At 30.5% G+C, this 49632-nt stretch carries 44 protein-coding genes; 3 read left to right on the top strand and 41 right to left on the bottom strand.

Going from position 1 to position 49632, the window contains the following annotated elements; translation table 4 throughout:
- The 19 genes from P695_RS0103400 to rpmE all read right to left on the bottom strand — a co-directional run.
- On the bottom strand, nt 1-269 hold a 269-nt coding region (locus P695_RS0103400), incomplete at its 3' end, for an IS256 family transposase (protein WP_028126574.1).
- Nucleotides 270-327: 58 nt separating this feature from the next.
- A complete protein-coding gene (locus P695_RS0103395; RefSeq protein WP_028126860.1) occupies nt 328-1734 on the bottom strand; it encodes a hypothetical protein in 1407 nt (468 codons plus the stop codon).
- A 159-nt stretch (nt 1735-1893) separates the two neighbouring features.
- Nucleotides 1894-3081: an elongation factor Tu gene (gene tuf / locus P695_RS0103390; protein WP_028126859.1), complete on the bottom strand. Its 1188-nt coding sequence runs from the start codon at nt 3079-3081 to the stop codon at nt 1894-1896.
- Nucleotides 3082-3219: 138 nt separating this feature from the next.
- Nucleotides 3220-5295: an elongation factor G gene (gene fusA, locus P695_RS0103385; protein ID WP_028126858.1), complete on the bottom strand. Its 2076-nt coding sequence runs from the start codon at nt 5293-5295 to the stop codon at nt 3220-3222.
- Between the two features lie 14 nt (nt 5296-5309).
- Nucleotides 5310-5777, bottom strand: a complete 468-nt coding sequence (rpsG, locus tag P695_RS0103380) for a 30S ribosomal protein S7 (RefSeq protein ID WP_028126857.1) — start codon at nt 5775-5777, stop codon at nt 5310-5312.
- Between the two features lie 42 nt (nt 5778-5819).
- The gene (gene rpsL, locus P695_RS0103375; RefSeq protein WP_028126856.1) at nt 5820-6230 is read right to left on the bottom strand and encodes a 30S ribosomal protein S12; all 411 of its coding nucleotides are present in this window, start codon (nt 6228-6230) and stop codon (nt 5820-5822) included.
- Between the two features lie 181 nt (nt 6231-6411).
- A complete protein-coding gene (locus P695_RS0103370) occupies nt 6412-7386 on the bottom strand; it encodes a hypothetical protein (RefSeq protein WP_028126855.1) in 975 nt (324 codons plus the stop codon).
- Between the two features lie 28 nt (nt 7387-7414).
- Nucleotides 7415-8956: a cardiolipin synthase gene (gene cls / locus P695_RS0103365; RefSeq protein ID WP_028126854.1), complete on the bottom strand. Its 1542-nt coding sequence runs from the start codon at nt 8954-8956 to the stop codon at nt 7415-7417.
- Complete coding sequence (locus tag P695_RS0103360) at nt 8956-9648, bottom strand: hypothetical protein (RefSeq protein ID WP_035026405.1); 693 nt, start codon at nt 9646-9648, stop codon at nt 8956-8958. The genes cls and P695_RS0103360 overlap by 1 nt, the downstream gene beginning before the upstream one ends.
- A 48-nt stretch (nt 9649-9696) precedes the next feature.
- Nucleotides 9697-10599 carry a hypothetical protein gene (locus tag P695_RS0103355; RefSeq protein ID WP_028126852.1) on the bottom strand — a complete coding sequence of 301 codons (903 nt, stop codon included), beginning with the start codon at nt 10597-10599 and terminating at the stop codon, nt 9697-9699.
- 84 nt (nt 10600-10683) lie between these two features.
- Complete coding sequence (locus P695_RS0103350; protein ID WP_028126851.1) at nt 10684-11376, bottom strand: hypothetical protein; 693 nt, start codon at nt 11374-11376, stop codon at nt 10684-10686.
- Nucleotides 11376-11876, bottom strand: coding sequence for a Sua5/YciO/YrdC/YwlC family protein (locus tag P695_RS0103345; RefSeq protein WP_028126850.1), 501 nt, complete (start codon nt 11874-11876; stop codon nt 11376-11378). Before P695_RS0103345 ends, P695_RS0103350 begins: the two co-directional genes overlap by 1 nt.
- Entirely contained in the window at nt 11866-13302 is a 1437-nt protein-coding gene (locus P695_RS0103340; RefSeq protein ID WP_028126849.1) for a hypothetical protein, read from the bottom strand. The genes P695_RS0103345 and P695_RS0103340 overlap by 11 nt, the downstream gene beginning before the upstream one ends.
- An 8-nt stretch (nt 13303-13310) precedes the next feature.
- Complete coding sequence (gene prmC, locus P695_RS0103335; protein ID WP_051437375.1) at nt 13311-14141, bottom strand: peptide chain release factor N(5)-glutamine methyltransferase; 831 nt, start codon at nt 14139-14141, stop codon at nt 13311-13313.
- Entirely contained in the window at nt 14141-15235 is a 1095-nt protein-coding gene (gene prfA, locus P695_RS0103330) for a peptide chain release factor 1 (protein ID WP_028126847.1), read from the bottom strand. The genes prmC and prfA overlap by 1 nt, the downstream gene beginning before the upstream one ends.
- 13 nt (nt 15236-15248) lie before the next feature.
- Nucleotides 15249-15860, bottom strand: a complete 612-nt coding sequence (locus P695_RS0103325) for a thymidine kinase (RefSeq protein WP_051437374.1) — start codon at nt 15858-15860, stop codon at nt 15249-15251.
- Between the two features lie 2 nt (nt 15861-15862).
- Nucleotides 15863-16807 carry a DHH family phosphoesterase gene (locus P695_RS0103320; protein WP_028126845.1) on the bottom strand — a complete coding sequence of 315 codons (945 nt, stop codon included), beginning with the start codon at nt 16805-16807 and terminating at the stop codon, nt 15863-15865.
- Complete coding sequence (locus P695_RS0103315; protein WP_028126844.1) at nt 16794-18686, bottom strand: hypothetical protein; 1893 nt, start codon at nt 18684-18686, stop codon at nt 16794-16796. Before P695_RS0103315 ends, P695_RS0103320 begins: the two co-directional genes overlap by 14 nt.
- Nucleotides 18687-18766: 80 nt before the next feature.
- Nucleotides 18767-19009: a 50S ribosomal protein L31 gene (gene rpmE, locus P695_RS0103310; RefSeq protein WP_028126843.1), complete on the bottom strand. Its 243-nt coding sequence runs from the start codon at nt 19007-19009 to the stop codon at nt 18767-18769.
- 293 nt (nt 19010-19302) lie between these two features.
- Here rpmE and P695_RS0103305 point away from each other — a divergent pair, with 293 nt between their 5' ends.
- Both P695_RS0103305 and P695_RS0103300 read left to right on the top strand, forming a co-directional pair.
- Entirely contained in the window at nt 19303-19800 is a 498-nt protein-coding gene (locus P695_RS0103305) for an isochorismatase family protein (protein WP_028126842.1), read from the top strand.
- 1 nt (nt 19801) lies between these two features.
- The gene (locus P695_RS0103300; protein ID WP_028126841.1) at nt 19802-20638 is read left to right on the top strand and encodes a Cof-type HAD-IIB family hydrolase; all 837 of its coding nucleotides are present in this window, start codon (nt 19802-19804) and stop codon (nt 20636-20638) included.
- A 29-nt stretch (nt 20639-20667) separates the two neighbouring features.
- Here P695_RS0103300 and fba read toward each other — a convergent pair whose 3' ends face one another.
- From fba to gltX, 5 genes are all read right to left on the bottom strand, one after another.
- On the bottom strand, nt 20668-21573 hold the full coding sequence (fba, locus tag P695_RS0103295) for a class II fructose-1,6-bisphosphate aldolase (protein ID WP_028126840.1): 906 nt from the start codon (nt 21571-21573) through the stop codon (nt 20668-20670).
- Nucleotides 21574-21645: 72 nt separating this feature from the next.
- A complete protein-coding gene (locus P695_RS0103290) occupies nt 21646-23241 on the bottom strand; it encodes a CTP synthase (protein WP_028126839.1) in 1596 nt (531 codons plus the stop codon).
- 72 nt (nt 23242-23313) lie between these two features.
- Nucleotides 23314-23712: a DNA-directed RNA polymerase subunit delta gene (gene rpoE, locus P695_RS0103285; protein WP_028126838.1), complete on the bottom strand. Its 399-nt coding sequence runs from the start codon at nt 23710-23712 to the stop codon at nt 23314-23316.
- Between the two features lie 35 nt (nt 23713-23747).
- On the bottom strand, nt 23748-24959 hold the full coding sequence (locus P695_RS0103280) for an HD domain-containing protein (protein WP_240005804.1): 1212 nt from the start codon (nt 24957-24959) through the stop codon (nt 23748-23750).
- A 65-nt stretch (nt 24960-25024) separates the two neighbouring features.
- Nucleotides 25025-26479 carry a glutamate--tRNA ligase gene (gene gltX / locus P695_RS0103275; protein ID WP_028126836.1) on the bottom strand — a complete coding sequence of 485 codons (1455 nt, stop codon included), beginning with the start codon at nt 26477-26479 and terminating at the stop codon, nt 25025-25027.
- Between the two features lie 181 nt (nt 26480-26660).
- On the opposite strand from gltX, the gene P695_RS05535 reads away from it, so the two are divergent.
- Nucleotides 26661-28736, top strand: a complete 2076-nt coding sequence (locus P695_RS05535) for a type IA DNA topoisomerase (RefSeq protein WP_084331604.1) — start codon at nt 26661-26663, stop codon at nt 28734-28736.
- Nucleotides 28737-28855: 119 nt separating this feature from the next.
- Here the strand turns inward: P695_RS05535 and P695_RS0103265 are convergent, their stop codons facing one another.
- From P695_RS0103265 to P695_RS06180, 17 genes are all read right to left on the bottom strand, one after another.
- Nucleotides 28856-30439 (bottom strand): lipoprotein, encoded by a 1584-nt coding sequence (locus P695_RS0103265; protein WP_028126835.1) that lies wholly within the window; start codon nt 30437-30439, stop codon nt 28856-28858.
- A gap of 225 nt (nt 30440-30664) precedes the next feature.
- Nucleotides 30665-32416, bottom strand: a complete 1752-nt coding sequence (locus P695_RS0103260) for a lipoprotein (RefSeq protein WP_028126834.1) — start codon at nt 32414-32416, stop codon at nt 30665-30667.
- 297 nt (nt 32417-32713) lie between these two features.
- Entirely contained in the window at nt 32714-33646 is a 933-nt protein-coding gene (arcC, locus tag P695_RS0103255; protein WP_028126833.1) for a carbamate kinase, read from the bottom strand.
- Nucleotides 33647-33664: 18 nt separating this feature from the next.
- Nucleotides 33665-35251: a YfcC family protein gene (locus P695_RS0103250; protein ID WP_104207579.1), complete on the bottom strand. Its 1587-nt coding sequence runs from the start codon at nt 35249-35251 to the stop codon at nt 33665-33667.
- 135 nt (nt 35252-35386) lie between these two features.
- Nucleotides 35387-36382 (bottom strand): ornithine carbamoyltransferase, encoded by a 996-nt coding sequence (gene argF / locus P695_RS0103245; RefSeq protein WP_028126831.1) that lies wholly within the window; start codon nt 36380-36382, stop codon nt 35387-35389.
- 21 nt (nt 36383-36403) lie between these two features.
- The gene (locus P695_RS0103240; protein WP_028126830.1) at nt 36404-37603 is read right to left on the bottom strand and encodes an arginine deiminase; all 1200 of its coding nucleotides are present in this window, start codon (nt 37601-37603) and stop codon (nt 36404-36406) included.
- Nucleotides 37604-37767: 164 nt separating this feature from the next.
- Nucleotides 37768-38454 (bottom strand): YgjP family zinc-dependent metalloprotease, encoded by a 687-nt coding sequence (locus tag P695_RS0103235; RefSeq protein ID WP_028126829.1) that lies wholly within the window; start codon nt 38452-38454, stop codon nt 37768-37770.
- Nucleotides 38455-38619: 165 nt separating this feature from the next.
- Entirely contained in the window at nt 38620-39714 is a 1095-nt protein-coding gene (gene ychF / locus P695_RS0103230; protein WP_028126828.1) for a redox-regulated ATPase YchF, read from the bottom strand.
- A 4-nt stretch (nt 39715-39718) separates the two neighbouring features.
- Nucleotides 39719-40195, bottom strand: a complete 477-nt coding sequence (locus P695_RS0103225; protein ID WP_028126827.1) for a hypothetical protein — start codon at nt 40193-40195, stop codon at nt 39719-39721.
- A gap of 1029 nt (nt 40196-41224) precedes the next feature.
- Nucleotides 41225-41605 (bottom strand): hypothetical protein, encoded by a 381-nt coding sequence (locus P695_RS0103215; RefSeq protein WP_028126825.1) that lies wholly within the window; start codon nt 41603-41605, stop codon nt 41225-41227.
- Between the two features lie 586 nt (nt 41606-42191).
- Nucleotides 42192-42596, bottom strand: coding sequence for a UPF0236 family transposase-like protein (locus P695_RS0103210; protein WP_028126824.1), 405 nt, complete (start codon nt 42594-42596; stop codon nt 42192-42194).
- Nucleotides 42597-44113: 1517 nt separating this feature from the next.
- Nucleotides 44114-44494, bottom strand: coding sequence for a hypothetical protein (locus tag P695_RS0103200; RefSeq protein ID WP_028126822.1), 381 nt, complete (start codon nt 44492-44494; stop codon nt 44114-44116).
- Nucleotides 44495-44535: 41 nt separating this feature from the next.
- On the bottom strand, nt 44536-45243 hold the full coding sequence (rsmG, locus tag P695_RS0103195; RefSeq protein WP_028126821.1) for a 16S rRNA (guanine(527)-N(7))-methyltransferase RsmG: 708 nt from the start codon (nt 45241-45243) through the stop codon (nt 44536-44538).
- On the bottom strand, nt 45236-45859 hold the full coding sequence (gene pgsA, locus P695_RS0103190) for a CDP-diacylglycerol--glycerol-3-phosphate 3-phosphatidyltransferase (protein WP_035026404.1): 624 nt from the start codon (nt 45857-45859) through the stop codon (nt 45236-45238). Before pgsA ends, rsmG begins: the two co-directional genes overlap by 8 nt.
- Nucleotides 45860-45904: 45 nt before the next feature.
- On the bottom strand, nt 45905-47467 hold the full coding sequence (locus P695_RS05530) for an APC family permease (protein ID WP_051437373.1): 1563 nt from the start codon (nt 47465-47467) through the stop codon (nt 45905-45907).
- Nucleotides 47454-49031: an APC family permease gene (locus P695_RS05525; protein WP_051437372.1), complete on the bottom strand. Its 1578-nt coding sequence runs from the start codon at nt 49029-49031 to the stop codon at nt 47454-47456. Before P695_RS05525 ends, P695_RS05530 begins: the two co-directional genes overlap by 14 nt.
- Nucleotides 49032-49186: 155 nt before the next feature.
- Nucleotides 49187-49632: coiled-coil domain-containing protein (locus P695_RS06180; protein ID WP_035026401.1), on the bottom strand; the 446-nt coding region annotated here is incomplete at its 5' end.

The following is a 49632-nucleotide window of genomic DNA, read 5'->3' as shown; positions in this document are numbered from 1 at the left end:
TCTCTTGGAATGACTAAATCAATTTCACCATTTTCAGTCAAAATTGTTTTGGAACTTGTCCCATTTCGATAGTTATTTTCATCTGTATTTCGGTTATATTTTTCATACCCTAAATAGGCATCCATTTCAGTATTTAAAGCCCTTTCAACAATTCTTTTTGTTAGCTTTTTAAATAGCCCATCTTCATTAAAAATTTTTGAAAAATCTTTTTCATTTTCAAGTATTAGGTCTAGACCTTGTTCGAAAGAATCTTTTGGTTGTTTTTTCATGTGTTATCTCCATTCTTCATTATTAACTTACTACAAAGTTAATCGTGTGTTTTGGAATTTACACAAAATTCTTTACAGACCCGAATAATGAAATTACGACTGTCAGTAAAATAAAAATTTTCAAGATAGATAAAGTATTGAAATAAAGTTCGCGTTCTATTCAATCGGTGTTGCTTTGTAATTTAGCTTCATAGTCTCCTCAACTAGTCATTAAGTTTTTTTCAAATCAGTTTGAAAAAAAGTTTTGCGCCTGATAAGCATCACCTTGATTAGGAAATCAAAACTGCATTTTTATTTGAGTTGTAAATCGTTGTGCACTATCTCAATAACGGTCTAATGGTGTCGAATCAGTTTGATCAATAGTCTCTTCATGAGTTTCAAACATTAGTTTATTTATCGTTTGTAGTGGTATAAATAAATCCAATCAAAACGGGTCGTGTCAAAGATGTCCGTTAATCAAAACACCGGCAAATAAAAAACGATTTGTGGATTGAATGTTTTCATTTGACATCAAGTGGATGTTGTATTCTTGACCGATTTTTAAATCAAAAAAATGCGCATCTTTGGGTGATACATAAAAGAAACGGCCAAACTCTGGTTTGCTTTTATCAAGATAATTTTGATATTTGACATCGTTAAAATTAATTGTTTGGTCAAAATAAGTTTTATTTAAATCATTTGCATGAAACAAATTATAATTTGCAATTTTTTGTGTTTCTGGCTGCTGGTCAAAAAGTTTATTTGCTATCTCATCACCATAATATCCTTGATGAAGATCGCCCATTTCAGGATTGGTTAAAAGGGTTTTTAAAAAACCTGATTTTTGTTGATTTTCAAGTTTCACTTGAAATGAATTATCACGGTCCTTTCTAAAATAAAACTTTTCTTTCATTAAAGTCGTTTCATCATGATTAATTTGTTTAAGATATTCATTTACAAAAAAGGCCATTTGAATATTGGTAACATGATATTTCATTTTAAATTTCAAACGGATTTGGTCAATATATTGATTGATTTGATCATAGTCTGGTTGTTCAAGATTGTTATTTTCCATTGTGGTGAGATTTGCAACAGGATCAATGTGGATGATGTCCCCATAATTTAAAGCAAAATGACGATAAATCATCCGATTTCATTTTTGTTGTTCTGTTGTTTTAACATCTTTAATGGTTTCTTCAAAAAATTTAAAAAGTGGTTCATCAGCATGTTCTTTTTGAAAAATACTTTCATCATCATTTTTAGTTTGTCGTTGATCAACATAATATTTTTCTAGTTTAAATTCAACATTATCCATGGGTTTTAAACCAATGGCATGATTCATGTCGTTAATAAAAAGTGAAGTAAAGGACACCAAACCTAATGACATTGATAAGCTCAGAATTAAAAATAAAGTAAAAGTTAAGTAAAGTGGTCAATGAATCACAAAATCTTTAAGGGATTGTTTAAAAAATAATTTCAGTTTCATCATTAATCCTCACTCATATGAATGTACCAAAAATAGCATAAAAAACCAAATTTCCTCACTAACGAAGAGGTATAAAAAAACTCAAATAACAAGATTTTACTCTTCGTTTATTTGAGTTTTTTTGGTTTAATTTGAAAGTTATTTCATTAAAAACAAGAATTAGTTTTCAACTGCAATAACAGTTCCGGCACCAATTGTTCTTCCACCTTCACGGATTGAGAATTTAGTTCCTTGTTCAATCGCAACTGGTTTAATCAATTGGATTTCCATCTCTACGTTATCACCAGGCATAACCATGTCAACACCTTTTGATAATGTAACTTCTCCAGTTACGTCAGTTGTACGGAAGTAGAATTGAGGACGGTATTTGTTAAAGAACGGTTTGTGACGTCCCCCTTCTTCTGAAGTTAAAGCATAAACTGATGCTTTTAATTTTGTATGTGGTTTGATAGTTCCGATTTTTGCTAAAACTTGTCCACGTTCGATTGTTTCTCTGTTAACTCCACGTAGTAATGCACCAACGTTGTCTCCAGCTTCAGCAAAGTCTAATAATTTTCTAAACATTTCTAATCCAGTAACAACTGTTTTGTGAGCTTGTGGGTGTAATCCAACAATTTCAACTTCTTCGTTAACTTTGATAGTTCCACGTTCAACACGTCCAGTGGCAACAGTTCCACGTCCTGTAATTGTAAAGACGTCTTCAACAGGCATCAAGAATGGTTTTGCTGAATCTCTTTCTGGAGTTGGGATGTATGAATCCACAGCGTCCATTAATTCTTTAACAGCATTAACTCATTTTTCTTCTCCGTTTAATGCACCAAGTGCAGATCCACGGATAACTGGTGTGTTATCTCCATCAAATTCATATTTAGTTAATAGGTCGCGAACTTCCATTTCTACTAAATCAATTAATTCTTCATCTTGAACCATATCACATTTGTTCAAGAAAACTACCATACAAGGTACTCCAACTTGACGTGACAATAAGATATGTTCACGAGTTTGAGGCATTGGTCCATCAGTTGCAGCAACAACTAAGATAGCTCCATCCATTTGTGCTGCTCCAGTAATCATGTTTTTAACGTAGTCAGCATGACCTGGACAGTCAACGTGTGCGTAGTGACGTTTTTTAGTTTTGTATTCAACGTGTGAAGTGTTAATTGTAATTCCACGTTCTCTTTCTTCGGGAGCGTTATCAATGTTTGCGTAATCCTTGAATTCTGCTCCACCCTCAGCTGCTAATACTTTTGTAATTGCAGCTGTTAAAGTAGTTTTACCGTGGTCAACGTGTCCAATAGTTCCAACGTTAACGTGCGGTAAACTACGATCAAATGCTTCTTTTGCCATTTTAAATTTCTCCTTGTTTCATAAATGGAAATATTAGATTTGGTCTAATATCTTGCCGCCCATAAGGGCGGACTTTATTTTACTATATAATATTAATCTTTTTTTAAGATTTTTTCTATATCTTTTTAGTTAGAATAACTAAGCTTTTTTACCTGATTTTTTAATTACATCTTCAGCCACAAATTTAGGTGCTTCAGCATAATGAGAAAAAATCATTGTGTAATTTCCACGTCCTTGTGTAAATGAACGTAGTTCAGTGGCGTAACCAAACATTTCAGTTAGAGGCACTTTTGCTTTAACAGTTTGTGCATTTCCTCTTTGTTCTGAACCTTCAATTAATCCACGTTTTGATGAAATATTCCCCATAACATCTCCGTAATATTCATCTGGAATAGTTACTTCAACATTCATGATTGGTTCTAAAAGAACTGGGTTCATTTTTTTAGCAGCTTCTTTTAATGCCATTGAAGCCGCAATTTTATATGCCATTTCATTTGAATCGACATCATGCATTGATCCATCAACAATAGTTGCTTTAATATCAATCATTGGGTAACCAGCAACGATTCCATTTCCTAATGCATTTTCTAATCCAGCACGAGCTGCATTAATGTATTCTTTAGAAACACGTCCTCCGGTAATTTTATCGATTCATTCAAATCCTTTGTCATGGTTTGGTTCAAACTCAATCACAACATGACCATATGATCCACGTCCTCCTGATTGTTTGATGTATTTACCATCAGCACGACCGGCTTGTTTAATTGTTTCACGATATGATACTTGTGGTGCTCCCACGTTTGTTTCAACATGGAATTCACGACGCATACGGTCAACAATAATATCTAAGTGCAATTCACCCATTCCAGCAATAATTGTTTGTCCTGTTTCTTCATCTGTATAAGTTCTGAAAGTTGGATCTTCTTCGGAAAGTTTGTTTAATGCAATTCCCATTTTTTCTTGGTCAGCTTTAGTTTTTGGTTCTAAAGCTAATTGAATAACTGGTTCTGGGAAAATCATTGATTCTAAGATAATTGGTTTTTTCTCATCAGATAATGTATCACCAGTTGTGGTATTTTTCAACCCAACAGCAGCTGCAATATCTCCAGCATAAACACGTTCAATTTCAGTACGGTTATTGGCATGCATTTGTAAAATACGACCAATACGTTCTTTATTGTTTTTTGTTGAGTTTAAAACATAACTTCCTTTTTCTAAAATTCCTGAATAAACTCTAAAGAATGTTAATTTTCCAACAAATGGGTCAGTCATCACTTTGAAAGCTAATGCTGAGAATGGTTCTTCGTCTGATGAATGTCTTTCATCTTCATTTCCATCTAATAAATGCCCTTTAATTGATGGTACATCTAATGGTGAAGGTAAGTAATCAATCACGGCGTCTAGTAATAATTTAACTCCTTTGTTTTTAAAAGCAGAACCTGCTAAAACTGGGAAGAAGTGGGCACTAATAACACCTTTACGAATTGCTCTTTTTAATTCAGGAATAGTAATTTCTTCACCATCCAAGAATTTCATCATTAGTTCTTCATCATACTCAACTGCTGATTCGACTAAGTGACCACGTAATTCTTTTGCGTGATCTAACATGTCAGCTGGAATCTCAATTTCTTGAGCAACTTCATCAGCTCCTCCATCATAGTGGTAAGCTTTCATTTCTACAAGGTCAATAATTCCAGTAAAGTTTTCTTCAGCTCCAATTGGTAATTGAATTGGAGCTGCTTTGGCCCCTAATCTATCACCAATTGATTTAACTGAGTATTCAAAGTCAGCTCCAGTTTTATCCATTTTGTTAACGAACACAACTCTAGGGACTTTATATGTTGTTGCTTGCCTTCAAACTGTTTCAGTTTGAGGTTCAACCCCAGATTGTCCATCTAAAACAGCAACAGCACCATCTAAAACTCTTAATGAACGTTCAACTTCAACAGTGAAGTCCACGTGACCAGGAGTGTCAATAATATTAAAACGATTATGTTTTCAAAATGCAGTTGTTGCAGCAGATGTAATTGTAATACCACGTTCTTGTTCTTGGGCCATTCAATCCATTTGTGAAGCTCCTTCATGAGTTTCACCAATTTTATGAATTTTACCTGTATGGAATAAAATACGTTCAGTTGTTGTTGTTTTACCAGCATCAATGTGCGCCATGATTCCAAAGTTACGAGTATCTTTTAATTGAAAATCTCTTGCCATAATTTTCCTCTCTATTATCAGCGGTAGTGTGCAAACGCTTTGTTTGCTTCTGCCATTTTATGTGTATCTTCACGTTTTTTAACTGATCCACCCATATTGTTTGAGGCATCAATAATTTCGTGAGCTAACTTAATTTCCATTGTTTTTTCGTTACGTAGACGAGCATAGTTGATTAATCAACGTAATGCTAAAGTAACTTTTCTTTCATTTGAAACTTCTACTGGTACTTGGTAGTTAGCTCCCCCAATACGACGAACTTTAAGTTCTAAGTGTGGTTGGATATTTTCAATAGCTTTATTGAAAATATCAATTGGTTCTTGACCAGTTTTTTCTTTGATGATATCAAATGCTGTATAAATAATTGTTTGAGCTGTTCCTCTTTTACCATCTAACATAATTTTATTAATTGTTTTAGTCACTAATTTTGAATTATAAATTGGATCAGATAAAACATCTCTTTTTATCGCTTGATTTTTACGCATGGTAGTAATTCTCCTTTCATTTTACTAATTTATTTTTTATTTTTATTTAGGACGTTTTGCTCCATATAATGAGCGCCCTTGTTTACGTTTAGCAACTGATTGAGTATCTAATGTACCACGAATAATATGGTAACGTACCCCAGGTAAATCTTTAACACGACCCCCACGAATTAAAACAACTGAGTGTTCTTGTAGGTTGTGTCCTTCTCCTGGGATATAAGCATTAACTTCCATTCCGTTTGTCAATCTTACACGAGCATATTTACGTAACGCTGAGTTAGGTTTTTTCGGTGTCATTGTCGCAACACGAGTACATACTCCACGTTTTTGTGGTGATGAAACTTTAGTTACTTTCTTTTTCAATGTATTAACTCCACGATTCAATGCTGGTGCTTTAGTTTTTCAAGTTTTAGCTTTACGGTTAGTTTTTACTAACTGGTTGATTGTAGGCATTATTTATCCCCCTTTCACTTATCCGTGTGTATCGAACTCACACTCTAAATATTATATATCTTTTTATGCAAAAAAAATGAAAATTTTTAAAATGGTATTTTATCTTGCTAAATTTGATCTTTAGACAACAAAAATCCAGGACCGAAGCTAGTAATTTGGTCCTGGATTTTTGTTCATAAAATTATTTTTGTTCAAGTTTTGCTTGATGTTTAATTTCTAAAATGTCACGCGCTAAATCAATTGTTGCCCAGAATAAAACAAGCACAATTAAAATTAAATCAATAATTAAAAAAATTGCCACGACATTTGATTTTGCCACCATCATAACACTAGTCACAAACAATAAAATGTCAAAGAGAATTAGTAGTAGTGCCTTAATCATTTTTTTATTAATTTGGTCTTTTTCCATAAAATTCATAAAATAAGGAATTAAAGTTAACCCGTTTAAAAGACTAAAAACAATCATTAAAACTCCTAGCGAATAAAATGTGGCATTCGCTGGTTTGTTTGGAGCAACATGATCAAAAATCGAAATAAAAGTAATTCCTAGAATTCATCAAACAAATGAAAATAGCATTAAAAGCACTTCAAGTGTTGGTGCGCTTTTAAAAATTGATGTGTGATTAAAGAAAAATTTAGCAACCTCTTTAGCAGTTGTTTTTTTAGTTTCTACTTTGGGTGTTTTTTGATTTTCAATATCAACAAAATTATTTAATTCTTCATCATTAACATCAGTAAATTTATAGTATTCTTGGTCATTGTGGGTTTTTAAAATATGTTTTTTCATGGTGTTGACAAAATCTTCGGCCAATGATTTTTGTTCTGATTCCAGAACAAAAAAATTATTTTTCACAACTAAACTAATAATCACATTATTAGAATTATTTTTACTTTTCTCAATAGAAATCATTCTGACATCACGGATGTCAGTTCTTTCAAATTCAACTTCACTATCTGGTTTATTTTTATCTTTTTGAAAAACTCAAAGATTATAATCAGTTAAAACTAATTCGACATAAATAGAAGAAACAACATTATTTGCTTCCACTTTTCTGCTCACTATCCCGCCAATAACATTCTCGTCTTTACTAATTTCTTTTTGAATTGTGGGATAAATATCTTTTATCCCAAACTCAAAATCAAATTCTTGTTCCATTCTTTCACCTCTTTTTTTAATTATAAACTTATAATAATGGTTCTATCACATTTAGAGTCATTATTCATGCTTTATAAAATCGATTCCATTTTTTCGAAGGTTGTTCAATATATAACTCCGATAATTCAAAGTCTTTTTCAAATTTAGTTTTTATTTGATTACTAAACTCTCTTGATTTAATTAAAGCCATTGTTTGTTGGTCTGAAAAAAATGCTCGATAGTCTAAATTTGTTGAACCAACAAAAGTAATTTCATCATCAAACAAGAATCCTTTTGTATGATTGAAGACATTGTTCATACTATAAATTTTAACACCAGCTTTAAATAAATCATCGGTTCATTTTCGAGAAATATCTAAAAGAAATTTTTTATCAGAAATTCCTGGTAGAACTAATCTAACATCAATCCCAGATTTTGCTGCCGATGCAATTGCTTTAATCATTTCGATTGGGGGAACAAAATATGGCGTACTTAACCAAATTCTTTTCTGAGCACTTTGAATTAAATTTAATAATAAATCAAAGTGCATTGGTGAATCATGATTAGGACCAGTCGTTACAATTTGCGCCAAGTTATTTGATTCATTAATTTTAGCAATACGTTTTTTACCAATATTTGGTTCTATTTCAATAATTGATTTTTTTGTAATAAACATCCAATCAGACACAAATACTTTTTCAATTCCTTGTACACCTTCTCCAACAATTCTCACCATTGCATCATTTCAATAACCAAATTGTTCACTTTTATTGATGTATTCATCTGCAATATTTGCGCCTCCAACGTAACCAATTTTTCCATCAATTGAAAAATCTTTACGGTGATCACGATAATTAGCTGTTCATTTCACAAAAGGAAAACGCACTAGTGAAAATGGAATGATATTGACTCCCATATTTTTTAATTCTTGAATGCTTTTATTAGAAAATCTTGTGTAAGAACCAATGAAGTCATAAATGATATAAACATTCACTCCTTCATCTCTTTTAACTTTTAAAAGATTAATCAAATTTTTTAAAAGTTCACCATCTGCAATGATGTACATATTAATTAAAATATATTCTTGAGCTTGACTAATATCTTTAAAAATTTGTGGTCAAACTTGGGCTCCATTGCCAAAAAATGTCGAATTAGAATTTTTATAAATGACTTCATTTTGCTGATTTAAAGGCATCATAAATGCACGTTTGAATTGTGGTGTTTCTTTTTCAATAATCGGATCAATAATTTCATTTTTAATTAGTTCTTTTGAAGTTGGCTTGAAATCAGCAAAATTTTTATATTTATATTCACCTGCAGATTTGTATTTATAAACTCGCCCAAAAAAGACATAAGAACCAATCCCGATTACTGGCACAAAAGTAATAAATAGTGCTCAGCGCAATCTAGTTTCAATGCGGCGTTTTTGGTTCATCAAAACCACAAAAGACCAAATAATTGAAATTATTTCTAGAACAAAAAGGATTCACAACATTTGCACTGATAAAAAGATAGTCAAAGTGACAATAAAAATAATTAAACTGGAAAACATAAAAATTAATGAACCAAAAGCAACTAAAGATTTTTTCATTATTTGTTCTCCTTGTTTAATTTTTTATATTTAATCGTATTTATTCACTTGTTGGTTTTAAGCACAAAAACATTAAAGTCAACTGGGGCAATTGTTTGAATCGCATTAATCATATTAAATTGGGTGTTGAGTTTAACAATAAAAACATTAATATCTGGATTGATATTTTCGATGTTAGAAAAGTAATGTAAATTCAAATACATTGCTAAATAATAAGCGTATTCATAGTATGAATAATAATGTTGTTCTTCAATAAAAGGGGAAGCAAAAATGCTCGCAATCATTGAATAAATTTTGTTATAACTAAAGTACTTTTTAATTTGTTCTTCGGAAAAATCAAATTCTTTAATCACCTTACACTCTAAATTTTCATTCATCACAACTAAATTTAAAGTATTAATTAAATCAAGAATTCTTTCTCTTAAATTTAGTTGTGTATCAGCATCTAGTTCACTATTAGAAGCATAATATAATTCAGCCGAAAGCAGACGAATGATGTTCATTTGCGTAATGAAATCATCATCATTAAATTGATGAAACCTTAATAACAAATGCATGTTTTTTAAGATAATATTTTTTTTATCCACTTCAGAGGCAAAAGAAAATTTATGAGAGTCAAGCTTTCATTCTTCTAAAAATAATCGGTAACTTATGTTTTTAAAAAACTTTTTAAATGGCATATAATTCATCATTAAACCTCTCTATAAAATGGAAAAATAAGTATTTAATACTTATTTGTGTTATCTGCCTCTTGATAAAACTGGAAAACAAATTTTCCACTTGCTGACACCTGCTGAAATATCATGAATGTAAAGTTTACGTTTATTCATATCATGTTCAGTTGTGAGTATTTCCACATCTTTAATTGACTGATCAGGGATGAAACCAAATTCCACTTGTCTTGTTCCCTCGGGTACTAATGTATTTAATAAGTCTTCAATATTGGAATTTGATTTTGAATAAACCGAAACTAATTTAAATACATGGTCATCATTCACAAAAACAACAACTGCGTCTTTTGAAGGTACATAGTAAACATTGCGATCATAGTATTTCAAAATATTAAACATTTTAATTGATGCATCTCCACTTGTTGATAGAATGGGGGACACCCTAGTTGTATGCTTAATTTCAGAATACAACATATCAAAATCTTTGGTGTTGTTTAAATCCATTTTTTTGATAATTATACCGCTTGATGTTTTAGTCATGTCTCATGGTTTGATGTATCTAAATTCTTCTGATAACTTAAAATCTGAAATTTCTTTTAAGAAATCATTAATGGTGCTATCAAAAGAATAAATTAGGTCCACCACATTACCAAATTTGTTGACAATTTGTGTTAAAAGCTTTTTTTCCAAACCTTTGTTTTTATAAGAATCCTTAATCAACAAACTGATTAATTGTGTAGCTTTATATTTTGTATTTCCAACAAATACATTCATTTTCATAACTCCGACATTGCAAACAATGTCTCCTTTTTCATTTACCAAAGCAAAAGGAATATAGTTATCATCTCAATGATATTTAACCATTCAATCTTCATATGTTGATTTTGTACCCTCACGTTTGATGAGTGCTAATAACTCCAGATTATGACGTTTATTATCTCTGTAGTCATAGATCAATTCGAATTTTTCCATATAGAGTATTCCTTTATGTATATGCTAATTTTAGTCTTTAGTGTGTGAAAAAGCAACTACTAAAAAAGAGCCGTTTTTCATCATTTAACATTTTAGCATTAATTGACTCAGTTTTGTTTTTTCGTAATTAGAAATTGTAAATGTTTCCACAACAACTCGTTGTGCTCTCGGATTTAACAAGATTGTTTTAGCAATTTTAAATTTTGTGTTTGTTTCAAACAACTCTTTTTGGAGCTCAAGTTCAGCTGCATATTTTTGGTCATAACCACTTTGACTAGTTTTAAAATTAATTAGAAATCATTCTTTTTTATTTGTTGCAATAATAGGAATTGTGCCAATAAAAAGACGATTAACATCACCATTAATAAAGGTTTTATTTGCTCAAAGATGGGAAATATTGAATTTATAAATTAATTTATTTAAATCATAAACAATTGACTTAGCAAGACTGTTTTCGAATTTGGCTTTATCATCAATGACATTAAAAACCAGTTCAAAACTTTTTTTATTATGAATTGCCAAAGTCACTAATTTATTAATGTCTTGGTTTCTTTTAATTAAAGTTTTGATTAATTCTGCATCACGCTTACCAACAAAAGGATATGCTTGATTTAAAAGTGTTGAAATTGCTGGAATAGCAATTTCATGACCATTTAAAAATTTTTCCATAATTTTTAAATGGTGACTATCTAATTTTGTTTCGTTTTCCAGAAAATATTTAAAAGTATTTTCATCATATGCAACCGCATCTGTGATGTCGTGAATATTAATCGCCATTAGCGTAACCAAACTTTCTTTTCTCAATCAAAAATACGTGATGGATTAGCACTGTACTCTTGGTCAAAATAAAGATTAACTTTGGAATCAAAACTTTTTAAATCAGCTTGAGTAAATAATGGTTGTTGACCATGCTTATTGACTGAAGTTGAATAAATTAAACCGCTTCGACAAATAATTTTTTTTAAATCTTTTCTCACTTGGGGACGCACAGCAAATGTTTCGTCTTCCCCCTTCAAAACCACAGTGGTGTTTTTATTCGCTTTAAAAAATTGTTTAATTTCTTTAGTAATAGTTACCAAACCTTTAAGTTGTTTAAAGCAAGCAAATAAAACAATAATTTGTTTGTTCTCATCAGCTTGTTTTAAGCGATTAATTTGAAGTTTATTTTCTTGATTAACCATCCCGGATAAACCATAAATTGTATCAGTTGGTAAAATAATAATTTGTTTATTTTTAAGATCTTGGATAGCTTGAGAGATTTGTTGTTTAGTAAGCATATTCTTCCTCCGCTTCTTTTTTTAATTTATAAAATTCATTATGCATTTTGATATTTTTAACAAGACCAATTCCTACTCCAGTAAACATTGCCCCAACAAATGAAAAACTAATAATTGTTTCAGCAATTACTCCTGATCGTGGTAATCACTCAAGAGTTTTGGTGTCGATGGCATGTTGAACTAAATCGAAATGGAATAGCTCAGTGATTTTGTTAAAGTCAACTGTTAGAATCGTTTGTAACTCAGTTTTAAAATTGGCACCATGATCAAGTCAAATGCTTAATAATGTATTCATTTCAAATTTAATGAAAATCATAATAATTAATAATGTCACCACTTCAATTCCTAAAATAATACTTTGCACCACAAAGACAATGTCAGAAATTTGTTTTTCACTACGAGTCAAAATTGATAAGAAGAAAAAGGAAGTGGCAAAAGTAATTCCAATCATGATGATTGGTAATGAATTTAATGAGAAGTAAGCTGGTTGATATTTATCACCTAATAGATGACTATATAGTTGATCGACACCAGAAAAATCTTTTAAAAGGTTTGGTAAGTGATACGACCACTGAATCATTGCCCCCATTTTAGTGGTGGAAGTGGAAATTAAAATTGTAAAAATAAAATTTGGTAATAACACCAAAACAACGACAATTAGTGCTCAGACAGAAATGTTTTTTGTTGTTGGTTTGAAAACACGATTCATTTTTTCAACAATTTTTGAACCAGAAAAACTTTTTGATGTTTTTAAATTATAGTGAATGTATTTTTCAATTCCAGTTGTATCTTCTTTTTTTGAAGTTGCATTTTCTAAAGTAATAATTAGGGAAAAAATGCCAATAATTTGCACAAATAAAACTCATCAAACAGTTGATTGAAATTTCCAATCAAAAATTAAAGTATCACCAACACTTTTCAAAGCTTTGGTTAATTCTGGATTAGCCTCAGTTGATAATTCTAATCTTACGAATTCAGCATATGAGCCATAGTGGTGTTGAGATAATGCTGAAAGTAAAAAAGCACTGACAATAAAAATTGTTAAGGTCACGATATAAAACAATTGTTTAAGTTTGGTATTACCCCCAGATGTGACAATTGGTTTATATAATGCAACCAACCCAAGTGATATGGCAAATAAAGCAAATGCGGCAATCATTGTTCCCCAAACATCCACAAAAGAAGGGAGAGCAAAACCTTTTTTGGTTAGACTATCAAAATATTGAAAATAAACCTTTAAATGTTGGTCAGTAGAAATAATGTAAAGATAAAGAAAAGAAATGGCAAAAAGGACAACAAAAAGAAAAGTGACAAGAAACGAAATCTTATAAAGAAAAAGATTTCGTTTGCTCACATCTTCAATTGAGTCTTTTATTTTTCAGTTTAATCTAAACTTGGGATTTAAAAAATCATCTTTACTTTTCATTTTCCTCCTTAAATAGTTTTAATTATTATACATCTTCAATTATTAGAAGCATCCTTCAAAAACTTGTGGGTTATTTTTTTGTAATCAATAAATTCAAAAACCAGTTTTTCAATTGCATCTTTTTGAGCAAATCCAAATTCCATAATCAAACAGAAATTATTATGATCATTGATGATTTTTTGAAAATGGGCAAACATTTCACGATAGAATTTTAAACCTTGATCATCAGCGTACAACGCATTTTGTGGTTCATATTTGGTTGATGCACCAACATGATCATCACTATGTTCAATATAGGGTGGATTGCAAACAATCAAATCACCTTTAATCTTATTTTGAATCAGTGGTGTTAATAAATCACCTTGTAAAAGTTTGATATTTTTTAATTGATGTTTTGCAATATTAATTTGACAAACATCGAGAGCATCACGAGAAATATCAGTTAAATAAGTTTGATGGTTGGTTAATTTATTTAATGTAATCCCAATATTTCCACTTCCAGTACAGAGATCAATAATCGTTTTATCTTGTTGATCACCCAATCAATTTAATGCTTCTTCAACAAGCATTTCGGTTTCCACTCGAGGAATTAAAACCCGCTGATCAACCATAAAATCAAGACCATAAAAACGCTTATTTTTCACGATATAAGCAACAGGTACCTCTGCGATTAAAGCATTGATTACATCATGATAAAAAACTTCATTTTTGATTAATTTATCTTGATGATAAATTAATCAATCATAATCTTCACCAGTCATAAATTCTAAGAGCTGATAAATTTCTGATTGATTTTTAAGATATTTTTTAAGTTCTAAATAAGCTTGCCGAATAGTCATTACCCAGCTTCCTCTTCAAGACGTTGAGCAACTTTTTGTAATTGATGTTCATTAATTAAACTAATAATAAATTCATCAATGTTCCCCTCCATAACTTGATCAAGTTTATTTAATGTTAAACCAACACGGTGATCAGTGACACGATTTTGGGGGTAATTATAAGTTCTTATTTTTTCAGATCTTGCTCCAGTTCCAACAGCATTTTTTCTTGTTGCATCAGCTTGAGCTTGTTGTTTTTCAACTTCGGCTTCATAAACTTTGGCACGTAACATTTTCATCGCTGTTTCCTTATTATCAAGTTGGCTACGACCATCTTGACTAGAAGCAACAATCCCTGTTGGCAGGTGAGTAATTCTGACAGCTGAATCAGTGGTGTTAACGTGTTGACCCCCAGCTCCAGATGAACGATAAGTATCAACTCTTAAATCTATTGGTTTAATACTAATTTCAACATCACTCATTTCTGGCAAGACAGCAACAGTGGCTGTTGAAGTTTGAATTCTCCCTTTCGCTTCAGTTTTAGGAACACGTTGCACACGGTGTGCTCCAGATTCAAATTTTAATTTCGAATAAACTCCATCACCTTTAACCATGAAAACAATTTGTGAATAACCACCAGCCTCAGATATTGAAGCTTCCATAATATTAATTTTTCAACCTTCTTTTTCACAATATAATTTGTACATTTTGAAAAGGTCGCCAGCAAAAATATTCCCTTCATCTCCACCAGCCGCACCACGAATTTCAATGATTACATTTTTCTCATCATTTGGATCTTTAGGAATTAACATTTGTTCAATTTCCGGAACTAATTTTTCAATGATTTCTTCATTTTCTTGTAAATCCATTTTAGCAAGTTCAATCATCTCTTGGTCTTTTTCAATATTAAAAATTTCTTTAGCTTCATTAATTGAAGCTAAAGCTTTTTTATATTCTTGGAATTTAGCTACAACATCTTCTAAACTAGATCTTTCTTTATTTAGTTCAGTTAATTTTTTAATATCTGAAGTAATATTTTCATCTTGTAATTCGACATCAATTTTATTGATGCGTTTTTCCATAGTTTCTAAAGCTTCAAGAGTTTTTGGATTCATATAATCCCCTTTTCTATTCTGGTTTTACATAGCAATTTCGGCAACGTGCTTCATAACTATCTTGTCCATCAACTAAAATTAATGGATCTGTTTTTTTGGCATACCCGCCATTAACTAATCTTTGGGTACGGTTGGCAAAGTTTCCGCATGAATGACAAATAGCAGTTAATTTATCAACAAATTCAGCCATTGGTAATAATTGATCAACATTTTTAAAAGGATCACTTCTAAAATCTTTATCCAACCCAGTGACAATGACAATAATACCTTGACTAGCAAGTTGATCAATGAAAGCAACAATTTGATTATCTAAAAATTGCACTTCATCAATTCCGACAACATCAATTGGTTTTCTTTTATTTTCTTTTTCAAAGATATCTTTAATTTCTTCAGTTGAAGAAATTGGGAATGATGGCAACATTGAACCAGCATGAGATGCAATTGAATTGACTGAATATCTTTGGTCAATGATTGGTTTAAATGCAATCACATTGCGTTTAGCGTAATCATATCTCCTTAAACGACGAATAAATTCTTCGGTTTTACCAGCAAACATACATCCAGTAATTAATTCAATTCATCCTAATTTTTCACAATTTTGTTTTGACAAAATATTATTTTTCATTTTTACCCCTTTATATTTTTAACAAGTTTTTCTGTTTCACGAAGAAAACCTTTCAGTTGATCAAGGTTTGTTAATTTTGCACCACTAGCAACTTTATGACCTCCACCGTTATATTTTACAGCAACTGAATTGACGTCATATTCTCTTGAACGCATTGAAACTTTATATTCTTTTTCTCACTCAATAACTGTAAATCAGATTTTAATTTCATCCAATCCAGCCATAGTTCCAAGAGCGGCTTTAATGTCATAATAAGATATATTTCAATCTTTATAATCTTTTTCCTCAATAATTATATATGCAACTCCATTTTTTGTTAATTGCATTTTACTAAATGCAAAATTATTTCATTGTCTTTGCTTTAAATTTGTGACATATAGATAATTATTAATTTTAGTTAGGTCAGCCCCAGCTAATAATAATTGTTTCGCTGCTTCCATAGTTTCAGCATTAGTTGCTTGAAACAAGAAGCGGCCAGAATCTGTGGAAATTCCTTTGTAAAGATTTTCAGCAGCGATTGGAGAAATTTTTAATTTCATTATGACTGCTCACATTGTCACAACTTGTGCTGCTGCAATCGCATTAACATCCACAAAATTATAAGTGGCATAATCTTCAACAGCAATATGGTGATCAATTTTAATACTTTCTTTACCTTGCTTTCATTCGTTGAAATCAAGTCTGCTAGCAACTGCTGTATCAACAGTGATAATTAATGCTTCGCTTAATGCTTGTTGATTCAAAGGTTTGGCAAATTGTTGTTCATCATGCAAGCGATCTCCTGCAACAAAAATATTTTTATTTTTTCAATTATCATTAATCAAATGCGCCAAACCAATGGCGCTTCCTTGTGCATCCCAATCGGGTAATTGATGTTTGACAATCACAATATTTTTGTATTCATTAATTTTTTTAGCAATAAATTTTGCTTCTTTACGAGTTAACATTTGTCTCCTTTTTAATAATAATAGCTGCTGGTTGGATATAAATTAAAATTTTTTTATTCGGTTCAAGTTTGCGATTTGAATAAAAATTAATTTTACTTCCTGAATTAGTTATGCCCACTCACATTTTACGGTCTAAAAATTTATAAGTGACTTTTGTTAAAACTTCAAGAATTAATTGCCCGGCAACATCTTTTTGCTCTTCTAATTTTATCATAAAAGGGTTAATATTAATTTTTCCAGTTTCATTAAATGATGTGCTTTGCACTGGTCAAAACCTTTCTTCAAACTCAATACCTTGTTCTACTTTTTTATAAGAAATTAAATTGATATTGGTAAAAGGTTTCATTGATTGTAAAACACCTTTATTATAAATTGCTTCTGGGGTAATATTTGTTAATTGATTTTTCGGGTTGACTGCGTAAACTTTTTGTTTAAAATCGATGATGGAACTAAAATCATCAGTTAAATTAATGAAACAAAGATTAGGGTGTTCTTTTTGAATTGCTTGAATAGTATTCATCAATAATTTGACGTCATTTTTAGTTAGTAATTTAATAATATTATAAAAAACAATATTCTTCTTGTGCATGTTAATGGCTTTTAAAATTTTCAGATAAATAATGTTGATTGAAGAAATTTTAAAACCACTTTTTAAATATCAATCAAATTTAATGTTCAGTTTTTTCAAATTTTCTTGAGTTCAAGTCATGGATTGTTTATAAATACTTTCAATTTGTTTTTTATAATGTTTTTTCAGAATTTTAAACTCATTTTTATTCCCAATTTTATTCGTTTGCGCTAAAACTTTTTTATGGTATTCATGAGTTAAATGGATAATTTCCTTTTCAATAATTGCACCTTCTTGACGGATTGATTCTAAAATTCCTTTTTTTTGTGAGACTTTAAAATCATCAACTAAATCTTGGATTGTTTTTTTTCAATTATTTAAATATTCATGAACAACTGCCTGTTCTTCTTTGGGAATCTTATTATCAATAAAAAATTTCTTAATTTCCCAAGTGATTTGTTTTTTTGTGGCTCGAGTTAATTTTTTTGTTTTAAATAAAGCAATACGTAATTCCGAAATTCGGATGTTAATGATTTTTAATTGTTTTTGAATCATGTAGTATGGCTGCTTATATTTAAATTTAAAAATATTATCTTTCAAATGTTCATTTGATGAATGTTTCACATTATATTCACATGGGCATGAATGTCTTAAGTCTTGGAAACTGTAAATTTGATCTCAAACAACTTGATAAAATGTTAATGCTAGATTATCTAATTCTCATTTTAAAATCAAATTAAAATATTCCATAATCATCACTTTGATTTGGGCATAAAATTGAGCAAACATTTTTTCATTTTGCTTGTTATTAATTTTTTTGATTTCATTAATAAATGCTTTGTGCAAAGTTTTGTTCAAATTAATGGCTTTGTTTAAAAAAAACGAAATTGTTTTATCAATTTCTCTTCTTAATTGCATTTCAGTCAAATCATTGTGTGAATCAACAAATGATAAATAATCAAATTTTTTATCATTTTTTTTAATGCGTGCCAGTCTTAAAAATTTTTGGTCAAATAAAAGTGATAAATTCAAAATGATTCTTGGGGGAATCAGACGTTCAAACCAAATATCTGGAGCAATAAAATCAACTTTGCTTTTAACAAATTTTGAACCAACTAGATCAGCATCATCAATTTGAAATCTGCCAGATAAAATTCGTTTTTTACCTTTTAAAGTATCTTTGATAAATTTTTTTTGTTTTTTATCTTGGGTAAAAATGGTTGTAAACTCAGAATCATTTATTTCAAAATGAACATTATCCAAAATGTGCTTTTTATCAACAAATTTTAAATTACTTAATTTATAACCCATTTGACCCTCAATTCTATCATTATAATTTTAAATGTTTTTATCAAAAAAGAAAAAGGCACAAGCCTTTTTGATTAACTAAATTAATTTTTGTTTTTCTTTGCGTTAAGTTCATCTTTTTTTGCAAATTTTGCTTTGAATTGTTCAACACGACCAGCTGTATTTGAAAATTGTTGGTTCCCTGTATAGAAAGGGTGGCAATTTGAACAAACATCAACTCTAATTTCTTCGGCTTTTGTTGAACCGATTTCCATTATGCTGTCGCAAGTTGTACATACAAATTTCGCATTATCGAAATATTTTGGTTGAATATCTTTATTTGGCATAGATTTAATCTCCTTTACTATGTTTTCATAGATATACTTTTAAGTACTTAGTATATTATAGTGTTTTTTTGAAAAAAAACCATCCCAATTTTTAAATCACGATTTTTAGCTTTAACAGAATGTTCACTCCACACCTTTTCCTAACTAATAGATAAAATTTTTTCCTCATTTAAAATTAGATTTGTTTTCATAAAAAGGAAAAATTTATTGTGGGAATTTTAAATAAAAGTTTATTTCTTTGTTTGAAAATCATTTAATCGCTTAAAATTATTGTAATTTTAAGCGAGGGGAAAATGAAAAAAACAGCACTACTGATTATTGACTACCAATATGATTTTGTTAATCCAAAGGGAAGTTTATATGTTCTTCATGCTGAAAAATTAAAACCATATATTCAAGCTTTAATGTTGAAGTTTCACCAAGAAAATCAATTAATTATTGCTTCTATGGATGACCACCCAAATGATCATGCATCATTTCAAATTTGACCAAAGCATTGTGTGCAAAACAGTATGGGTGCTAAATTATATTTGGATCCAACATATTTGCAACTGATTAATAAAATTATTTACAAAGGTCAACACACCAAGTATGAAAGTTATTCTGCTTTCTTTGATGAAGCAGGAACAAGTAATGGCTTAGATGAATATTTAAAGTCAAAAAAGATTACTAAATTGATTCTTGTTGGGGTCGCTTTAGATATTTGTGTTTTACAAACTTACAATCATGCAATAGAATTAGGTTATCTTGCCGAAATTGATTTAAAAGGATCTGCGGCATTGAAAGGATAAAATGAATATAAAAGCAATTGTCATTGATATTGATGGAACATTATTAACAAACAAAAGAATAATTTCTCCATTGACTAAAAAAGCACTTATTGAAGCACAAGAAAAAGGCATTAAAATCATTCTTGCTTCAGGACGTCCTACTCCAGGGATGATGAGATTTGCCAAAGAATTAGAATTGGATAAAAATAATGGTTTTCTGGTTTCATATAATGGAGCTGTTGCCACTAATTTACAAACTAATGAAATCTTATTTTCAAAAACACTGTCAGCAACTATGGCAGCAGAAATCATTCAACATTTGAAAAAATTTGACCTAGTTACTATGGTTTATAAAGATGATTATGTTTGCGTGGAAAATGCTTATCCTAAACCAATTGCATTTAGAGATGTCAAATTAGAAGTTGTTCGTTATGAGGCCCATGGATGTAATATGTTAGTTTCTGAAGTTAAAGATCTTGTGGAATTTGCTAACTATCCAATGTATAAAATTTTATCAGCTGGTGATCCTGCTTATTTAAAAGAAATCGAACAAGAATTAAAAGCGCCTTTTATTGGTAAAGCTAATTCGATGTTTACTTCTGATTTCTTTTTTGAGTATACTGATATTGGGATTGATAAGGCTTATGCTTTAGATAATTTTTTACCTCAACTAGGAATTAATCCAGAAAATTTAATGGCCATTGGAGATGGTCAAAATGATATGAGCATGATTCAATATGCTGGAGTGGGGGTCGCGATGGGTAATGCCAAACCAGAAGTACAAAATGTTGCTGATTTTGTCACTAAAACCAATGATGAAGATGGTATTGTTCACGCTTTGGAACAATATCTAAAATAAAAATCACTAATCCAATTAGTGATTTTTTATTATTTTTTAACTAAATCTGCTTTGCCTTGGCTTCCAAATCAACCAGTTAATTCAACGAATGTTGTTTTTAGTGCTTTGTAACCTGGGGCTAGTAATTTACGTGGGTCAAATCCTTTATTAACATCATCTAAATCTTTACCAGCTTCAATATATGCACGAGTTGCATCACGGAAAGCTAATTGTAATTCAGTGTTAACATTGATTTTTGAAATTCCCATTGAAATTGCTTTTTCAACTTGGTCCTGAGGAATTCCTGAACCACCATGTAAAACCATTGGGAATGGTGCTGCTTGTTGTAAAGCTTGTAATGTTTCAAATGAAAGCGATTTTCATCATTCTGGGTATTTACCATGAATGTTTCCAATTCCAGCAGCTAACATTGAGATTCCTAATTTTGAAACTTCAGCAGCTTCTTTTGGGTCCCCTAGTTCACCTTGACCAACAACTCCATCTTCTTCTCCACCAATTGAACCGATTTCAGCTTCCACTGAAACTTCAAATTGGTTTGCATAAGCCACAACTTCTTTAGTTTTAGCCACATTATCAGCATACGGAAGGTGTGATCCGTCAAACATCACTGATGAGTAACCAGCATCAATTGCTTTTTTACACATCTCGACAGTTTGTCCATGGTCTAAGTGTAATGCCACAGGAACAGTGATGTTTAAGTTGTTCAATAACCCATTAACCATTCCAACAACAGTTTCAACTCCACCCATGTATTTAATTGCCCCTTCACTAGTTGCAATGATTGTTGGGGTGTTAGTTTCTTGAGCTGCCTCTAAAATTGCTTTGGTTCATTCTAAGTTATTAATATTAAAATGTCCAATTGCAAATTTGTTTTTGTGTGCCGCTTCCACCATGTTGTGTGCATTAACTAATCTTTTATTGTAAATTTTTGCCATTTATTTTCTCCTTTATTAACATTATTATTATAAATGTTAATCTCTCTTTTCCACAATCTATTTTCAAAGAGCTTATTTTTGTTTAATGATTGCTTCAACAAATCCTTTAAATAAGGGGTTCGGTTTATTTGGTCTTGTGGTAAATTCTGGGTGGAATTGGACAGCCACAAAGAAATTGTTGGCTGGAATTTCAATCATTTCGACTAAGTTTTTATCAACAAACATTCCCGAAAACACTCAACCTGCTTTTTCAAAAGCTGCTTGATAGGCATTGTTAAATTCATAACGATGACGGTGTCTTTCAAAAATCTCAGTTTTACCATATAGTTTATGTGCTAAAGTGTCTGCTTTAATCGTTGTTTTTGACGCTCCTAAACGTAATGTCCCCCCAAGATTGTTTTGATCAATGCCGTGAACAAAATCAATAATTGGATTTTTTGTTGCATCATCAAATTCAGTTGAGTGAGCATCTTTAAGCCCTAAAACATTACGAGCAAATTCGATGGAAGCAATTTGCATTCCTAAACAAATCCCTAAATATGGGACATTGTTTTCACGAGCAAATTTTGCTGCCAATAACATTCCTTGCACACCACGATTACCAAATCCCCCAGGCACTAAAATTCCTTTTGAATCTTTAAAAATTGTGTGGTAATTGCTCTCATTAATTTCTTCAGAATTAACTCAATTTAGTTTTAGTTTTTTCTTGTGTGCATAACCAGCAATTTTTAAAGATTCAATAACTGATAAGTAAGCATCTGGCATTTTGATATATTTACCAACAAAAGTGACTGCAAATTCTTCTTTAGAATCATAAATGTTTTCCACAAATTTATTTCATTCATCCATATCAGTTGGTTTTGATTTTAACTGTAATTGTTCAATGACAATTTTATGTAAATTTTGGTCACCCATTCTTAATGGCACTTCATAAATCGAATCGACATCAACAGCTTGAATGACATTTTCTTTAGGAACATTACAAAAGAGTGAGATTTTATTAGCGATTTCAGATGGGGTTGTTTTATCTGAACGAGTAACAATAATGTCTGGTTGAATTCCTAAACTTAACAGTTCTTTGACTGAGTGTTGAATTGGCTTAGTTTTGTATTCTTGTGATGCTGAAATATAAGGGACTAAACCAACATGAATAAACATCACATTTTCTTTGCCTTTTTCCATGCGAATTTGACGCAAAGCTTCTAGGAATGGTTGTGATTCAATATCTCCAACAGTTCCACCGATTTCAGTGATGACAACATCAATGTTAGGATCTTCAGCAAGCGCATAAACTTTGTTTTTGATGTTGTCAGTAATATGTGGAATAACTTGCACAGTTTTCCCACCTCAATCACCACGACGTTCAGCATCTAAAACTTCAACATAAATTCTTCCTGATGATGTTGAAGATTTTTTTGATAAATTAACGTCAATAAATCGCTCGTAATGTCCTAAGTCTAAATCAGTTTCAGCGCCATCATTAGTCACATAAACTTCACCATGTTGGAATGGTGACATTGTCCCTGGATCCACATTTAAATATGGATCAAATTTTTGCATAAAAACTTTGATTCCTGAATTTACTAATAATCTTCCTAATGAACTACCAGTGATCCCTTTTCCTAACCCAGAAACCACACCACCAGTGATAAATATATATTTTGTCATTCTCTCTCTTCTCCTGTTTTTCTTTTAAAAAATAAAAAGGTCATAAAAACGTAGTTTTTACAAACCTTTCAATTATTCTTCGATATCTCCGCTACCGAAGTCATCTTCTTCTAATTCATAATCTTCATCATCATCTTCAACATCATCGTCATCAATTGGACCATAAAATGTTAAATTTTCATCATCGACTGCAGAAGCTTGAACTGATTTAGCAGTATTTAGATTATTGTATTGTCTTTTGACGTCTTCAACTTTCATATTACTACTTAATGCTCATGAACCATCTTGTGTTAATGCAAAACGGTTATCTGTAATTAATGCTGCATATAAATTGGCCATCACAGCATTTAAATCTTGATGATTTTGAGACATTTTTTCTGAAATATTTTTTCATATCTCATTAAATTTAACCGAGTTATTTTTTTCTTTTAAAAACTCATAAGCTAAATCTATGTTTGTCATTTTAGACATAACCTTACCTCCATACACTTATTACTCAAAATATATTACACTAATTTTTTAGGAAATAAAAAAATTTTTTCATTATTAGCTTGGTTAATTAATTTCATTGATTCAGCAAACATTGAATATTTTGAAAGGGGTTCTAATTGCGTGCTGTTTTGGATTCAAATTGTCTCATCCTTACCATTAACAACCCCATCTTGGTAAACAATGGATTTTTTTGGGATTAATTCAATTAAATAATATTGTGGGTCAAAACCATTATTTTCTAATTGTTTAATTAAATTATTTTTATTAACTTCTGTTGCTTTCACAATTGTAAAAGTTTTTCTATTCAACAATCTTGCAGAGAGATCAGCCAGTGTTTTATCTTTAGATTTTTGGGTGATTTTGAAAATATCAAACATGGAATAATCATCTAGTTGCAAATATTTTTCAATTGGAATTATTTGGTTATTCAGAAGTTCTTGAAAAATAACTTCAATTTGGGGATTTTCAAAATCAAATTTTGAAGTATATAAATCTTTTAAACGTTTGAATCACACTTCTAATAAAGCATCAAAGCTAATTGAACATTTATGATCATATACTTGCTTGTACATATGATATCTCCCCAATAAATATGATTCAATAGCATGGATTGATTTTTTAGGAAAAACAATTTTATGATCGACAATACGCACATGTCGCACGATTCAACGAATGTCTAATGTCGCATAGCCAACACCACAATTTTGAGCATCTCTTTGTAAATAATCCAAACGATCAGCATCTAGTTGCGAACTCACCAACAAATTTAAAATTTTATTTGGATGTGTACCTTCAATAATCGAAACTACTTCTTCGGGATTAATTTTGTGCTTTTTTAAAATTTTAAAAATATTACCTTGCGGATTTTTAATAATCTCTGTGCTGTATTTTTCATGATTTTGTAAACACACTTTTTCAAAAGAATGAGAAAATGGTCCATGACCAATATCATGCATCAAACCAGCTAATAAAACGATTTTTTTATCTTGACTTGATAAATGCGATAAATCATTGGATTCTAAAAATAAAGTCAAAATATGATAAACCCCAATTGAATGTGAAAAACGGGTATGGGTTGCGCCAGGATAAGCTAAACTAGTTCCTCCCAGTTGCAAAATTCTTCTTAAGCGTTGCATTTCTGGTGTGTCCAAAATTTCAATAAAGATTGGATGATTGAAATAGATATCTCCATGAACATTATCTCTTATCACTTTTTCATACATCATAAACAGTTCCTTTTAATGTTATTTATTATAAATAAAAACCATTATTTTTTCAATAATGGTCGATATTATTGTTGCTTAACAAAATCAATGTTAGCCAATACTTTTTCTTTACCAAGTAAATAGATGCAATCTACTAAACTTGGTCCGTGTTCAGTTTTTGAAGTGTAAATTCTGATTGGCATAAACAAATCTTTGCCTTTGCTTTCTGATTCTACCCCACTATTTTTAATGATTAACTTAATGTTTTCAAGATTTCATTGTTCAAGTTCACGAATTTTGTTTTCAAAAACATCAATTAAAGCATGACGATGAGCAAACTGATTTAAAAGTGATTTGGTTTCATCACTCAATTGTAAAGTATCAAAAAAGAGATCTAATTTATGATTGATTTGTTCACCAAAATCAATTTCTTTTTTGAATAAAAGTAAGACAGCATTCAATCAAGCATCAGTTTTATTAGTTAAATCAAATTGATTTTGGTCAATAAATTTTTTAACAAAATTTAAATAATCTTGATCACTTAGTGCTTTCATATATTGTGAATTGATTCATGTCATTTTTGTCATATCAAATGTTGATGGTGATTTACTAAATCGAGTTTCATCAAAAATTTTAATTAATTCTGCTTTCGAAAAAATCTCTTGTTCACTACCTGGTGATCAGCCAAGTAAAGCAATATAATTAAAAATCGCTTCTGGTAAATAACCTTGTTTTTGATATTGTTCAATAAAGAATAAAGCATTCCCACTTCTTTTTGAAAGCTTCTTACCACTTGCATCCACAATTAAAGTTAAATGGGCAAATTGCGGATAGTTTCAGCCAAAAGCATCAAAAATCATCATTTGTCTGGGGGTATTAGAAATATGTTCTTCGCCACGAATAACATGACTAATTTGCATATCATAATCATCAACAACCACAGCAAAATTATAAGTGGGAATTCCATTAGATTTTAAAATTACAAAATCACCTAAATCTTTGCCCTGAAAAGTCACATCACCACGGACTAAATCATGAAATGTTCATGACTTTTCAGGAACATTAAAACGAATTGAAAATGGTTTGTGCTCTTGGGTGTTTTGCTCAAGTTGTGTTTTTGAAAGTGATAAACATTTCTTATTATATTTAGTAGCCACAATCCCTTTAGCAACTTGAGCTTCATAATCAGCTTCTAATTCTTCAGGTGTACAAAAACATTTATATGCATGTTGTTGAGCAACTAAGTCTAAAGCCAATTTTTGATAATGATCAAACTTTTGTGATTGCATGTATTTGCCATATGTTGGTAAACCAGGATTTAAAAATGATTCATCAGGAATAATTCCTAATCAATTTAAATTAGCAAATTGTGATTCAATTGCCCCTTCCACATTACGCTCTAAATCAGTGTCTTCAATACGGACAATGAAATCACCATTAAAGTGTTTAGCAAACAAATAGTTCATCAAAGCTGTTCTCGTGTTACCAATATGCAAAAATCCAGTTGGTGATGGTGCATATCTCAATCTAATTTTTTTCATATTTCTCCTTTTAATACCAATATATATTAACATTAAAGTCGAAATAAGATGTTTCATGAGAAAGTTAATATTTTAATATTAATATTTATGTATATTATATAGCTCTTGTATTAATTTCAAAAATAAGTACTATATTGTAGTAGGAAATAACCAGACACTATTTAAAGGAGTAAAAAATAATATGAGTAAAGTTTTAGTTTTATTAGAATCCCCATCCAAAATTGCCAAAATTCAACATTTTTTGAATGAAGCATTTTCTGAAAATGAATATGTTGTGATGGCAAGTGGAGGGCACATTAATCGCATTGCTGACAAAGGAGTAGCACTTTTAGGAATTGATTTAGAAACCATGACACCTGAATTTGTGAATGCACCAACCAAAAAAGATAATATTAATAGCATTAAAAAAGCTGGTAAAGACGCAGATTTAATTGTCCTAGCATCCGATCCCGATCGTGAAGGAGAAGCCATTGCTTGACACCTTTCAAATATTTTTAAAGGGATGAATAAAAATATCAAAAGAGCAACTTTTGATGAAATTACTAAAAAAGCTGTTGTGCACAGTTTTGAAAATATGACAGACATTGATCTGGATTTAGTCAATGCTCAAGTGTCAAGACAAATGCTTGACAAAATTATTGGTTATTTAGTTTCTAAATCATTGCAAAAAGCGACTGGCTTAATGAGTGCTGGTCGTGTTCAAACACCAGCCTTATATATTTTGGCAGAACGTGCCAAAGAAATTGCAAAATTTGTTCCCACTCCATATCACAAAATCAGTGTTGTTGATGATCAACAAAACTTATTCATGCCGCTTGTTAAAGACAAAGATAATAAAAATTTAAATGATGAAAAAACATATTTTGTTACTGATGAAATTGCTCAAAAAATCTTAAATGAATTAACTGACCAATATCATTGTGTTGATTATAAAGCCAATGAATTCGAAACTCGTAGTTTTACACCATATTCAACAGCAACAATGTTAGCTGATGGTTTTTCAAAATTAAAATTAAGTACTAGTCAAATTACAATGGCTGCCCAAAAATTATATGAGGCCGGATTAGTTACTTATATTCGTACGGATTCATCGCGTTATTCAGCTGATTTTATCAATGAAGCAAAAGCGTATATCACCCAGAGATGAGATCAAAAATTATATGCTGATCCAATTGGCAAAAAAGATAATAATGCTCAAGATGCCCATGAGTCAATTCGTCCGACCGAAATTAAAAATACACCAGAAGCAGTGAAGACACAATTAACTGATGAAGTTCAAAAACGTCTTTACACAATGATTTGATGAAATACTATCAAGTCAATGATGCATGGACCAAGTGGATATAACCATGCTTGAATTTTTGATAATGCTGGTTACAAATTTAGACAAGCTTATCAAGAAGTGCTAAACCTTGGGTACCAAGGTTTAGAAACCAATACTAAACATGATGAAGACATTGAAATTAATGAAGAAAATTGTGAAGCAATGATCCATCAAACTGGTGGCCAAATTCCTCATTTAGAAAAAAAGACAGGTTTCACAGTTATCATTGATAAATCAAAAATTCAAGATGAGAAAACCGAAACCAAACCACCAAGAATGTATAATCAAGCAAGTATTATTAAAGAGCTTAAATCATTAGGGATTGGCCGTCCTTCAACATATAATCCAATTTTAACTAAGTTAAAAGAAAGAGAATATGTGGAATATCATAAGTCAAAACCAATTGAGGTAACTGAAAAAGGTTTTAATGCCGAATCATTCTTATATAATAGTAATTATGCCGAATTTTTCAATTTAGGTTATACATCAGATATGGAATCTAAACTAGATTTAATTAGTGAGGGTAAATTTGACAATGTTGATTGATTAAAAGGTATTTATACTAGTCTTTCAGAAAAAGTTAAAGAAGAAATTGTCAAAGCTAAAACAGGCACTGATGCTTGTCCGCGCTGTGGCGAAGGAACACTAGTCTTTATTAAATCAAGATTTGGGCGCGGACGTGGTTGTTCGAACTTTACCACTACTAAATGTGGTTATCGTGAATACGAACAACCAGATGGTTCTTGAAAAGAATATGTGGAACCAACCCCAGAACAACGTGCTGAGGCCGCTAAACGTCGCCAAGAGTTCTTAGACAAAAGAAAAGAATATTGAGAAAATAGACGTAAAACAAAAGAAGAAAAAAACAAAGCCAAAGAAGAAAAAGTTGAAACTGGCGATACCATACTAGAATCTTTAGTTGATGAAAATTAAAAAATTTCTTACTTTGAATAGTAAGAAATTTTTTTATTCTAAATACTTTTTTAAAAAAATGGCTTTATTTTAAAGTGGTACTTTAAGTTGACATACTCTAAAGACATAAATTTAAAATATTATACTCTGATAGGTTCTATTTCAAATTGTTCAATTGTCTTACTCAATTCAATCTCAACCAACTCTATTTGCTCTTGTTCATTTGCTTTTAAGTTTAATGTTTTAATGTGGTTTGCCTTGGCTAGTTGATTAGCTAATCTTTGAGTTATTTCAATTTCTTTGTTGTTGTCACTTAACAAGTCTTGCGCCTCTTCAATAAGTTCATCTAATTTACTATAATCTGCTTCTTTTAAAGGTTGAGCATAAAATGCAATTATTATATTTCTCACTGCAATCACAGTTTGATCAACAATATCTTGTTGGCTAATACCTAAATCTTGACCTTGAATTTCTTCAATTTTATTTAATGCACTATTTAAAGTTGCAACAGCATTATCTGTTCTGAAATGATTTAAACCTAAAATACCATTAATTTGCGTTTTTAAAAGTGTTAAATTATCTTTGTTGGCTTTTAAATCATTGGTTTTAGCGAAATCATCAATTGCTTTTTGTAGATCAACAATCACTGTGGTTAATGAGATTGGATTTTCATGTTCGCTTGTATAAACGCTAGCAATTCCTTCGGCATATCCGATTGCTTTTTTTAAAGTCGCGTAAGCATTAATTGCCTTATTTCCTTGGCCAATAGCTTGTGCTTGAAGAATTAGGTTATTCAATCGTACACTTTCTGATAACTGATTTTGTTGGTTAGTTGATGCCATTTGCTCTCCTTGTAATATTGGTTTATCATCAAAATTCTCATCCTCTAATAAACCAAATATTTTCATTGCTCCCATTTCTTCATTTTCTTCAATCATTGGTTGTTGTAGATTTTGACCTGAAAGTTTGTTTGGGGTTTGAATAAAGGTGAAAATTGCCATTCATAATTTATTGGTTTCTAAATCAATAACCGTTCTTTGGTCATTAATAGTTAAATTCGGATTATCATAAACAGTTTGAGCATCACTGATTGCCTGTTGGAATATTGTTATATAACTGACATCTTTATTTGTTAATGCAATTGATCGAGCAACATCCAAATTAGCTTTTAACATTGATTTATCTGCTTCTTTATAACCACCATTTTTGGATTCATCCATAGCGTTTTGTAAGTTAAAAAGTGCATTCATCACCAAATCATACTGAATAACTGATGGGTTAAATTTAATCATCCCTTCTGCCAGACCAAGATAATAATTTAAATTAAATCATAAATCATCTTTTTTTAACTCTTGTTGTTGATAAGTTTGAGCTTCGGTGTTTAAATTCTTTAAATCTGATAAATAATCATGGATCACATAACTAACTTGTATTTGTCCAAAATACCTATTCTTACCTTTGATGTTCGCACGGAATTGTTTATCCAAACCAGTTGGCTTAATGATTTCAATTTCTAAATCTTTCAATTGAAAATTAAAAGATTTTTTTTCTTGATTAATGGCTTTTAAAATTTCTCGTTCATTACTCATCTTGATAGTTCCTAAATCATGTTTAGTAATTATTTTATTAATGTCCATGGGTTTGAAATTATTACAATTGACAACAAGCGGAGTGCTTGTTGATGTTATGGAAATAGCTGCTAAAAAGCTTAATATTTTTTTCATCTTAAAATGTGTTCTCCTTTCTTAAAAATTTAATTTTGTTTTTAATTTGTTTAAATAAATTTGCTTGTTTGGTTTTTAATAATATTATTTTGTATATTAATACCACTAGTTTATTTCACACATTGAAAGTAAATTAAATAATGTTTTTTTATAGAATTAAGCCCATTTAATGGGCTTAATTCTTTTTAAATTAATAGTTTAAATTTTATTCTTATGTTCAACTAATTATTCTTCATCTTTTGAATCTTCATCAAATTGATATGAAACTTCGATTGAACCATGATAAGCACTGTAATTAAATTTTTCGTTAGCAGTAATTGAGAAACGTTTAGTACCTGATTCTGCATCTTCACTTACTAAAACTACTTTAAGAGCACCTGGATTATCCAATTTATTATCAATTTCTGTTTGTAACGCTTCAGCATTTCAAGTTGCATATTTATGTTCATCAACAAGATCTTTAATTTCAGTTTCAATATTACTAATTGCAATTGCAAAAGTCACTTCAGCTGTTCCAGTATAACCATTGATTCCTGTTAAAGTCACTTTAGTTTTTTCACCAACTGGTTTAGTTGCTACAGAGATTGTATAATCAGTGTCTTTAGTCATTGATTTACTTGTTAAGACTGCTGCCACTGCTGCTGCAATAGTTTCTTCGCGATTATTTGCAATATTAGCAATGAATGTTCCATTGGCAATTATTTTATTAATGTTAATTCTAGCAGCTGAATTTAAGAAAGTTAATAGTGCAGTAAAAAGTGTGTTGCTTGCTGTATTAACTTCTTCTTGTTGATTAATTGTTGGTGCACTATCATAAATGCTTTTAGCATTCGCAATTGCTATTTGGAATGTGTTTCAATTAGCATCTAATTTATCAACTGGTTTGGTTACAATTGTTTTAGCTTGATCAATAGTTGTTTTTAACAATGAAACATCAGCTAATTTGTTAGCAGCATTATTAAAATTATTGATTGCTGCTTGTAAAGTTATAACTGCAGCATTAACATCATCTTGTTTATCTTTGATTGGTTGTGCTGTAACAACACCCATAGCACGTCCAATTGCTGCTTGTAAAGTGTTTCAATCAGCATCAGATTTATGATTTTGTTGAATTAATTGAGCTGTACTAATTAAACTTGTTAATGCACTTAAATTAGCTTTCACTTTATTAGAATTCACAAAGTTCTCAATTGCTTGGGTTAATATATCTATTTGTTGATCGACAATCACTTGTTCATTTCTGTGTTTGCTATACCCTTTTTCTACAACTATTTCAGCAAGTTTAATTGCTTCCTGTAATTGGTGAATAACTGCGACTGGTTTATTTTTATATATTTCATTTGCTAGTGTTGCTCTAGCTTCATTAATTTTGCTTTGTAATGCATTTGTATCAGCTTTTTCATCTTGACTTTGAGCAAAAGTAATCATTGCTAACTGTAAAATTGTAATAGATTCATTGACTGTGCTTTGTTGAAGAATTGTAATTGTTGCATCCTCAAACACATTGTTGGCTTCATCAATTTTTCCTTGTAAAGCACTTTTAGCTGATGCTGTTTTATGTGAATTATCATCTAATAATTTTCTTGCATTAGTTATTCTTGTACCTAATGTTGCTTTGTTTGCCATTACATCACTATCAGTATTAAATTTTGTTATTGCTAATTGTAATTTTGTTATTGCTGCAGTAACTATTGTCAAGTCATCTTTTTCATTGGTTCATAATTGAGTAACTGCTTCAGCTTCCCCAATTTCTTTTTTTAATTCCGCAAAAGCTTGAACACTCTTAGCTCCTTGACCCAATACTTTAGCATCAACAATCAAGTCTCGTAATCCGGCTAAGTTTTGTGTATAAGTTTTGCCTTCCTCTTGGTTATCTTCTGCATTTCTGATTTCTGGTGCGTGCGCAAAAGAAACCACGGCTGCTGCACTAGTTGAAATTAATCCAACAGCCCCTAGTAAACTTAATAGTTTTTTCATCTTGTTTTTTCTTTCTGTAGGTTTTCCCTACAAATCAATATATAGAATTGTTTACTCTTTTCAAGTAATTTTGCAAAAAACGAAAAAGATTTTTTTGGAGTTTTTTTCAACTCAAATTAATCACTTTTAAAAGCTAAAATTAATCATTAATTTTGCAAAAATCGAGTTCGTTTTTTACGAAACATTATCAAAAATATTGTTGATTAATTGTAATTATGTATTTGTAAAAAATATAATAATTCACCAAAAACTAGACAAAAAACAGTCTAAGAAAATCGAGATTTTCTTAGACTGTTTTTATTTTGTGATTTTAGTTCCAGATAAGCCTTTTAAAACTTCATCAACTTGTTCTAAAGAACCAATAAAGGCTGGTTTGCCATTTGTTGATTGAACAAATGTCATTGCCGCTTGCACTTTAGGTAACATCGAACCTGGAGCAAATTGATTTTCCTCAATATATTGCTTAGCTTGCGCAATTGACATTTCAACTAAACCTTTTTCATTTGGTTGTTTGTAATTGATTAAAACACGATCCACAGCAGTTAAAATAATTAACGAATCTGCTTCAATAATTTCAGCAATTTTAGCAGCAGCAAAATCTTTATCAATCACTGCAGCAACTCCGAGATATCGATTGTTTTTCTGAATGACAGGCACGCCACCTCCACCAGCTGTAATCGTAATATAACCTTGACCAACCAAGGTTTTAATCATCGCTTTTTCGACAATATCAATTGGTTTAGGACTAGCAATAACCCGTCTCCAACCACGACCAGCATCTTCTTTGACATCCCAATGATTAGCTTGCGCTAATTGTTTTGCTTCAGTTTCATCCATAAATAGACCAATTGGTTTAGATGGATTTTGAAATGCTTGGTCGTCAGCATCAACAACAGTTTGGGTGATAATCGCGGCCACTGATTTTTTTAAGTGACGAGCATTCAATTCATTCACAATCGCTTGTTGCAGATGATATCCAATATAACCTTGGCTCATAGCACCAGCTTCTGGGAAATCTACAATAGGTGATTTTGCATCACTTTTATGTGCAAGATCAAAAGCATTAGTAATCATTCCCACTTGTGGTCCATTACCGTGAACAATGATAACTTCGTTGTTTTTGGCAACAAAATCAACTAAATGTTTGGCTGTGTTTTTGACGATAACTTTTTGTTCTTCAGGACTATTTCCTAAAGCGTTACCACCAACAGCAACAACAATTTTTGACATTTTATTTTTTCCTTATTTCTAAGCAATTATTGGAGAGACACCAGCAATTGCTCCACCAATGGCGATTAAAAGAATTGAAGCTACAAAGAGAATTCCCAATAATGGGGCGACCCCTTTTAAGAATTTTCCATAATCAACTCTTGAAATTGCCATTGCACCCATAACAACTCCACTAGTTGGAGTAATAATGTTAATAATTCCTGAGGCAAATGAGAAGGCTAGCACTGATCCAGATGCAGTCACAGGATCAAATGGTCCTGTTCCAGATTCGGTTCTAACAATACCAGATATCAATGGGAAGACGGCAGCAGCAAATCCTGATGTCGATGGAATTAAGAATGAAAGCGGTAAAAAGATAATATATAAAACTATTACTTTTCCAATTCCAGAATTAATTCCACCAATTGATTTAGTTAAACCACTAACAATTCATTCTTGCATATGTGATTGTTCTAAAACAAACCCAATACCAGCAGCAACTGCAATAATTAAACAGACACTTAAAAGATCGGAAGCTCCAGTCATAAAGTCTTTCAAAATCATTGTTTCACTAGTTTCTCCGGGTTGTTTTTTAACACCAATGGTGTTAATCAATCCGACGGCGATTGTACCAATTAAGAAGAATCCGGCAACAATTTCCATGCCACCATTTCCAAAACCAGGAATTGTTGAGTTTAAGTATGGAATATGGGTATGAATTCAATTAGCCATATCTTCCATAGCGGTTGTTCCGGTAATTGCATCCCAACCGACTAAGTACATGATCATAAAGAAGAATGTCACAGCAAAGAAAATTAATGTTGTTTTTCTTCTTCATGTCATTTGAATTTTTTCAGTCACATGAGCTAAGAAAAATTCTCTATCACCTTCACGAGTGGCAAATGTGATTGATTTTTGTGGATTTTGTTTGACACGACGTGCATATCAAAAGACAAATCCAATTGCAATGGCTGTGATGACAGCTCAAGATATAATACGTCAAACTAATCCATCACCAACAGACATTTGTAAATGATCTGGTACACCTTGATTTAAAGATGAAACAGCTACCGAAATTAAGAATGGGTTAACAGTTGAAGCAAGCACTCCGGCTCCAGCTCCAACCAAGACAATTAATAGTCCGGTAAATGTATCAAAACCAGCAGCAATCATTAATGGAATCATAATCATATAGAATGCTAATGATTCTTCAGCCATTCCTTCAGTTGTTCCGGCTACTGAAAAGAAAATCATCAATGGAATGATTGCTCAAATTTCTTTACCTTTCATTCTTGACACAATTGATTGTGAAAAACCTTCTAAAGATTTAGACACAATCACCATGTTTAAAAATGCTCCCAGCATTAAAACGAAAATGATAATTCCCGATCTTCCTAAAAACCCTTTCATTGGGGCTATAAATATATCTAAAATACCAAGGGCACTTATATTTTTTATTTCATCATGCGGTTTAATTCAGTTTGCTCCCTCGGCTCATTCTCCATTAGCTGTATCTCAAGCGCCCGGGATGTGAACATTTGTTGTTGCTCCTGCTCACTTCAGAATTCAAGACATAAAAATCAAAACAACAATAATTAACATCAAGATGGAAAATGCAGATCACATTTTAAATCCTCGTTTTGGTTTGTTCGAATTTTTTGATCTTAGTTTAAAAAGACCTTTTTTTTCTTCTACCTGAGTCATAGGTTTCCTCCTTTTTTTATTTTTGTAATTGTATAACAATTTGTATCAAAATTGGAATTATTTTCCAATTGTGGCAACCATTACAGCTTTAATGGTATGTAAACGGTTTTCAGCTTCCTCAAAAACAACAGAGTGTTTTGAGTTGAAAACTTCGTTAGTTACTTCCATTTCGGTTAGACCAAATTTTTTATGTACATCTTGAGCCACTTCAGTATTTAAATCATGAAAGGCTGGTAAGCAATGCATAAAAATCACTTCTGATTTAGCAACTTTAATCGCTGCCATATTGACTTGAAATGGTTTTAAATCTTTGATACGACTTGCTCAAACTTCTTCTGGTTCTCCCATCGAAACTCAAACGTCTGTATAAATAACATCAGCGTCCTTGCATGCTTTTAGCATGTCATCACACATTTCAATTTTGGCCCCAGTTTCTTTGGCGATTTCTTTGCATTGGTTAACCAATGCCACATCTGGTCATAAATCTTTTGGTGCAGCTGCTACAAAATGCATTCCCATTTTAGCCGCACCGACCATTAATGAATTTCCCATATTGTTACGAGCATCACCAGCAAAAACTAATTTACGTCCTTTTAGATATCCCAAATGTTCTTCGACTGTTAAAAAGTCAGCAAGAATTTGGGTTGGGTGAAATTCATCAGTTAACCCATTGTAAACAGGTACCCCTGAATATTTAGCTAAAGCTTCAACATCGCTTTGTTTATAGCCGCGGAATTGAATTGCATCATACATTCTTCCTAAAACTTTTGCTGAATCTTCAACTGATTCTTTTTTACCAAATTGTGAACCTGAAGGTCCTAGATAAGTGACGTGAGCACCTTGATCTAATGCTCCAACTTCAAATGCACAACGTGTTCTAGTTGAGTCTTTTTGGAAAAGTAAAACAACATTTTTACCCTCCATCGTTTTCTGTTCAACACCTGCATATTTAGCACGTTTTAAATCACGTGATAAATCTAGTAAGTATCTGATTTCTCTTGGTGTGAAATCTAGAAGTTTTAAAAAACTTCTTCCTTTTAAATTTACTGCCATATTTTTCCTTTCTGGACAATGCTATTTACCTTTTGGTAAATCTTCTCTAATAATTGGCATGGTCATGCATCTTGGCCCACCACGTCCGCGTGATAATTCTGAAGATGGAGTTGTAATCACTTTAACACCAGCTTTTTTTAGTAAATCAATAGTTACTCAGTTTCTTTCGTAAGCAATGACCACTCCTGGGGCAATTGTTAGAACGTTTGTTCCATCATTTCATTGTTCGCGACCAGCGGCAATTGGATCTTCTCCACCACACTTGATTAATTGCACTTTATGACCTGTAGCTTCATTTAAAACTTCAATTAAAGGTTTTTTAATTTCAGTTTTACCATTTTTAGTTAATTCATAAATTTTGAATTGGTCAATTGAATCAAAGATTAGAGGGTGAACAATAAATTTATCATAATCAATATTTGTAAAGACAGTATCTAAGTGCATAAATGCTCTTGATTTTGGTAAATCTAAAACAATAATTTTATTATATGAACCTTTGTCAAAAATTTGTTTGGCAGCTTTTTCAATAGCTGCCATTGAAGTTCTTTGTGATTCACCAATAATTAATGTTTCTTTATTTAAAACTAAAATGTCCCCTCCTTCAATATAATCTTTTCATTCTCTTTCATAAAAATAGGGGACATTTCCTGCAAAGCGTTTATTCAATTTAAACACTAAGTCAGGAAAAATTGTCTCCCTATTTCTTGTAACTGATCACATATGGTGCATGGTAATTCCATTTCCAACTGAAGCGAATGGATCCCTTTGGAACAAAACATTTGGCAATGGGTCGGCAACAAATGGATATTTGTCTTGATCATTTACCAATCCTAATTCTAATTTTTTAGTTCCAGCAATCATTTTGATTACCATCTCTAAGTTATTCATTTTCATTAAAAATTCTTTAAATGGTTTAACCAAATCTTGACGAACATTTGCTTCGCTAATGAAAGCGTCAACGAATGTTTCGCGATATTTTGGGTTTTGGTCTAAAGTTTCAGCAGCTAATTCTTCAATATAAAGAACCTCGATGCCATTATTTCTCATTATTTCAGTAAATTGGTTGTGTTCTTCAACGGCCACTTTTTTAAATGGCACATCATCGAACAACAACCTTTCTAAATATTCTGGGGTTAAGTTTTCTACTTCATCCCCAGGTCGGTGAACTAAAACACTTTTTAATTTACCGATTTCTGAAAAAACATGAACTTTTTTTTCCATAATTTGTCTCCTTCAATTCCGGTGATTAATGGTTTATGGTTTAGATAAACCATCTCACATTTTTAATTTTACTACTTAATTTTTACCGAGTAAATTTTCTTGTTATTTTTTAAATTTATCTTTTTTAAAAAAGGGGTGCGAAATTATCATAAATAAAAATCAACCTAAACTTGTGGTTGATTTAATAATTCTTTTAATTCCCGATAGTTAGGGAGGTATTTTTCAACTGTATACCAAAAGTTTTTGGAATGATTAGGATGCTTTAAATGAGTTAATTCGTGGACAATGACATAATCAATAATTTCTGGTAGGAAATGAATTAATTTAGTATTATAAACAATGTTTTGGGTTTGGGTATAACAAACCCCCCATTTATTCGCCATCAATTTTACATTTAAAGTTTTAAAATTTAAATTCATTAAACTCGCTCAACGACTAGTCCGATTAATAAACCAATTTTTATATTGTTTAGCTAAAAAAGTGTAAATTTTATTTAATTGTTCCTCCATATTAAAATATTTTTTAATATGGAGTTCATCATCAATAAATTTGGGGTGAATATTATCTAAAGAAAAGATAATATTCACTTTTTGATCTAAAATTTTAATTCATGGGGTTGAGGCATATAAATCAAATTTAGAATGAACATCATAATTCAAACGGTGTTTATTAATTAAATGATAATTTTTATAAATCATTTGTTCAATTAATCAATCATGCGTATTAAAAGGAGCTGAAAGCACAATTTCCCCAGCTTTAACTCTTAAAATAATGTTTTTTTGATCACGATAAGTAATATTGTAATTCACTAAATTACCATTAACACTGATTTGTTTTTTAATTGTACTCATAAATCCTTTCTCATAAATTATAAATGTTGTTGTTAGTTACTTGTAAAAAAAATGAAAACATTTCTAGCAATTTCAACAGCATCACAGAAACTGACTAGTTAAAAATATCCATTAAATTTTTGTTTATAGCAATATTTTTCTAAATAAAAAAAGACTCAAAGTCTTTTAAACATTAAATTTAAAGAAACAAACATCGCCATCTTGCATAATGTATTGTTTACCTTCTAAACGCATTTTACCATTTTCTTTAACAGCTTTTTCACTGCCTAATGCCAATAAATCTTTGACATTGTAAATATCTGCTTTAATAAAACCACGTTCAAAATCAGTATGGATAATGCCGGCAGCTTGTGGAGCACTCATCCCTTTTTTAAATTGTCATGAATGGGCTTCTTGAGGACCAGCTGTGAAATAAGTTTGCAAACCAAGTGTTTGGTAAGCAGCTTGAATTAAAGCTTCTAAACCAGTTTGTTCTGCTCCTAGTTCATGTAAAAAAGCATCTCTCTCTTCAGCATCAGCTTCAGATAAATCTTCTTCAATTTTTGCTGAAATTTTCACAACTGCAAAACCTTGTTTTTGGGCATATGCTTGGACTTGTTTTACATAATCATTATCCATAGCAATTTCATCATCATTCACATTGACAACATAAATAAATGGTTTTGAAGTTAATAATTGAAAACCAGATAAGATTTTCATTTCTTCTTCATTTAAAGTTAGCGAATTTAATAATAAGTTTTTAGTTAAGTGTTCTTGACACTTAACTAAAACATCATGTTCAAATTTAGCTAATTTATCGTTTGCGCGCATTTTTGATGCTAAACGTTCCAGGCGTTTTTTGATTGATGCTTCATCAGCTAACATTAATTCCAAATTAATAATTTCAATATCACGAATTGGGTCAACGCTACCTTCAACATGGGTAATGTCCTTATTATCAAAGCAACGCACCACTTGACAAATCGCATTTGTTTCACGAATGTTTGCTAAGAAAGCATTGCCTAAACCTTCACCTTTACTAGCTCCTGCAATTAACCCAGCAATATCGACAAATTCAATTGTTGTAGCAATGCGTTTTTTAGAACCAAAAATTGTTTGTAATTGATCCAATCTTTTGTCTGGAACTTCAACAACTCCCACATTTGGTTCAATAGTGGCAAATGGATAATTAGCCGCTTCCACTTTGGAATTAGTAATTGCATTAAACAAAGTTGATTTACCAACATTTGGTAACCCAACAATTCCTACTTGTAACGCCATTAAATTACGCCCCTAATTCAACTGGTTGTTTTGGTTCAGTTGGGGTTGGTGTAACTGGTGGTTGGGGTGTATCAACATTGCTCACTTCTTTTTCAGCTACTAATAGCATAATTCCACCAGTCATTCATAAAGCAGCCACAGTTAAATTAGTAATTATTCCAAGCACACTTAAAGTTGTCGCAAAATTAATAATTAAAGCAATAAGACATAGACTAGCAAAAACAATTGCTAAAATACCTATTGTCATTTTTCGATTAGTTGTTTTTGCTTTTAAATCCTTAACTGCAAAAACCATGATAATGATGACAGGAATTATTTCAATTCCTAAGACAACCAAAGCTAAAATGCTAGCTGTTGGAATAACAGTCATTGTTGCTAATAGCACAATCAATGAAATTGTTCCTAATGCTAAAAAGATTGCAGAACCTATGATTGCTAAGATTAATCCTGTTTTATATTTCCCTTCAAATTTTGTTTTCATCCTATTTACCTCCGTATAAATCTTATTAATTATACACTTGTATTAAATTTATTAAAATATTTTTTTAGAATGCCAAAATTGGAAAACGTAATATCTTCTTTTGGTTTTTAGTTCTTTATTCGCTTTTTAATTAGCCAAGAATTAAAAAAGAATTAGCAAACAAATAGAAGAAAAAAATAGAAAGTGCAAATAAAAACAACAACAAGTATAGAATTTAACCCAAAAGTGTTGTAGGAAAATTATGAGTTCAGTCTAGGCTCAACATACTCAAAATAATATTAGTAGTGCATTTATTTTGATGATTAGTTAACAAAACCACTATTGTTTTGTTTCAAAAGAATAATTAAAAAGCAACATTTCCAATTTTATTTGGTGTTGTTTTTTAATATATAAATGAATAAAAAAATACAAAAAAAATATCAAAAATTCTTAGTGATTTTTGATAAATTTTACCTTGTTTAAACTGCAAGACACCAAGAATTATGACTCTAATTCTTGGTGTAATTTTAATGCAATTTGTTTAGTTGTGAACCTGTTCGTTCATCCTCAATTGCTTGTTTGGAAGCAACCCGAACAAGAATTCCTTCGGTTGATCATAAAGTTCCAAAAGCAAGTGAAAGTAGACGTTCCAAAATACCAATAATTGATATAAACAAAAGTGGGTCGAGAGTAGTGTTAGACCTTTAAAAATAATCCCTAAAACACTGATTACAATTTTGTGTTTTGTTGTTTTTGCCTTAAATTACGAATCGTAAAAACCATGATAATCATGTAGGAATTAAAAAAAGATTAGAAAAGATAATAGAAAAAAGACTACTCCTGCCAAACCACTTGCAATCATAAAAACAACAATTAATGAGTATGGCATCCCAATGAAACTAATGGCTAAAACAATGGTTAAACTTGCTTTATATTTTGCCTTATGTGTGGCGGAAAAAATAACCTTTACTTTTAACAATGAAATTAAAAATTCACAAAAATAACTAGCCCCCCACTTAGGAAACTAGTTATTACAAAGTTTTAAAAATTTTATGCTTTAATTTCTTGATCTTTATTTTCGACGGGAGGAGTTGGCGATTCTTCTTTGGCAACTAGTAAAAAAATAGCACCAATTATTCCAATAACGCTCCCAAAAATAATTCCCAGAACAGCAAGAGCAACTCTTCTTTTAGTAGTCTTGTGTTTTCTTTCAATGCTTGCCAACACCAAAGTTACAATAGTTGGTGCGATGAAAATACTCATAAAGACCACCAATCCGATAAAAACCGCCACTTGCGTTGCAGAACCAATTACAGCAATACTTACGAGAAGCACAATTACCATAATCCCAAGAATTCCAATTAGAATTGAAGAACCCACAATGATTAATGTTAGGCCAGTTTTATACTCGCCTTCAAATTTTGTTTTCATTATATACCTCCATGAAACACACTTATATTTTATACCAATTATCACCTAAGGCAGAAATGTGTTTATTCCAGAAATTCCATATTGAAAACAGAGTTGGTCCAGTAAATAAACAAAATTCTATGATTGCTTATGATTTGCTTGATTCAACAATTGTCGACCAGCATTTTTACCGAACACTTCTAAAAATTCTAATTCTGCTTTAAAAGTTTTAGATATGATTGAAAAGTATGCTAAAAACGATAGCCAAAAAATGATTGTGCAATCCGATTAAGGAACAAATTTTGTTAATAAAAATGTCTTAATTTTGTACACAAAAAAAGACACTAAAAAACACACTCAATGTCAGATGCCAGCTTTAAAAATAATGCTCCGACAGAATCATTTAATGAGTGAGTTGAAAGTAAATTTTTTCTCCATTTCGTAAACATTTATGATGTTTATTTATAAATTTTATACCTTTGTTCTCAAATTATTTTTTAACATTATTTTAAGCTTGAAATAAGCTTTTTGATTACACAAAAGCACTACACATAATGTGAAAACTGCTTGATTTTTATTAATTTAATTAATCTTTGTTTTTGTTTTGTTACTTACCTTTTTTGTAAGTTTCCATAGATTGATGGATTCTAGAAATAGTCATAATTGACAATTTAGCCAAGGGAAACATATCAACAATTTTTTGATAGCGTTCGCCCATTTCTATTTGTTGTTTAATTTTTTCAATTAACTTAGGATCTATTTTTGATCATTTAGAAAAATTAAAACATTCATCAACAAAAGCCACATATTTTCAAGTGTAATTTTCCAAATATTTGTATATACGACGTTTGTAAACTAAATTGCCAAATTCAGTTGTAATTACTCTGGCTTTAATTTTGACAAGGACATACTTCGCCTTGTTTCTTGTTTTAAAAAACTCTAAATCTTTGTCTTCGATTTTAGATCTCATATTCAATAAAAATTTTCTATTTTTTTCTGTCTGTTTAGGCATCACTTTATATTCCTTATGATTTGAATTTTTACTTTTAAAAATTCAAATAACTTTTGAGTAAATAATCAAATGATGATTTTTATAATTGAATATTATGTGTAGATATATATTCCACCCTTAAAAATTTTATTTTTGAATCCAACTCTCCAGAATAGCTTTTCAAGAACTTAAAAAATAGAAATTTTTTTATTGATTAAAATGAAAAATTTAATCAACAAATATTCCAAACCAAATTCTAAAAAAGGTGAATTCACAACACAATAATATTCATACACTAAAAATTATTTCTCTTGATCTTCAAAAGTTTTAACGGCTTAATTCACGATAAGCAAGAACGATTAATTCATTAATAACTATGATGATGAATATAAAATTTTAATATTGTAATATGCAAATTTTGGGGAGTAATTTACTCATCATCTTTTAGTCTATTATATTTTTTTGGGGTTATTTTCTAACAAAGAAGTAGGGGCAAAAAAGTCGAACAATAGGAAAGACATCTTCATTTTTAACAAAGATGTAGGGAGGCTTTATCATTAACATTTGCTCATTTAATATTTATTTATAATCGTTAAAATAAATAAATAACTTACTTGTTCTAAAAGGGAAAAATGTTTTTATTCATTTTACATGATTGCATTTTTGCACAATTAAAAACAGCCTTTGGCTTTTAAGGGTATCAAAATCTAAAAATATTTTTCATATTTAAATGATCTATTCTTTTCCGTTTATTAAGTATCTTGTTTCCTTCTTTATTTGTTGGGCTAGTGCTGAATAGACTATTATTCTGTTATGAAAAATAATTTCTTTAGTGTTATTTGTCTCGTTATTGCAAAAAGAATTTCTTGTAAAAATTCTCGGATCTCCAAATGGTTGTTTCAATTGGTTTAATATGTTTTTCATTTTATTAAATTCCTTCTAAGTCGTGTGACTTATTTTAATTATTTAACTTTCAATTCAGACTGTCAATTAATACTATAATAAAGTTTTTCCAAAATTATATAATAAAAATAATTGATTGATTATCATTGTTGATTAACACATCAAATAACCAAAAAACCAAGCTATCAAAATCATATAATCAACCATTTATAAAGAGTTTTAGTTGATTAAACCAATTTTTAACAAATCATTTAACCAATCATAATTTAATGGTTTATTGTGTTTTGTTAGAAGATGATTCAAAAACATTAATGTGATCAAAATGATCGATAGCTACACTAAGCATTAAATTTTGTAATGAAAATTTTTTTATTTTTTAGTAAAAATCAATTTTGATTTTTTGTAATTATTCTTGTGACTTGCATTTTGTAAATATCACATTTTCAACATTGAAAACAACATAAAAAATATCATCAAGATTAGACAAAAATCAAACATAAAAATTTTTATGATTTCAATATCAATATAACTACTTTTTGATAATGATTTTTATGATTCACGATAACACACTACTTAGTACTCAATAAAAAAATAGTTAGTTTATCGAAATAAACTAACTATTAAAAAACAGATAATTATAAAATTTGTTCTGGTTGTGAAGAAGTTTGGGAAACACTAATCGGTTCTTGTTCAGCAATTAGTAAAAAAATACCACCAATAACACCAAGCACTGTAGAAAAGATAATTCCTAGAATAGCAAGCACAATCTTTCTTTTGGCTGTTTTGTTTTTCATCTCAATAATTGCTAGAACTAATGTCACAATAGTTGGTACTAAAAATACAACCATAAAAATTATTGGAATCGCCACCATTCTAGTTGGTCAAAATGGTAAGACCATGCCAACCCCCGCTAAAAAAACAAGTATCATAATGCTTATAACTCCAATCACAATTGATGCCCCAATTATGATTAATGTTAAACCCGTTTTATATTGTCCTTCAAATTTTGTTTTCATATATATATACCTCACGAAAATTATATATATTAATATAAAGATTATTTGGTTTTGGCATTTGTTTTTTTAATTTGTGCATATTTACGAGGGTAAAGGTTTGGTGTGGTAGAAATTTTTTGATAAAACAAATTTACTCGAATACCAAAACCAGTATCTTCTAAAGTTTGGGTCTTAATTAACTGTAATTTCATTTTTTGGTCTTTGTTGCCCATTTCATTAATTTCTTGTTGAGCTTTCGGACCTTTTAATAAAATAAAAGTTCCATTGATTTTTAGCATTTGCACACCAATTTCTAAAATGATATCTAGATGGGCAACGGCTCGAGAAATTACAAGATCAAATTTTTCTTGTTGAGCTATAGAAAAGATTTCTGCTCGTTCATTCGCAATTTCAACATCCGTTAAACCCAACAAAGTAATTAGTTGTTTTAAAAAGGTAATTTTTTTACTATTTGATTCAATTAAAGTAACTTTTAAATATGGAAAAAAAATTTTTAAAACAACACCAGGAAAACCAGGACCAGTTCCAATATCAGCAATTACTTGATTGTTTAGTGTAAATTCTTCTGTAAATAACAAAGAATCTAAAAAGTGTTTTTCAAACACTTCATTTTGATCAACAATTCTTGTTAAATTGTATTTAGCATTTTCAGCAACTAAAAAATCATAATACTGATTTAATTGGGTTTTGATTTTTTCAGTTAGTTTGATGTTTTTATATCCATCAAAAATGTTTCAATTATTAAACATTTTTTTGTCCTTTAAAAAGTGTGGGATAAGCTTTGATAAAATAATCAGCTCCTGAATAAACACTAAAGATAACCGCTAAAAACATTGGGATTTGTACCACCATGTTAAATCAACCATATTCATATTTTTCAAATTGAGGGAAAAATTTATAAGAGATAAAAAAGATTAAACTTAAACCAAACATTTGAAAAACAGTTTTTCATTTCCCCCAAATTCCAGCAGCAAGTGTGACTTGTTTTTTACTTAACATCATGCGGATAAAATCAACAAAGATATCTCTTAGAATTAAAATTAAAGTAATTCAAACAGGTAGCATCCCCGTTCAAGCAAAAAGAATCAAAACAGTGTTCACTAAAAGTTTGTCAGCAATCGGATCAAAGAATTTACCAAAATCAGTGACTTGATTATTTTTACGAGCTAAATAACCATCTAAAAAATCACTCAAACTTCCTATGATAAATAACAAACCCCCAATTAGATAAAAAATTGAAATACTATAAGTTTGATTGCCAATCAAAAATCGAGAATCAGTTAGATAAAAACCTAATAAAATAAAAATCGCCACAAAAGGAACAACACATAATCTAAAAATTGTAATTCTATTTGGTAAGTTCATATGTTCTCCTAATCTTTTTTAATTTTACCATGTTTAAAAAAATCTTTATTGTCGAAGTTCCTGAATAATCATTTGGTTGGGATATTTTTTAAAGAGAAGTTTTTCTTGAATTAAAAAGACTGCAATTCATAAAATAAGTGATAAGACTAACATAATTGTGAAAATAAACCCACTTGTTTCAATTCATTTTTTGTCATCTAATAAGAATTCGTTCGGAAAGACAAAAGTGAAAATTCCAAAAAAGGTAAAGAGACACATTGCGACTGATGAAAAGATTGCTAAAGGTAAGAAGAATCGCACTTTATCAACTTTAACTTTATTGGTTTTGCGGTTCGAGATTGCTGCAAAAACAATTGCCGAAATTAAAAGAAAGGAAAGAGCAGAAACCGCCGAAGCAAATTCACCCATTAAAGTTAAAGGGGCATAGAAGATGCCAGTTTTGATACCCTCCATCGTAATAATGGTATTGATTCCTTCTCATCCAGCTGTTGCAATTGGAATAAAAAATCCTAGTAAAACCATGATCACATAAATCATGGCAACAATTGCCATTTGGGTTCAACCAGCTTGTTTTTCAGTCATTGTTGTTTTCTGTTTACCAGAAAACAACAAGCCCATTTCAGCATCAGACTGCACATCAACAGCACCAATATAAGTAAAGACATTAATATTTAAAGCACAAATAATAATCAAAATGCTATTGGAAATAACTCTTGATAAATTAGCTACTAATTCAGTTGGGGTTTTAGCTCCTCCGGATAATAGTTTTTCAAATAGTTTTTGAATTGAACCATCGGGTGAACCTAAAAATAAAGAAATCGCCATTAAAATATAAAAGATAGCCACAAAAATCATTCCAAAAAACAAAGCTTTCGGAACAACATCTTTGTGGGTTGCATCTTTTTGAGCATTAGCAATATAAATATAACCATCAAATGAAAATAAAATTGCACCAAAACCACCAATAAATGCGGTTTTAGAAATTGATGTTGTTGACCAGTGACCCCCAGTTTCTCCACCACCATTTCACATAGCTGAACTTCCCCCAGTTTTATCCATTAAAACAAAACCAGCTACTAAGGCAATAACTAGTGGAATAAATTTAAAGATTGTTCCAAAAACTTGTAAAGTTTTATTGTATTTGGGTTTGTACATTTGTAGTAAAGTAAACCCCACCAAAACAAAGATTCCGGCTGCTAAATAAATCGAAATTTGGGTTGAAGGTTGAATCACTACTCCAATTGCTTGGAAAAAATACATAATAAATGTTCCAATAAAGAAAGCTTGGGTTGAAGGTAGATACATTACTAAATAAAAAATCGAAAACAATGAAGCCACTTTTCTATTAATGAAAAGTTTTGTTCAGTTCCCGATTGTTCCATTTCCAAAATGCTTGGTTGAACTCGAAATTTCAATAAAAATTCTCACCGAAATAACACAAACAAAACCAACAAGAGCTCAAAGAGCAATCGAAATAATTGGGTTTTGGGTTTGTTGTAATAGTTCATTGTTTTTCATATAAATACCAGAACCAATAACAGTTCCAATAACCATCGTAAATAATGTTAGAAATTCAAACGTTTTCGTTTTTGGTTTATTGTTTAACATGCGCTACACCTTTTTTGTGATCAGAATGAAATCCATGGAAACCATTAGTGATTGGAATTTTATAAAAGAGAAATTCTTGTAAAGCAAAGATTAAGATTGCAAAAATAAATGAACCTCCGAAAAGAATTGTAAAGTAGAATCCATCTGAGCCAATTCATGCTTTACCAGATTCTGGTAAAGCGAAAGTTATAACCCCACAAATAACAAAGAAAATCAAAAGAATTGAACCAAAAATTGCTAGTGGAATAAAGCCTTTGATTTTTTCAACCGCAACTTTATTAGTTTTGCGGTTGAAAATTGAAGCAATCATTACCATCCCAACCATTAAGAAACAAAATGTTGAAATGGCGGTTGACATGGTGTTGATGAAAGCTAACATATTATTGTTAACCATGCTTAAATAATCTTTAAGATTAACGTTTTTCGGGTCAGCTGCTGTTCAAGATTCAAAAGTGGTTCCTAAACCAGTTCAGTTACCACGAATAAACATTGTCCCAGCTAAAGTCAAAGCGACAAAAAAGATAATTGATAAAATTGTATTAACAATTCCAGCATGAACAGTGCTCATCCCTTTGTTATGTGTATAAACGATTTTTGCATCAACATCGGATTCTAGACCAATGTTTCCAATCATTGCAAAAATATTCACTCCAATTAAACAAATTCCCATTAAGAAAATGTTAGAAATGATGTTGGCAGCAGTCGCAGCACTAGCTGATCCTGATAATGAAAATAGTTTAGATAATAATTCCACAATACTTCCATCTGGTGATCCCATAAATAATGAGATTGAAATTAAAACATAAAAGATCGCCACAAACACTAATCCAAATAATAATGATTTAGGAACTACTTCTTTAAATTTCGCGCGTTTTTGCGCATTTGTAATATAAATAAAACCATCAAAAGCAAATAGAATTGGCCCAAAACCTTTAATAAAATTAGCCCCCACAAAATTAGATGTTGATCAGTCATGACCACCATAACCACCATTGAGAAAGGCAGAACTTCCTGTATTCATTAAAAAGAATCCAGCTCCTAAAGCAATTAATAAAGGAATAAATTTAAAGATTGTTCCAAACACTTGAATATGACGAGAAAGTGATGGTTTTAACATACTAATTGTATTAAAAAAAACAATTAAGAAAATTCCAGTGGCTAATAAAATAATTAATTGTGTATCAGCATCTAACGGTTTACCAATAGTTTGAAAAAAGAAACCAACAAATGCTCCAGCAAAAAGTGATTGACAAATTGGGTAGTATAAAGTTGTGTAAAATACAGAGAATAAGCTCGCTGTGCGGCGATTAATAAACATCTTTGTTCAAGTTCCAACAGTTCCATTTCCCATATGGGTTGTTGCAGACGAAATTTCAATGAACACATAAACAATCATGATTGCTACTAATCCAACAGCAGTTCATAAGATGATAGCAATGATTGGATTTTCAGTTGATTGTAATAATTGTGTGTTTTTCATAAAAATTCCTGAACCAATTACAGTTCCAACAGTCATGATGAATAGTGATAAAAATTCATAAAATTTTGCTTTATTTTTTAACATACATTTCTCTTTCTAATTTTTGGTCTCAAAAAATAATTATTTTGATTGTACATCATTTTTTAAAATATAAGAAAAAGAAAAAAATAAACTTCATAAAATGAACTTAAAAATTCATTTTATGAAGTTTCAAGAGTTGAGTTTTTTGGCGGTAAATACTAATTAATAATTCCAAATTGAGTTTCGTATTTATTCAGTCTTATTTTTAATTGAGCATTTTCTGCTTTCAATTGAGCATTTTGAGCTTCTAAAAGTTGAACTCTTTCTCTTAATTGAGCATTTTCAAGTTCTAAAAACTCAACTTTTTGAGTTAATTTAAGAACTTCTTTTTTTAAGTCTTTGATGATTTCGCGAAGGTCATCTTCAATTGGTGGCCCAATTGGACTAGTGTGTCTTTTAACTTGTAACATTTTTGTGACCTTCTTTCCTGGTTCTTTGATTTTATCTCGGAACGATATTTTTTCTTCATCTTCCCAATCGATTATAACATTTGTGATGGCACTGCGTTGTTCTTTGCTTAATTCTAAATCTGTTTCCACAGTTTTACTTTTGAAGTCAACAATGGTAATTCATTTAATTATTCATTTTTTACTAGACATTTGGC

Source organism: Williamsoniiplasma lucivorax ATCC 49196 (assembly GCF_000518285.1).
GTDB classification, from domain to species: Bacteria; Bacillota_I; Bacilli_A; order Mycoplasmatales; family Mycoplasmataceae; genus Williamsoniiplasma; species Williamsoniiplasma lucivorax.
The sequence above is the reverse complement of the archived record's forward strand: the minus strand, read 5'-3'. Positions and strand labels throughout refer to the sequence as shown.